Source organism: Streptomyces sp. NPDC001914 (assembly GCF_042891215.1).
In the GTDB taxonomy this organism is placed as follows: domain Bacteria; phylum Actinomycetota; class Actinomycetes; order Streptomycetales; family Streptomycetaceae; genus Streptomyces.
In genome coordinates, this window is sequence record NZ_JBIASW010000004.1 from 381,730 (window position 1) to 439,400 (window position 57,671).

Annotated in this window: 36 protein-coding genes (2 of these 36 only partly in view); 15 read left to right on the plus strand and 21 right to left on the minus strand. The window is 72.7% G+C overall.

The genetic code is table 11. From position 1 onward, the window contains the following. Positions 1 to 1,315 carry the beginning of a phosphoenolpyruvate synthase gene (locus ACFYYF_RS14285; protein ID WP_388775196.1) on the minus strand. The gene continues 1,562 nt to the left of window position 1, outside the view, so the window shows 1,315 of its 2,877 coding nt (coding positions 1–1,315); its start codon is at positions 1,313 to 1,315; its stop codon lies beyond the left edge, outside the window. A gap of 496 nt (positions 1,316 to 1,811) precedes the next feature. Between ACFYYF_RS14285 and ACFYYF_RS14290 the strand changes: the two genes are divergently transcribed. The 5 genes from ACFYYF_RS14290 (at position 1,812) to ACFYYF_RS14310 (ending at position 7,561) form a co-directional block, all read left to right on the plus strand. After that, on the plus strand, positions 1,812 to 3,722 hold the full coding sequence (locus ACFYYF_RS14290; RefSeq protein ID WP_388775198.1) for an arabinofuranosidase catalytic domain-containing protein: 1,911 nt from the start codon (positions 1,812 to 1,814) through the stop codon (positions 3,720 to 3,722). Between the two features lie 178 nt (positions 3,723 to 3,900). Further along, positions 3,901 to 4,758 (plus strand): YhjD/YihY/BrkB family envelope integrity protein, encoded by an 858-nt coding sequence (locus tag ACFYYF_RS14295; protein ID WP_388775200.1) that lies wholly within the window; start codon positions 3,901 to 3,903, stop codon positions 4,756 to 4,758. Between the two features lie 161 nt (positions 4,759 to 4,919). After that, positions 4,920 to 5,450, plus strand: coding sequence for a hypothetical protein (locus ACFYYF_RS14300; RefSeq protein WP_388775202.1), 531 nt, complete (start codon positions 4,920 to 4,922; stop codon positions 5,448 to 5,450). Between the two features lie 609 nt (positions 5,451 to 6,059). After that, positions 6,060 to 6,593 (plus strand): hypothetical protein, encoded by a 534-nt coding sequence (locus tag ACFYYF_RS14305; RefSeq protein WP_388775204.1) that lies wholly within the window; start codon positions 6,060 to 6,062, stop codon positions 6,591 to 6,593. 134 nt (positions 6,594 to 6,727) lie between these two features. After that, complete coding sequence (locus ACFYYF_RS14310) at positions 6,728 to 7,561, plus strand: serine hydrolase domain-containing protein (RefSeq protein ID WP_388775206.1); 834 nt, start codon at positions 6,728 to 6,730, stop codon at positions 7,559 to 7,561. A 43-nt stretch (positions 7,562 to 7,604) separates the two neighbouring features. Here the strand turns inward: ACFYYF_RS14310 and ACFYYF_RS14315 are convergent, their stop codons facing one another. Continuing rightward, positions 7,605 to 8,342: a YoaK family protein gene (locus ACFYYF_RS14315; protein ID WP_388775209.1), complete on the minus strand. Its 738-nt coding sequence runs from the start codon at positions 8,340 to 8,342 to the stop codon at positions 7,605 to 7,607. Positions 8,343 to 8,645: 303 nt separating this feature from the next. On the opposite strand from ACFYYF_RS14315, the gene ACFYYF_RS14320 reads away from it, so the two are divergent. Together ACFYYF_RS14320 and ACFYYF_RS14325 are read left to right on the plus strand one after the other, a co-directional pair. Further along, positions 8,646 to 12,380 carry a S8 family serine peptidase gene (locus ACFYYF_RS14320; RefSeq protein WP_388775211.1) on the plus strand — a complete coding sequence of 1,245 codons (3,735 nt, stop codon included), beginning with the start codon at positions 8,646 to 8,648 and terminating at the stop codon, positions 12,378 to 12,380. A gap of 137 nt (positions 12,381 to 12,517) precedes the next feature. Further along, positions 12,518 to 13,522: a transcriptional regulator TrmB gene (locus ACFYYF_RS14325; protein WP_388775213.1), complete on the plus strand. Its 1,005-nt coding sequence runs from the start codon at positions 12,518 to 12,520 to the stop codon at positions 13,520 to 13,522. A 95-nt stretch (positions 13,523 to 13,617) separates the two neighbouring features. Here ACFYYF_RS14325 and ACFYYF_RS14330 read toward each other — a convergent pair whose 3' ends face one another. Beyond that, on the minus strand, positions 13,618 to 14,256 hold the full coding sequence (locus ACFYYF_RS14330; RefSeq protein WP_388775216.1) for a hypothetical protein: 639 nt from the start codon (positions 14,254 to 14,256) through the stop codon (positions 13,618 to 13,620). Here ACFYYF_RS14330 and ACFYYF_RS14335 point away from each other — a divergent pair. Both ACFYYF_RS14335 and ACFYYF_RS14340 read left to right on the plus strand, forming a co-directional pair. Then, complete coding sequence (locus ACFYYF_RS14335; RefSeq protein WP_388775218.1) at positions 14,228 to 14,512, plus strand: SDR family oxidoreductase; 285 nt, start codon at positions 14,228 to 14,230, stop codon at positions 14,510 to 14,512. The genes ACFYYF_RS14330 and ACFYYF_RS14335 overlap by 29 nt on opposite strands. A gap of 115 nt (positions 14,513 to 14,627) precedes the next feature. Continuing rightward, the gene (locus ACFYYF_RS14340; RefSeq protein ID WP_388775221.1) at positions 14,628 to 14,843 is read left to right on the plus strand and encodes a nitrilase-related carbon-nitrogen hydrolase; all 216 of its coding nucleotides are present in this window, start codon (positions 14,628 to 14,630) and stop codon (positions 14,841 to 14,843) included. A gap of 230 nt (positions 14,844 to 15,073) precedes the next feature. On the opposite strand, the gene ACFYYF_RS14345 is transcribed toward ACFYYF_RS14340, so the two are convergent. Together ACFYYF_RS14345 and ACFYYF_RS14350 are read right to left on the minus strand one after the other, a co-directional pair. Beyond that, positions 15,074 to 16,672: a glycerol-3-phosphate dehydrogenase/oxidase gene (locus ACFYYF_RS14345; RefSeq protein WP_361680111.1), complete on the minus strand. Its 1,599-nt coding sequence runs from the start codon at positions 16,670 to 16,672 to the stop codon at positions 15,074 to 15,076. Further along, a complete protein-coding gene (locus ACFYYF_RS14350; RefSeq protein ID WP_361680114.1) occupies positions 16,669 to 17,268 on the minus strand; it encodes a TetR/AcrR family transcriptional regulator in 600 nt (199 codons plus the stop codon). Before ACFYYF_RS14350 ends, ACFYYF_RS14345 begins: the two co-directional genes overlap by 4 nt. Positions 17,269 to 17,340: 72 nt before the next feature. Here ACFYYF_RS14350 and ACFYYF_RS14355 point away from each other — a divergent pair, with 72 nt between their 5' ends. Then, positions 17,341 to 18,930, plus strand: a complete 1,590-nt coding sequence (locus ACFYYF_RS14355; protein ID WP_388775224.1) for an FAD-binding oxidoreductase — start codon at positions 17,341 to 17,343, stop codon at positions 18,928 to 18,930. A gap of 169 nt (positions 18,931 to 19,099) precedes the next feature. Beyond that, positions 19,100 to 19,981 carry a diacylglycerol kinase family protein gene (locus ACFYYF_RS14360; RefSeq protein WP_388775226.1) on the plus strand — a complete coding sequence of 294 codons (882 nt, stop codon included), beginning with the start codon at positions 19,100 to 19,102 and terminating at the stop codon, positions 19,979 to 19,981. A gap of 28 nt (positions 19,982 to 20,009) precedes the next feature. Here ACFYYF_RS14360 and ACFYYF_RS14365 read toward each other — a convergent pair whose 3' ends face one another. Both ACFYYF_RS14365 and ACFYYF_RS14370 read right to left on the minus strand, forming a co-directional pair. Then, positions 20,010 to 20,951, minus strand: coding sequence for an Ig-like domain-containing protein (locus tag ACFYYF_RS14365; RefSeq protein ID WP_388775229.1), 942 nt, complete (start codon positions 20,949 to 20,951; stop codon positions 20,010 to 20,012). Positions 20,952 to 21,213: 262 nt separating this feature from the next. Continuing rightward, positions 21,214 to 22,668 (minus strand): MFS transporter, encoded by a 1,455-nt coding sequence (locus ACFYYF_RS14370; protein WP_388775231.1) that lies wholly within the window; start codon positions 22,666 to 22,668, stop codon positions 21,214 to 21,216. A 228-nt stretch (positions 22,669 to 22,896) separates the two neighbouring features. Between ACFYYF_RS14370 and ACFYYF_RS14375 the strand changes: the two genes are divergently transcribed. Continuing rightward, the gene (locus tag ACFYYF_RS14375) at positions 22,897 to 23,691 is read left to right on the plus strand and encodes an SAM-dependent methyltransferase (protein WP_388775233.1); all 795 of its coding nucleotides are present in this window, start codon (positions 22,897 to 22,899) and stop codon (positions 23,689 to 23,691) included. Between the two features lie 397 nt (positions 23,692 to 24,088). Here ACFYYF_RS14375 and ACFYYF_RS14380 read toward each other — a convergent pair whose 3' ends face one another. The 7 genes from ACFYYF_RS14380 to ACFYYF_RS14410 all read right to left on the minus strand — a co-directional run bounded on the left by ACFYYF_RS14380 (position 24,089) and on the right by ACFYYF_RS14410 (position 28,967). Continuing rightward, the gene (locus ACFYYF_RS14380; RefSeq protein WP_388775236.1) at positions 24,089 to 24,616 is read right to left on the minus strand and encodes a DUF6328 family protein; all 528 of its coding nucleotides are present in this window, start codon (positions 24,614 to 24,616) and stop codon (positions 24,089 to 24,091) included. Positions 24,617 to 24,802: 186 nt separating this feature from the next. Next, on the minus strand, positions 24,803 to 25,306 hold the full coding sequence (locus tag ACFYYF_RS14385; RefSeq protein WP_388775238.1) for a DUF3618 domain-containing protein: 504 nt from the start codon (positions 25,304 to 25,306) through the stop codon (positions 24,803 to 24,805). Then, entirely contained in the window at positions 25,303 to 25,674 is a 372-nt protein-coding gene (locus ACFYYF_RS14390) for a phage holin family protein (RefSeq protein ID WP_388775725.1), read from the minus strand. The genes ACFYYF_RS14385 and ACFYYF_RS14390 overlap by 4 nt, the downstream gene beginning before the upstream one ends. 71 nt (positions 25,675 to 25,745) lie before the next feature. Then, positions 25,746 to 26,174: a hypothetical protein gene (locus tag ACFYYF_RS14395; protein WP_388775240.1), complete on the minus strand. Its 429-nt coding sequence runs from the start codon at positions 26,172 to 26,174 to the stop codon at positions 25,746 to 25,748. Positions 26,175 to 26,318: 144 nt separating this feature from the next. Further along, positions 26,319 to 27,338 carry an NAD(P)/FAD-dependent oxidoreductase gene (locus ACFYYF_RS14400; protein WP_388775243.1) on the minus strand — a complete coding sequence of 340 codons (1,020 nt, stop codon included), beginning with the start codon at positions 27,336 to 27,338 and terminating at the stop codon, positions 26,319 to 26,321. Continuing rightward, a complete protein-coding gene (locus ACFYYF_RS14405; protein WP_361680142.1) occupies positions 27,335 to 27,868 on the minus strand; it encodes an isoprenylcysteine carboxylmethyltransferase family protein in 534 nt (177 codons plus the stop codon). Before ACFYYF_RS14405 ends, ACFYYF_RS14400 begins: the two co-directional genes overlap by 4 nt. A 40-nt stretch (positions 27,869 to 27,908) precedes the next feature. Then, positions 27,909 to 28,967: a type III polyketide synthase gene (locus tag ACFYYF_RS14410; protein ID WP_388775246.1), complete on the minus strand. Its 1,059-nt coding sequence runs from the start codon at positions 28,965 to 28,967 to the stop codon at positions 27,909 to 27,911. A 142-nt stretch (positions 28,968 to 29,109) separates the two neighbouring features. On the opposite strand from ACFYYF_RS14410, the gene ACFYYF_RS14415 reads away from it, so the two are divergent. Then, a complete protein-coding gene (locus tag ACFYYF_RS14415) occupies positions 29,110 to 29,982 on the plus strand; it encodes a UbiA family prenyltransferase (protein ID WP_388775249.1) in 873 nt (290 codons plus the stop codon). A 251-nt stretch (positions 29,983 to 30,233) separates the two neighbouring features. On the opposite strand, the gene ACFYYF_RS14420 is transcribed toward ACFYYF_RS14415, so the two are convergent. Continuing rightward, entirely contained in the window at positions 30,234 to 30,770 is a 537-nt protein-coding gene (locus ACFYYF_RS14420) for a lamin tail domain-containing protein (RefSeq protein ID WP_361680151.1), read from the minus strand. A gap of 864 nt (positions 30,771 to 31,634) precedes the next feature. Beyond that, positions 31,635 to 31,838 (minus strand): cold-shock protein, encoded by a 204-nt coding sequence (locus ACFYYF_RS14425; RefSeq protein ID WP_037622929.1) that lies wholly within the window; start codon positions 31,836 to 31,838, stop codon positions 31,635 to 31,637. A 601-nt stretch (positions 31,839 to 32,439) separates the two neighbouring features. On the opposite strand from ACFYYF_RS14425, the gene ACFYYF_RS14430 reads away from it, so the two are divergent. Beyond that, the gene (locus ACFYYF_RS14430; protein WP_388775251.1) at positions 32,440 to 33,951 is read left to right on the plus strand and encodes a hypothetical protein; all 1,512 of its coding nucleotides are present in this window, start codon (positions 32,440 to 32,442) and stop codon (positions 33,949 to 33,951) included. Between the two features lie 386 nt (positions 33,952 to 34,337). After that, on the plus strand, positions 34,338 to 38,444 hold the full coding sequence (locus ACFYYF_RS14435) for a molybdopterin-dependent oxidoreductase (RefSeq protein WP_388775727.1): 4,107 nt from the start codon (positions 34,338 to 34,340) through the stop codon (positions 38,442 to 38,444). Positions 38,445 to 38,492: 48 nt separating this feature from the next. Here ACFYYF_RS14435 and ACFYYF_RS14440 read toward each other — a convergent pair whose 3' ends face one another. The 5 genes from ACFYYF_RS14440 to ACFYYF_RS14460 form a co-directional block, all read right to left on the minus strand. Continuing rightward, on the minus strand, positions 38,493 to 38,993 hold the full coding sequence (locus ACFYYF_RS14440; protein ID WP_388775254.1) for an NUDIX hydrolase: 501 nt from the start codon (positions 38,991 to 38,993) through the stop codon (positions 38,493 to 38,495). 52 nt (positions 38,994 to 39,045) lie between these two features. After that, positions 39,046 to 39,276, minus strand: coding sequence for a hypothetical protein (locus ACFYYF_RS14445; RefSeq protein ID WP_388775256.1), 231 nt, complete (start codon positions 39,274 to 39,276; stop codon positions 39,046 to 39,048). Beyond that, positions 39,273 to 40,847 (minus strand): amidohydrolase, encoded by a 1,575-nt coding sequence (locus ACFYYF_RS14450; protein WP_388775259.1) that lies wholly within the window; start codon positions 40,845 to 40,847, stop codon positions 39,273 to 39,275. The genes ACFYYF_RS14445 and ACFYYF_RS14450 overlap by 4 nt, the downstream gene beginning before the upstream one ends. A gap of 8 nt (positions 40,848 to 40,855) precedes the next feature. Continuing rightward, positions 40,856 to 41,071, minus strand: a complete 216-nt coding sequence (locus ACFYYF_RS14455; protein ID WP_388775262.1) for an MbtH family protein — start codon at positions 41,069 to 41,071, stop codon at positions 40,856 to 40,858. Positions 41,072 to 41,140: 69 nt separating this feature from the next. Beyond that, positions 41,141 to 57,671, minus strand: partial view of a non-ribosomal peptide synthase/polyketide synthase gene (locus ACFYYF_RS14460; protein WP_388775265.1) — the 3' portion only. 5,672 nt of this gene lie beyond the right edge of the window; only the last 16,531 of its 22,203 coding nucleotides appear in the window; its start codon lies beyond the right edge, outside the window — the gene reads right to left on this strand; it ends in the stop codon at positions 41,141 to 41,143.

Sequence of the window (57,671 nt, forward strand, 5' to 3'; positions counted from 1 at the left end):
CGGCGAGTTCGTCGGAAATACTCTCGGCGACACCCAGGGATTTCTCCAGGACGCGCCGGTTGAGCGGGTACAGCGGCGCTAGGCGCACCATCCGGTACCAGTGGAAGAGGTTGTAGTAGACCCGCCCGTGAATATGGCCGAGGAGGTACGGGGTCCACTCCCGCACCTCGCGCAGCCGTTTCCCCCGGACGCCCAGGGCCCGGGCGTAGCTGTCGTATACCTTCGCGTAGGTGTCGGCGGCGAAGCTGAAGGTGAGCGGGGACACGACGCCGCTGAAGCTCTCGATGATGTTGGAGTTGTCCCAGAGCCGCAGGGCCTGTTCGGGCTCCGCCGAGGGGCCGGCCGCCGGGGCGAGGGTCGTGACGGGCCGGCTCTGCAGGATCCACAGGGCGTCGCCGTCGATGGCCCACTCGATGTCCTGGGGGGTGCCGTACCGGGCGGTGACGCGGACCCCGGCGGCGTGCAGCCGGGCCAGGTGGTCGGCCGTCAGCGCCGGTCGGGCACGGTCCTCGTCGGCGACGGGCGACACCTGGCAGCCGGGGCCGGATCCGGCGTCGTAACGCTCCTCCTTGTCGCCGATCACCGTGGTCAGCGGCTTGCCGGTGACCACGTCCAGGACCACGGTGTCGGCGTCGACGGCGCCCGAGACCAGCCCCTCCCCCAGCCCGTGGACGGCGCTGACGACATGCCGGTCGGTGCGTCCGCTCGCCGGGTCGGCGGTGAACAGCACACCGCTGAGCTCGGCGGCCACCATGCGCTGCACGACGACGGCGACGCCGCCGGTGTCGATCGCCAGCCCGTGCCGCGCGCGGTAGCGCAGGGAGCGTTCACAGAAGGCGGAGGCCCAGCAGCGGCGGACGTGGGCGACGACCTCGTCGAGACCGCGGACGTTGAGGAAACTGTCGAACTGACCGGCGAACGAGTGGCGCTCTCCGTCCTCCTGCGCGCCGGACGACCGCACGGCGACCGCGCCGCCGCCGGCCAGCCCGTAGGCCAGTCCGATGGCGTCGGTGAGGCGGTCGTCGAGGGGCGCCGCCTCGATCAGGCCGGCGATCTCGGCGGCGATCCGGCCCGCCTTCGGCTCCCAGCCGTCGGCGAGCAGCCGTTTCAGGTGCCCGTCAAGACCGCTGTCGCGGCTGAATTCCGCGAATACGTCCAGGCCGATGACCGACCAGCGCGGTACTTGAAATCCGGACGCGGTCAGGGTGTGCAGGTTCTTCCCTTTTCCGCCGGCCCATTCGGTGACAAGGGATTCGTCGCTGGACGCTGTGAGGACGTGCGGGGACCGGTGTTCGGGTCCCGTGGTGGGCGACAATGCGTTTCCCCTCCGAGGCTGTTGCTCGACCTCGCTCGAATGTTGCACAGCAGGGCCGGTCGAAAAAACTCCGGCGGTCCACGACAGGCGCTTTTCGGTCGTCGTATCGCTTTCATCTTCCGATCACGCACCGCCGTCCAGGAACGAACACCTGAGACGGGCCGGGAAACGGGATGATCCAGCCGAAGCGCGTCAAGAACGCCTCCGACGGCGAGCCGGCGCGCGACGGCGGCGGGCGTCCGTACCACCGCGTACGCGCCCGCCACCCCCGTCCCGGCCACCCTGGAAAACCGCGTCCGGAGCAGACCACCCCAGGAAGCGGCGGGTACCACAAAGCCACACGTTCGGACACTGATCCAGGGTCAAGCAGAAAGGAAAGCAACAAATATTGACGCAATCGACCAGCGCTTGTAGCTTCCGTCCCAGTCGCCAGGCAGCCTGAACTCGGCTGTTCCGAGGGCGAGTTGTAGCTCCACCCTCCACTCCGGGAGCACACATGCGCAGAAGAAGATCTGCCTCCTCGCGTCTCTTCCCCTCCCCCACGGCCGGGCTCTCCCCCACCGCAGGACCCCTGCCCCGGCTGCGCCGCGTCCTGCTGTCCGTCGCCGCCGTCCTCGGCCTCCTGGTGACCGTCCTCGTCGGCATGCCCGGCATCGCCCGGGCCGCGGGCTCCCAGCCCTGCGACATCTACGCCGCCGCGGGAACGCCCTGCGTCGCCGCCCACAGCTCGACGCGCGCGCTGTTCTCGGCGTACAACGGCCCGCTGTATCAGGTCACCCGCGTCTCCGACGGCGCGACCGCCGACATCGGGCTGCTGACGGCCGGCGGCTACGCGAACGCCGCCCAGCAGGACGGCTTCTGCGCGAACACCACGTGCAGCATCTCGAAGGTGTACGACCAGACGTCCCGCCACAACGACCTGTTCCCCGGCCCCGCGGGCACGGCCGGCATGGGAGCCGACCGGGGCGCGGACGCCGGTGAGCTGTCCGTCACGGCGGGCGGCCACAAGGTGTACGGCATCTGGATCTCGCCGGGGGTCGGCTACCGCTCGCACGGCGCCGCGTCCGGCACCGCGGTCAACGGCCAGGCGGAAGGCGCCTACATGGTCGCGAGCGGCACCCACGTCGGCTCCGCCTGCTGCTTCGACTACGGCAACGCCGAGGCCACGCCGGCCGACACCGGCAACGGCCACATGGACGCCGTGTCCATCGCCACCACCTGCTACTTCGCCCCCTGCAGCGGATCCGGACCCTGGGTCGAGGCCGACCTGGAGAACGGCATGTTCCAGGGCGACAACGGCTCCAACACCGCCAACAAGGGCAACAACAGCACGTACGTGACGGCCGTCCTCAAGAACAACGGCCAGACCACCTACGCGCTCAAGGGGGGCAACTCGCAGTCGGGGGGCCTGACCACCTGGTGGGACGGGGCCCTGCCCTCGCGGGGCGGCTACCGGCCCATGCAGCAGGAGGGCGGCATCATCCTCGGCACGGGCGGCGACAACAGCAACTGGAACATGGGCACGTTCTTCGAGGGTGTCATGGTGTCCGGCTATCCGACCGACGCGGCCGAGAACGCCGTCCAGGCGAACATCGTCTCCGTGGGCTACTCGGGCCAGACCAACGTCCCGAACGGTCCCCAGGGCACCGTCGGCGGCCCCGGCGGCCAGTGCGTCGACGTGGCGGCGGACGACACCGGCGTGAACGGTGCCGCCGTACAGCTCTGGAACTGCCAGTCGTACGCCGAGGACCAGTTCTGGACGCACAACGCGGGCGGCTCGCTCGGCACCATCGGCCGCTGCCTGGACATCATCGGCAACGGCACCGCGAACGGCACCCAGGTCGAACTGTGGGACTGCAACGGGGTCGGGGGCCAGAAGTGGGTGCAGCGCGCCGACGGTTCGCTGTTCAACCCCCAGTCGGGCCGCTGCCTCGACTCCCCCAACGGCGCCACGGCCAACGGCACCCGCCTGCGGATCTGGGACTGCAACGGCTCCGCCGCCCAGAGGTTCGCGGTCAACGCGGGCGCGCCCGTCATCGGACCCGCCGGTACGTGTGCCGACGTGGCCGGTGACGACAACGGCTCCAACGCGACCGCCGTACAGCTCTGGAGCTGCCAGTCGTACGCGGTCGACCAGCACTGGTTCCACAGCTCGGACGGCCGGCTGCACACGCTGGGCCGCTGCCTCGACATCATCGGCAACGGCACCGCGAACGGCACCCAGGTCGAACTGTGGGACTGCAACGGGGCCGGGGGCCAGGTCTGGCAGCAGCAGGCCGACGGCTCGCTGCTCAACCCGCAGTCCGGCCGCTGCCTCGACTCCCCCGACGGCGCCACCGCGAACGGCACCCGCCTGCGGATCTGGGACTGCAACGGCTCGGCCGCCCAGAAGTACGCACTGGGCTGACCCCGCGTCACCACCCGTCGGCCCGGCCGGACTCGCCGTCCGGCCGGGCCCTCCCGTTCCGGGTCACCGGAGACCGGGGGTCCCGCGGCCGTGGCCCCTGGCATCCGGCCGCGACCGACCGTGTGTCGCCCGACCTCGACGCTGTCGACGCCGCCGCCGTATGTGGTAATCGATCTGCATGCCGAAAAAGGCTCCACCGGACGCCGACGACCAGGACCGGCCCACCGCGCGGTCACGGCTGCGCGCGGCCCTGCACGACTCCCCGGCGGGCCGGGGATGGCGGCACAGCAAGGCCATCGAACTGGGGCAGAGGTCGCTGGGCTTCGCGGCCCTCGGCTTCCTCACGCTGGTGCCGCTCCTGATCGTCGTCTCCGCCGCCGATCCCGCGCACGGGCGGGGCTTCGCGGAGTGGCTGGGGGACGGTCTCGGCGTCTCCAGTGCCGCCCGGGACGAGGTCGCGCGCCTGTTCGCCGGGCCCGCCCAGGTGCGGCAGACCACGACGGCCTTCGGCCTCGCCGCACTCGCCGTCTTCGGCCTGAGCTTCGGCGCGGCGGTGCAGACCGGCTACGAGAAGGTCTGGGACCTCCCCGCGGCCCGCTGGTACGCGCGCTGGCGCCAGGTCCTCTGGCTGGCCGTGCTCATCGGATCCATCTACGTGACCGCCACGACCACGCTGTGGCGGCACTCGGCCGCCGGAACGGTGGCCGCGGCGCTGAGCGCCGTCCTGTTCTTCTGGTGGTCGCAATGGGTGCTGCTCGGCGGCAGGGTCCCGGGGAAGGCACTCCTGCCCGGCGCCGCGCTGACGGCTCTCGGCCTGCTCGGTCTACGGGTCTTCTCCCGTCTGGTCTTCTCGCCCCTGATCGCCTCCAGCACCGTCAACTACGGCCCATTCGGCACCGTCCTCGTCGTCCAGTCCTGGCTGGTCGGTGTCGGAGTCGTCGTCTTCGGCGGCGCGCTGCTCGGCCGGCTGGCGCACGAGGAGATCACCACCGCGACGGAGACCCTCCTGCGACGGGCCCGGCAGCGCAGGCGGTGAGTCCGCCGGTGTGGACGGTGAACACCGCCTTGACCGAGTGCGGGGCGGGAAGGCCCTGTGGCCAGGCCGTCGGCGTGGGCGTGTAATGGAGGGTGGGGGATGGGGGCCGAGGCACGACGGCCGCACCACACTCCGAGGCGATCGCAGCCGGAGGACTTCTCATGAAGTACCGCACCCGAGCATTCATCGCAGCCACCGGAACAGCACTCTTCCTGTCCTCGGCCACCGTGGCGTACGCCGGTGGCACCGGGCACGACGGGGCAGGCAGCGCGCAGACGGCGCGATCGGCGGTGAGCACCTCGTCCTCGCCGACGGTGTCCACCAAGTCCGGTCCGCTCGGCAAGATCCTCGTCAACAGCAAGGGGCACACCCTCTACCTCTTCCAGGCCGACAAGACCGACAAGTCCACGTGTGACGGAGACTGCGCCAAGGCCTGGCCACCGCTGAAGGCGCACGGGAAGCCGACCGCCGGGGGCGGCGTCAACAGCAAGCTGCTCTCGACCATCACGCGCAGCGACGGCTCGAAGCAGGTCACGTACAAGGGACACCCCCTCTACACGTTCATCGACGACACCAAGGCCGGGCAGACCAACGGGCAGGGAAGCGACGCCTTCGGCGCCAAGTGGTACGTGCTGGGCACCGACGGCAAGGCCATCACCAAGACCTCGTCGTCGTCACCGGGCGGCTACTGACCGGCCCGCACGGCACCGTCCGAACCCGGCCGCAGTCCCGGCGTGAACCCGCACAAGGGTGCACTTTCAGCCAAGCCGTTCCGGGCGGGGGTCGAAGGGGTGCCGGTCCATGATCAACAAGCACTCTCCGGTATGCCGTCGGTGCCGGATATCCGGTACCGACAGCGCGGCATGATGACCACATGTCGCGGTGCCCCCGTGCCAGTAGGGGGAGTCGGGAGCTTCTGATGTGCACGAAGCACCGGCATCGACGGCGCTTTTCCGTGCCGTCAATGTTCCTACCGTCATGTTCCTCGTCCACTTCCCTCTCGGAGTGCTGGTGCCCGCACTCCGGCCCTGGGCCGCCGCCATGTCGATCAGCTTCCACGTCGCCATCGGGCTGTGCATGGGCCTGACCGACTTCGCTTTGACGATGATCGTCTGCGACCTCGTCTTTCTCGACAAGGAACTGGCCAAATCCGTTTCCACCGTGGCGAATCTGGCGGACCGGCTGAGGCGGAGGGGCCGGTGCAGCCTTCCGGGCGCATTCTGCCGGAAGGCATATGTTCGATACCGGACGGCGTGCGAGCTCGCGGATGCGGCGTTTCACCAAGGAGAGAAAGACAGGCTATGGAAGCAAACCCGCCCCTCCGGTCCGACGACGGCATCACGGTGGGACTGTTCTGGGTCTCGGCGGACGGCGTGTACGTGGGTGCCCCGGCGACGGAACCGGCTCCTCGCGTGGTGCTGGAGGCCTCAGGTCCCCGCGTCACCGGTCCGCACGGACGTGAGTGGGCGTGGTCCGACCTGGCGGGCCTGGAGGTCACCGAAGTCCCGGTCCGCTCCACCGTGCAGCGCTGGACGACCCACGCCGTGACCTTCGTCGCCGCGGCCCTGGACGCATGGGTGCCGAGCAGTCCCACCGAGATGACCGTGTCCATCACCGCGCCCGACGGCACGGTCCTGACGCCCGCCTACTCCAGCGCCGCCGTCGCCTACTCCGGGCGCGAGGTCGATCTCTCCCGTCGGCTGATCGGCCGCTTCGTACAGGGCACCGCCACTCCCGCCGTCATGACCGAATGGTGGGTACGGACCCGGCCGACCGGAATTCTCCGGTCGCGCGAACGGGAGGCTCTCCTCGAACTCTGGCTCGCGTCGGCCTGAATCGACCTGTCCAGGAAAGGCGATCACCAGGAGACCGCTCGCCACGGCCATCGCCGGACAGCCACCCACCCGCATCGCAGACCCGTCGGCACGGCGGCACGCGCGCTGCCCCGGACACACGACGGAAGATCATCATGCTCCGCGTTCCCACCTGCATACTCAGCAGCTTTCAGGCACCCCAGGTCTCTCACGGCCACAACCCCGACCTGTTCGTGCAGATCGGCTCGTTGACCAAGCCGCTCACCGCCACCGTCCTGACCGCCTTGGCCGACGACGGAGTCCTCAGCCTCGACGACCCGCTGGAGCGGTTCCTGCCGGCGCCCAGGGGCACGGAAATCACCCTGCGCCACCTCACCGAGCACACCTCGGGCCTTCCCCGGCTGCCTCCCGGCATCGGCGGGCGCGATCCCTACGTGACGTTCGACGCCGGCACACTGGACTCGTGCGTACGGGGCCTCGACACCCTCGTCACGGCTCCCCCGGGGACCACCGAGGAGTATTCCAACCTCGGATACGCGCTCCTGGGTGCCGCCCTGGTCGCGGCGACCGGCACCCCGTACGAGGAACTGCTGCACCGTCACGTTCTCGGCCCGCTCGGAATCGTCGACGTCGCGGTCGATCCGCCGGCAGGCAGACGACTGTGCCGCCCAGGGCTGTTCGGCCGCCCTCGCCGGCCCTGGAGCATGGACGGCGCGGTTCTTCCCGCCGGCGGGCTGTGGGCCACTCCCCGGGCCGCCGGCGACCTCGTCACCGGTCTGCTCGTCGACCGCAGGCTGGGTGAACCGGCACCGGCCTGGCAGAAGGCGGGAGGCCTTCTGTGGCACAACGGCGCGACGGGCGACGCGTCCGTTTTCGCGGGAGCCGCACCGCAGGGCTGGATTCTCGTCCACCGTCTGTCCGGTCGAGGTACCGCGACGGACAGGATGGCCCTGGACACGCTCAGACGCTTCGTCAAGTCCGGAGCCTGACGCCGGGACGGGCGACAAGGAGCACTCCTGGACGGCGTCGCGGTCAGCCGATCAGTTCCGGCTCGAGCCGGTGATTGTGCGCGAGGAGCACGTTGAGCGCCGCGATGATCAGGACCGCGGCGGCGATGGCGAGCAGCGCGCGGCCCGTTCCCCAGGGCGTGATGAGGGTGCCGAGGGCGCCGCCCGCGAAGATGCCGACGACGGTGGCGACGAGCCGGGGACGGATCGTGTGCCGTTCCGGGGTCGCGGGGACGGCTCCGGTGAGACCGTGGATGAGGCGGACCAGCGACACCTGGACGAGCAGGGTGGGCATGCCGGGAACAGCCGCGCGCAGGGCGGTGTCCGCGCGCAGGCCCATGGCGAAGCCGACGATGGCGATGACGAGGTTGTCCGGGTGATCGGTGAGCGAACCGGAACCGTGCCGCCACAAGGCCGTCGCGCCCGCGAGCGCCAGCAGTACCCCCTCAACGGCCAACGCGGCCGCGAACCAGTGCCGGTGGCGTGCGACGAGGCCCTTGGTCGTCAGGGCACCGGCCAGGGCGCCGAGGACGAAAGCGGCCAGGGCGATCGCGGGGCGGGCCACCGGCACCTGTCCCTCACCGGCGACGGCGAAGGACAGGAAGAGGACGTTGCCCGTCGCCAGGGCGGTGAAGACGTGACCCATGGTCAGGAAGCTGACCGCGTCGGCCGCGCCCGCCAGGACGGTGAGGGTCGCCATGACGACGGTCCGTTGGCGTTCGCGGCGATCGGCGGACGACGGCGGTACGGATTCTTCACGCATACGGACAGTCTCGGCAAACGCGCCCGCGCAGCCGCGGTGTCCGGGCCGACACGCGCCGGCCGTGCCGCCAATGGACGGCGCGCCGAAGCCCGCGGTCGGCGTGCGCGCACCTGCGACGGCCCGGCTGTCCATACCCGCTCCCACGCTGCCCGGCTGTTGGGGAGTCACCTCGGACCAGGCTCGGTCCGGGGGACCCCTTCGTACACGTACCAGCGGTTTGTCACTGGCAAGTCCTTGCCATGGCGAGGACTTGCCGTCGTTTCGTCTTCTCGTCGGCGGGAGGCGGCCGATAGACCCAGGGGCATGGTCTCTTCCTCCCAGTCCTCCGCCTCCCGGCGCGGGCGGCGGCATCTGATATCGGCCGCCGCCGTGGCGTCGTTGCTGGCGTCGGGGCTCGCGGTTCTGCACGAGCCCGCGCAAGCCGCCCCCCGCAAGCCCGCCGGTCCCGCCAGGTCCACGGCGACCCACCAGGTCACCCTCGTCACCGGCGACGTCGTCACGGTCACCACGACGGCCGACGGCAGGCAGACCGCCGATGTCGACCGGCCGGACGGCGCCGTCGGCGGCGTGAAGATGCAGACGGTCCACGGTGATCTGTTCGTCGTCCCGGACGAGGCGGTGACCCTGCTGGGCACCGGCAAGCTCGACCGACGGCTGTTCAACGTCACCGACCTGATCGAGATGGGGTACGACGACGCGAAGACGTCCGCGGTGCCACTGATCGCTGCCTACGCCAAGCTGAAGTCCCGCTCGGCCGTTGAGCCGACGGTACCCCGGGGCAGCAAGCTGACCCGCACGCTCAAGGGCATTCGCGGTGCCGTGCTCAGCACCCAGAAGAGGCAGGTCCGCACCTTCTGGAACGCCCTCGCGCCGAAGGACGGCAAGGTGCTGGGTGCGGGGGTGACGAAGCTGTGGCTCGACGGGCGGGTGAAGGTCGACCTGAAGGAGAGCGTGCCGCTGATCGGGGCGCCCGAGGCCTGGGCGGCCGGCTACACAGGAAAGGGCGTCAAGGTCGCGGTGCTCGACACCGGCATCGACGTCAACCATCCCGACTTCGCCGGCCTGATCGACGGCACGGCCAGCTTCGTACCGGGGGAGGCCGTCACCGACCTCAACGGGCACGGCACGCACGTGGCCTCCACCATCGTCGGTTCCGGCGCCGCCTCCGACGGTGACTACAAGGGCGTCGCTCCCGGCGCCGACCTGTACGTCGGCAAGGTGCTCGGCGGCTCGGACGGCCATGGCCAGGACTCCTGGGTCATGGCCGGCATGCAGTGGGCAGCCGAGTCCGGTGCGGACGTCGTCAACATGAGCCTCGGCGATTCCTACCCGACCGACGGCAGCGACCCGATGTCACAGACGGTCGACGCGCTGACGGCGAAGTACGGCACGTTGTTCGTCATCGCGGCCGGCAACGCGGGCCCGGAAAGCATTTCCGCCCCGGGCGCCGCCGCGTCGGCACTGACCGTGGCCGCCACGGACAAGCAGGATCGGCTCGCGTCCTTCTCCAGCACCGGTCCGCTGGTCTCCTCCGGCGCGATGAAGCCGGACATCGCGGCGCCCGGCGTGGACATCACCGCGGCCCGATCGCAGGAGATGACCGACGGCGGGACGGGCCTGTACCGCACGCTCAGCGGTACCTCCATGGCCACTCCGCACGTGGTCGGTGCGGCGGCGATCCTCGCCCAGCGGCACCCGGACTGGACCGGCGCGCAGCTCAAGGAGCAGCTGATGAGTACGGCGAAGGGCCTGGACCCTGGGTACTCGCCGTACGAGGTCGGCACCGGCCGCATCGACGTGGCCGCCGCGGTGCGCACCACGGTCCGCGGTACCGGATCGCTGTTCTTCGGAAACCACACGTGGCCGCACGAGCCGAGCGACGTCGCCGTCACGAAAGACCTGACCTTCACCAACACCGGGCCCGCCGATGTCGCCCTGAAGCTGGCGCTGACCGACGACGGCGGACCGTTCACGCTCGGAGCCGCCGAGGTGACCGTCCCGGCGGGCGGCACCGCCTCCGTCCCGGTGACCGGTGACCCGCAAGCCGCCCCGGCAGGCCGGCATGTCGGCTACGTGACGGCCACCGACGCGGCCACCGGGAAGCCGGTGACCCGCACCTCCGTGGCACTGCTCAAGGAGGAGGAGCGCTACGACCTGAACATCAAGCTGGTCGGCCGGGACGGTGAACCCGCCTCCGGCTGGGTCGGGATCAATCAGGCCGGCGACGTCTGGCCGTGGAACGTCTACGTCGACGGCTCGACGACCCTGCGCACGGCACCCGGCACGTACACCGTCGCGGGGTACGTCGACGTGGCCGGCGAGAAGACGGACCGCTCGGGTCTGGCGGTGCTGGTCGCCCCGGAGACCGTGCTGAAGGACGGCCCCATGGATGTGGTGCTGGACGCGAGCAAGGCCCGCTTGCTGCGGACCCGGGCGCCGCAGCGTAGCGAGGACCGCCAGCGCAAGGTCGACTTCAACGTCCACTACAAGGGCTTCGACCCGTACACGGACTACCGCAGCGCGTATGTGCTGCCGCCGACGTACGACGACGTCTACGTCTCGCCGACGGAGCCGATGAAGCACGGTGAGTTCGTCCTGACCACCCGCTGGCGCATGGGTGAGCCGCGACTCGCCCTGAGCACGTCCGGCGGCCGCCTTCGCTTCGACGCACTGGTGCAGGCGGGCAGCGCCCTGGGCACCGTCACGCAGACGCTGGGCGCGGTCTACGCGGGCAACGGCTCGGCGGCCGAGTACGCGAAGGTCAGGGCCAAGGGCAAGGTCGTCGTCGTCGAACGCGGTGACGGGGTCTCGCCGCAGGAGCGCGCCGAAGCCGCGGCGGCGGCCGGCGCGAAGGCGCTGATCGTGGTCAACGACGGCGTCGGTCCCCTGATGGAATACGTCGGCGAGTCGGCCGTCCCGGTCGCCACCGTTCACCGCGACGCGGGCAGGGCCCTCGTCTCGATGGCCAAGGCCGGGCTCTTCAAGCTGACCGTGAAACAGACCGAGTACACGCCGTTCGTCTACGACCTGACCCGGAACTACCCCGGCCGCGTGCCGGACCGCGCCCTGGTCTACGAGCCGACCAAGCGGGACCTGGCCCGGATCGACGCCCGCTACTACTCGGCCACGGACAGCACGGCGGCGGAAGGGTACCGGTCCGACTTCACCCTCAGCCCGTCGTTCAACCTCCCCGAGAGCGAGTGGCACCCGGGCACCCGCACCGAGTGGGTGACCCCTGGCCAGGTCTGGAGGGAGTTCCACGCGCAGGGCGTCGACGGACCCCTGCCGTGGGTGATGGTGTCGGGCGACAACAGGTATGCCAAGGGCAGCGCCACCCGTCTGGACTGGTTCGCTCCGGCGACCCGCCCCGGCCAGAGCGAGTCCTTCGGCGTGTACAACTCCCGCTGGCAGAACTACATGACCTGGAACGTGCAGGCGTGGGCCTCCGCCAGCGAGAACATGCGGCTGGGCGGCTTCCTGCCGTGGGGTGAGACGCCATCCCATCTGCAGGTCTTCCAAGGCGGCACGCGGATCTACGACAACCCCGTCAGCGGGGACATGCAGTGGCAGGAGGTACCGGCGGGCGACCTGCCCTACCGCGCCGTCCTCGACGCGGAGCGGCCCGGCGACGTCTTCCGGCTGTCGACACGCACCCACACGGAGTGGACGTTCATGTCCGACACCGTCGACTCGGACTCCTTCGAGCCGTTCTCGGTGCTGAACCTGGACTACAGGCTGGAGTCGGACCTGCACGGTGACGTGAAGGCCGACGCGACCCAGCGAATCGCTCTCAGGCCGGTGTCGATGGACCTCGGCACCGTACCGGGCAAGGTCACCACGGTGAAGCTGGACGTCTCCTACGACGACGGTGCCACCTGGCGGAAGGTGACGCTGGCGAAGGGCGCCGACGGCTACTGGAAGGGCTCGTTCAAGACGGCCAGGAAGCCCGGCGGCTTCCTCTCGGTCCGCGCGAGCGCCCGGACGAGCGGCGGCTTCGGTGTCGAGAACGACATCATCCGGGCGTACGGCCTGCGATGAACCGCGCTGTTGGGCCCCGGGGAGGCGACTCTCCGGGGCCTCGCGTGCCACACGCACTTCCACCAGGGACTATTCGGAGTCTGCCGCCATGGCGCATACTCTCCCCGCTGCGACAAGCGGAAGAGAGTCGGTCGCCGATGCTGGACGTTCTGGGCCTCGAACCGGATGACGAGCGCGTCTACCGGGCACTCCTCGGACGACCGAGCTCGACCTCCGGGACACTGTCCGACCTGCTCTCCCTGACACGGGCTCAGGCTGACAACGCCCTGTCCCGCCTGGTCACATGGGGACTGGTGACCGGATCGGCGGACGATCGCTTCACCGCCGCACCGCCCGCCATGGCGCTCGGCGCCCTCATCAGCCAACGCCGGGACGGGCTGCGCGCCGCCGAGCACGCGCTGGTCACCCTGGCCGAGGAACACCGGGCGGCCACGACCGCGAGCGGCATCGGCGATCTGATCGAGGTCGTCACGGGCGTCGACGCCATCCGTCATCGCTATCTCCAGGTGCAACAGGCGGCCCGCACGCAGATCCGTACCTTCATCACCGCGCCCTTCGTCGCCCTGCCTCCCGACGAGAACACGGCCGAACCCGTGGCTCTCGGGCGTGGGGTGAGCTTCCGGGCGGTACTGGACCGGTCCGTCCTGGAGGAGCCGGGCATCATCCACGACGCGATCGATTCCCTGCGCAACGGTGTGCAGTTGCGTGTCGCCGACCAACTGCCCATGAAGCTCATGCTGGCCGACACCGAACTCGGCCTCGTCCCGCTCGCGACCACGCCGGACGGAGAACCCGGAGCAGTGCTGCTGCACCGTAGCGGCCTGCTCGACGCCATGGACACACTGTTCGAGACGGTGTGGCGCACCTCCCACCCGCTGGCGCTGACCGCCGACGAGGAAGCCGAACCCACCGTCGAGCAGGAGGCGGAGGGCCCGACGGCCCTCGATCGAAGGATCCTCGCGCTCCTGCTGGCCGGCGCCACCGACTTGACCGCGGCGACACAGCTCGGCCTCTCACCGCGCACGATGCACCGGCGATTGCGCCGCCTCATGGACATGGCCGGAGTACGGACCCGGATGCAGCTCGGCGGCCACGCCGTCCGACACGGCTGGGTCGAGACGCCGCCGACGAGGCGGACCTGAGGACGCCGGCCGCAACGCCGGCAGCGGCCGGCCGCACACGCCACGGCCACGTCGGCCGTCCGCCGTACCGGCCGGCGCTCCGCGCGGAGCGCCGGTCACCCGTCGCCGAGGGCAGCTTCGGCTGCCCGGACGTGGTGCTCGACCGGCCCGAACGAGACCAGACCGCTCCCGGCACCGGCCCGCTCTCCTACGGCTGCGGAGAGTTCGTCGCGGGCCCGGCGCAGGACCGGCCGGTGCCCGACGACCGCCGCCGCGCGGGCCAGTACGCACCACAGCGCTTCCTGCAGGAGGTCGTGCGGAGGCCGGGGTACGGCCGTGAGTGCCTGCCGCGCCCGTTCCGCGGCACCGGACTCCGCCAGCAGCAGCGGGTCGAGCCACGGCCGGTAGGGACCGGCGTCGAGGCGGGCGAAGTCCTCGGGGTCGAGCGGGGCTTCACCTCGCATGACCGGGACCAGCGCCACGAGGACGGCCGCGCCCTGGACGAGGCCGGGCATACCGCAGTCGGCGGTCTCCGTCAGGACATGTGCGTACAGGGGGTGGGCGGCAGGCCGGCCGTCGGTCTCGCAGGTCCGCAGGGCCCGGTACCAGGCGGTGAACACCGTCGCGAGCGGCCGTTCGTGGCGGTGCGCGAGCCGGTCGATCTCCTCGGCCTCGGTGTCCGCCGCCGCGAACTCACCGAGGCCGGCGAGGGCCTGGAGGCGGACGATGCGGCCGAGGACCTCGTGGCCGGGCATCTGGTGCTCGACGGCCATCCATCCCGGCGTCATCGCCACCCCGTTCATCACCGAGCCCGCCGTCGGGAGCGATGCCCCGATCTCCGACTTCTACTCGGCCGAGCCGTTCGCGATCCCCCGCCTGGGCGAGCCCGCCGACATCACCCGGGCCCTGCTGTACCTCACCTCGGACGACGCCTCCTTCGCCACCGGCTCGGAGTTCGTCATCGACGACGGCCTCCTGCTCGGACCCGCCCTCAAGCACGAAGCCGCCTGACCGCGGCCGTCATCCGACAACCGGAACGAAGAGCCAAGCTGCTGTGTCGCCCGGTTCGCGGGTGAGCAGACGTCCCCTGAGCAGATCGCCGCGTCGGTGCGGACGGTCTCGATCCGTGACCGCCGAACACCCGCCTCTCCGCTCCCAGTCCCTTCGTGCAGCCGCATCTCAGGCATGTCCTGAGCCCGGCGATGTCACTGCCAATGCCGCCACCGCCGCCGCGATGGTGCGCGAGGCCGGCGACGCGGGCGCTCGCGTGGTCGTCTTTCCGGAGAAGTTCCTCACCGGCTACGCACCGGACCTGATCCGTGCCGATCCGTCCGCAACGTGACCGCCCGGCCCCGGCAGCCACTCACCTTGAACGGACGGCCCGCGTAGCCGATTCGGGGGCCGTCCGCTCACCATAGGCGGCTGCACGGGCGTGATCGGCGACGCCGCAAGACCGCTGCCCGATGCGCTGCCGCTGACGCGGGGCGCGGCGTCGCCGGTCGCGCGAAGTCCGTCGGTCCTCAGATCGCCGTGCCGGACCCTGTTGGGCGCGAGGCCTTCCTCCGCCGTACGTCAGGCCGAGCGGACGGCGCTCTCCTCGATGGCTTCTCGGGCGGCGGCCTCGGCGGCCGAGCGGTCCTGCGGGATCAGGCCGATGCGGGTGCGGCGGTCGAGGAGGTCCGCCTCGTCCAGGGCGCCCTCGTGCAGCACGGCCCATCGCAGCGCGGCCCGGGTGACGGGGTGTCCGGGCAGCACGGGCTCGCCGAGCCGGGGGTCCCGGGCGGCGAGGGCGTGGACGGCCGGGGCTTCCGTGCCGTAGCGGCGGATCAGGTGGGCGGGGGCGGCCAGGGCCCCGAGCCGGTGCGGGGCCGCCGCGCCGACCAGCGGCAGGGAGGCCGTCGTGGAGGGACCCGTGCGCAGCCCCCGGGCCACGACCGCCGCGTCGACGGCGTCCTGAGCCATGCGCCGGTACGTGGTGAGCTTGCCGCCGACCACGGTGATCACCCCGTCGTCGGAGGTGAGGACGGCGTGCCGGCGCGAGATGTCGGAGGTCCGCGCGGCCTCTCCCGAGCGTCCCGGCGCGGTGTCGAGCAGGGGGCGGAGCCCCGCGAAGGCGCCGACGACGTCGTCGCGCCGCACGGGGGTGTCCATGGCGGAGCCGACGACGTCGAGCAGGAAGCCGATGTCCGACTCCGGTGCCTCGGGCACGTCCGGGAGGTCCCCGTCGACGGGTTCGTCGGTCAGGCCGACGTACACACGGCCGTCGTCCTGCGGCAGGACGAGGACGAACCGGTTGCTCTCACCGGGGATCGGGATGTGCAGCCCGGCGGGCAGCGGTCCGAACAGGTCGGCGCGCAGCACCAGATGGGTTCCGCGCGAGGGGCGGATACGGATGCCGTCGACGAGGTCGCCCGCCCAGACGCCGGACGCGTTGACGACCGCCCGGGCCCTGATCTCGCCCTCCTCCCCCGTCAGTTCGTCGCGGACGCGGGCGACGGTCCCGCCGGTGCCGAGGACCCTGACCCGGGTGAGGATCTTCGCTCCGTGGGCGGCGGCGGTGCGGGCGAGCGCCGTGACGAGCCGCGCGTCGTCGGTCACCTTGCCGTCCCAGGACAGCAGGCCTCCGCGCAGGCCCGCGGGGCGCACCGACGGGGCGAGGTGACGGGCCTCCACGGCGGAGAGCCGACGCGGCGCGGGCAGGGTGGCGCGGGAGGTGCGGGCCGCCAGGCGCAGGGTGTCCCCGGCCCGGAATCCGGCCCAGGCGAGGGAGGCCTGACCGCGTGACACGAGCGGCGTCAGCGGCAGGACGAAGGGCTGGGCGCGTACGAGGTGGGGGGCGGTGCGCTCCATGAGGACACCGCGTTCGACCGCGCTCTCGTGGGCGACGTCGAGCTGGCCCGAGGCCAGGTAGCGCAGTCCGCCGTGGATGAGCTTGGAGCTCCAGCGCGAGGTGCCGAAGGCGAGGTCGTGGGCGTCGACGGCGACGACGCTCAGACCGCGCGCGGCGGCGTCCAGGGCGACTCCGGCGCCGGTGGCGCCGAGTCCGACCACCAGGACGTCCACGACGCCGCCGCCCACGGCCTCGGCCAGTTCACGGCGGCGGCGGGCGGCGGAGAGCGACGATCCGGGCACCGGGGCGGCCGGGCCGGACGGACTGCTTGCGGGACTCATGGCGTGAGGGTCCTCTCCAGAAGGGTGCGCAGTTCGTCGAGAAAGGCCGTGCTGGTCAGTTCGGGGTCGTCCTCGTCGGTCATGGTCCGCAGCGACAGGGTGAAGGACTGGACGACGAGCAGCACGGAACGGGCCTGTCTTCTCGTGGGGGCGAGCCGCACCGAGCCGTCGGCGTGCCCCTCCGCCAGGGCGTCGGCGAGGAGTTCCAGGAGGGCTTCCTGGCTGGCTCCGCGGCGGTCCAGCACATAGGGGAGCAGGAGTTCGGGGTCGACGTCGACGATCTTGCGGAAGAGCGGGTGGGCCCGGAATCCCTCCACACCGGCGACCAGACCGTCCACGATCTGGGTCCGCGTCGGCTTGTCGGGGTGGGGCTCGGGCATGGCGCGGGTCGCCACGTCGATCCACTCACGGGTCATCAGGTCGCCGACCAGCGAGCGCACGTCGGGCCAGCGCCGGTAGAGCGTCATGCGGGAGACACCGGCGCGGCGGGCCACGTCGGTGAGGGTCGTACGCCGGACTCCGACCGCCAGGACGCAGTCGCGTACGGCGTCGAGGACGGGGTCGCCGTCCGAGTGCTTGTGACGAATAGGCGCCATGTGTAACAGTGTAACGCCCTGTGCGGCCGTCCGGGAGACGGCACGTCCCGCCCGACCGATGAGGACTAGTTCATGGACATGCTGTGGAGCGGCTGGGGCGACCCGGCCAAGGCGGCACCTCTGCCCGACTCGGTGACCGGCCTGCTGCGGGACCTGCTCGGCGTCAAGCCGCGGGACACCGCCCCGCACGCCCTCGAGGAGATCTCCGTTCCCGGGCCCCCGCCGGCCCCGGCCCTCGACGCGCTGGCGGACGCCGTCGGCGGCGCGGAGCACGTGCGCACCGACGCGGAGACCCGGATCAGGCACACCCGCGGCAAGTCGACGCCCGATCTGCTGAAGCTCCGCGCGGGCGACGCCGGGGACGCCCCCGCCGCCGTCGTCCTGCCCGCCACCCACGACGAGGTTCTCGCCGTCCTGGGCGTCTGCGCCGAACACGGCCTCGCCGTCGTCCCGTTCGGCGGGGGCACCTCCGTCGTCGGCGGCCTCGCCCCGGAACGGAGCGCCTTCGTCGCACTCGACCTGCGCCGCATGAACGCGCTGCTCGGCATCGACCCCGTGTCGCGGACCGCCACGCTCCAGCCGGGCCTGCGCGCTCCCGACGCGGAGGCGCTCCTGGCCGAACACGGCTTCACGCTCGGGCACTTCCCGCAGTCCTACGAGTGGGCGACGATCGGCGGATTCGCCGCGGCCCGGTCCAGCGGCCAGGCCTCCGCCGGGTACGGCCGCTTCGACGAGATGGTCCTCGGTCTCACCCTCGCCACCCCGGAAGGCACCCTGGACACGGGCCGCGCCCCCCGCTCGGCGGCCGGCCCCGATCTGCGCCAGCTCGTCCTCGGCTCCGAGGGCGCCTTCGGCGTCATCACCTCCGTCACCGTACGCATCAGGCCGCTGCCGCGGACACGTGTGTACGAGGGGTGGCGGTTCGCGTCGTTCGAGGAGGGCGCCACCGCCCTGCGCCGGCTCGCGCAGGACGGACCGCGTCCCACGGTGCTGCGGCTGTCCGACGAGACCGAGACCTTCGTCGGGCTCGCCCAGCCCGACGCCATCGGTTCGTCCGACGCCCCCGCGAACCCGGGCTGCACGGCGATCGCCGGGTACGAGGGGACCGAGGAGGAGACCGCGCGCCGTCGTGAGGAGGCCGCGGCGGTCCTGCGCGCCGCCGGAGGCACCTACCTCGGCGCCGAGCCCGGCGAACGCTGGGCGCACGGCCGCTACTCGGCACCGTATCTGCGCGACGCGCTGCTCGACGCCGGGGCGTTCGCCGAGACCCTGGAGACCGCCACCTTCTGGTCGCGCGTCCCCGAGCTCTACGCCGCCGTCCGCACCGCCCTCACGGAGACGCTGACCGCCGCGGGCACCCCGCCCCTGGTCATGTGCCACATCTCGCACGTGTACGAGAACGGGGCCTCGCTCTACTTCACGGTGGTCTCCGCGCAGGGCGAGGACGCCGTGACCCACTGGGCACCGGCCAAGGAAGCCGCCAACGAGGCCGTGCTGAGCGCGGGCGGAACCATCAGCCACCACCACGGGGTGGGAACGGACCACCGCGACTGGTACCTCCGGGAGGCGGGACCGCTGGGCGTCGAGGCGCTGCGGGCCGTCAAGGACCGGCTGGACCCCGACGGCGTGCTCAACCCCGGGATCCTGCTGCCCGTCGACTGACGCCCACCGCGAGCGACGATCCGGCGGCGGCCGAGGGCGACCGCCGGATCGTCCGCTCCCCCCGGCCGTCGCGCCGTCCCCGCGACCTGGCGTCACGGCGTCACGGCGTCCCGCACAGCTTCCTCCCTGCCCGCTCCGTCCCCACCCGTCACTGCCCGGAGGCACACCGATGCGACAGTTCACGGCCGTCGTCAATCCCACCGCGGGCGGCTCCACCGGGGCGGCCGCGCTGCTCCCGGTAGCCCGCCTGCTGCGGGAGGCCGGAGCCGGTCTGGAGACCGAGTACAGCCGCAGCCTGGCCCACGCGCAGGAGCTCGCGCTCCGGGCCGGGGAGCGGGGCCGGGTCGTGCTCGCCGTGGGCGGTGACGGGATCGCGGGCGGGATCGGCGGCGCCCTCAGCGGCACGGACATCGTGCTGGGTCTGGTCCCGGCCGGGCGCGGCAACGACTTCGCCCGCGCGCTGCGCCTGCCCACGGCCGCCGAGGACCTGGCCCGCGTCCTGCTGCACCATGAGCCCCGGCGCGTCGACACCATAGAGGTGGAATCCGCGGTGCACGCGCGGACCGTGGTCCTCGGCAGCGTGTACGCGGGCGTCGACGCGCTCGCCAATCAGCACGCCAACCACGCGCGCGTGCTGCGCGGGGCCGCCTCGTACTACGCCGGCGGTCTGCGCGCGGTCACCGGGTGGCGTCCGGTGTCGTACCGCGTCACCGTCGACGGGGAGGAACACTTCCACCGCGGCTACACCGTCGTGGCCGCCAACTCCGCCTACTACGGCTCCGGACGCATCATCGCCCCGCTGGCGCTGACGGACGACGGTCTGCTGGACGTCGTGATGATCCGCCACGCACCGCGCCGGCTGTTCTTCACCCTCATGAACGAACTCAAGACGGGCGCGCACACCGCGCGCCCGGAAGTGGTGATCCTGCGGGGCCGGGAGATCCGTATCGAGGCCGACCGGCCCGTGCCCTACGGCGCGGACGGGGAGGTCGAGGCCACCCTCCCCGTCACGGCCCGGGTGCGGCCGGGTGATCTGGCCATGCTCTTCTGATCACCCGGCCCGGGCACGCCGTCCGGCGTCAGCCAGCGGTGGCCTCGCCGGCCGCGCTGCCCGCGAGCCACTGGTCCCAGCTCAGGTTGAACGACGCGTAGCCGTTGTCGGCCGGGGCCTTGGCGCGCGGGGAGCCGGTGACGGACACCGGGTCGCCCTGCTTGACCTGGTTGTAGAACCACTCGGCGTCGGACATCGACAGGTGGACACAGCCGTGCGAGCCCCGGGCGCTGCCGCTGCCCGGGTTCGGGTCACCGGTCGAGTAGTGGACGTACGTCCCGGACTGCGTCAGGTGGACGTCCCAGGGGAGCGTCAGGTCGTAGTAGTTCGCGTCGCCCTTGTTGCAGCTGATGCCGACGGAGCACGAGGTCATGTGGACCTCCTTCTGCTTGTCGATCACCGCCATCACGCCGTTCCACGTGGGGTATTCGGCGCTGCCCGCGTTGATCGAGAGGGTCCGGACCGGCGCGCCGTTCTTGGTGACCTTCATGGTGTGACCGGTGACGGACACGTCCGCGCGGACGTCGTCGCCGACGGTGAAGTCGTGGATGTAGGAGCGCGTGCCGTAGCGGCCGTTGCCGTTGGCGACACCCTTCAGATCGGCCGTGATCTTCACCTTCGTACCGGTCGCCCAGTACGACTTGGGCCGCCAGTCGGCGCGCCGGTCCCCGAACCAGTGCCACGCGCCCGTCATGGGCTGGGAGCTGGTGACCTTCATGTGCTTCTCGATGCCGGCGCGGGCCTTCTGTGCCACCGGGTTGGTGAAGATGACCGAGATCGGCATCGCGACGCCGACCGTGGTACCGGTCTGGGGCGTGATCGTCTCCAGCAGCATCGGCGGCCCGGCGGGCTTCGATGGTGACGGCTTCGCACTGGCCGTCGGCTTCTTCGCCCCGGCCTTCCCGTCGTCTGAACTCGCCTTCGGCGTACCCCCGCCACAGGCACTGGCCCCCGCCAGCACCGCAACCATGACGAGTGCCGTCGTTATCCCGCTACGTCGCTTCACTTTTACCCCGGCTCACAATCGTGCCTGCCTCAATGCTCTTTTGGACTGCGAGCGCGGGTCCGCGGTTGCAGCGGATGTGTAAAGCGCGATTCAAAACCCGACTCGGGAGGCTCCTGCCTGCGCGAATCGGCGGGGGCGCGGAGACGGTGCCGCCGCCCGGCCGCCGCGGGCGCCGTCCTGGAGCATGCCCGCGCGGACTCGCCCACCCGGCGACGCCCGGCACGCACTAGCGCGTTCGCGGGGCCGCGTCCACGCCCTCCCGCGCCGCGGTGGGCTCTTCACCGGGTGTCCCGGTGCCGGAGCGGACGAGCGGGACCAGCACCAGGGCACCGGCCACCGAGAGCAGGGCGACCACACGCAGCACGCCGTCGATGGCCGAGCCGTCGGAAGCGGCGCCGCCGGCGGATCCGCTGACCTCCTCCAGTACGGTCGCGGCGACCGTCACGGCCACCGCGCCCCACAGCACCAGCGAGGTGAGCACCACTCCCGAAGCGGCCGCCAGGCGTCCGGCGGACACGTACGACTGGGTCGCCACGTTGGTGAGCGCCCAGCCGAGTCCGACACCCGCGCCGACCACCACGAACACGGCTGCGTAGAGCGCGAGCGGACGCGCCCAGGTCAGCGCGGCGAGCGCCACCCCGCTCAGCAGCAGCCCCACCGCCATCAGCACCTCGGCCCGCCACCGGCGTGCCAGGTGCCCGGACCAGTAGCTCGCCGCGCCGACTCCCGCGGACAGTGCCAGGAAGACGACGCCCGACTCCAGCGGTGACAGTCCCCGTGCCTGCTGGAGGTACAGCGCCGCCAGCACCGCGACGAGGCAGTACACGATGTTCGACACCGTCCCGGCCGCCGTCACGGTCACGAAGGGCCGATTGCGCAGCAGGGACAGGTCGATCAGCGGTTCGGCGGTCCGCCGCTCCACCGTCACGAACAGGGTCAGCAGCACCGCGCCCGCGGCGAAGCACACCAGAGTGACCGCCGAGCCCCAGCCCCAGCGCGATCCCTGGTCGACGCCGAGCATGGCGGCCGTCAGACCGCCGGCCAGCGTGACGGCTCCCGGCAGGTCCATCCCCCGCGCGGCTCCCTCGTCCCGCGACTCCGTCACATAGCGCAGCATCAGCAGCACCGCCAGCGCGCAGAACGGCACATTCAGCAGGAAGACCGCGCGCCAGCTCACGAGCTCGGCGAAGGAACCGCCGACGAAGGGTCCGAGCGCGGTGCCGACGGCGCTGAACGCGAGAACGGTCCCGACGGCCCGGCCCTGACGGCCGTCACGGAAGTGCGCCGTCACCACCGCCACCGCGATGGGCAGGACCAGCGCCGCCGCCATCCCCTGGACCACGCGTCCGGCGGTCAGCCAGGCCGCGTTCTGCGCGGCGCTGCACACCACCGACATCACGGCGAAGCCGGTCAGCCCGATGACGATGATCCTTCTGCGGCCGTAGAGGTCGGCCGCCCGCCCGCCGACGATCATCAGTGCCCCGAGCGTCAGCATGTAGCCGCTCACCAGCCACTGCAGATTCGTGGTGGGTGTCCCGAAGTCGCGGGCGATCACGGGCAGCATCAGGTTCAGCGCGAACCAGTCCAGCTCCACCAGCAGCATCGCGATCGAGGCGGCGGCGATGACGGCGCGGTCCCGGCGCGAGAACAGCCTCGTCGTCCGGCCTGCGGCTCCGCTCACGACGACCATCCCCTGGCGCGGGTCACCCCTCCAGCCAGCGTGCGGGCGCTAGCGGAGCCCCGCAACCGGAGCCCGGCCCGGCCGGCCACACCGCGCCGGCCGGACCGGACCCTCGCGGCCCCCTCATCCCCCGCTCAACTCCCGTACCGTGCCGATGACATGGCCGGTCCGAGTAGGATGATCGAACACTTGGCCTGCCCGCGTTCGCGTGGTGCGATGGGAGCTAGCATGACGATCGACCGACAGTCGTTTCCGCCGCTCGACACCAGCAAGGCGCATCCGGCGCGGGTCTACGACTGGCTGCTGGGCGGCAAGGACAACTACCCGGTCGACGAGGCCGTGGGAGAGAAGCTGCCGCCCGAGGCGAGGGACGCGGCCCGGCAGAACCGCGAGTTCATGCAGCGGGCGTCCGCCTGGCTCGCCGAGCAGGGTGTCGACCAGTTCCTGGACATCGGCACCGGCATTCCCACCCAGCCGAACCTGCACCAGATCGTCCAGAACATCACGCCGTCGGCGAAGGTCGTCTACACCGACAACGACCCGATCGTGCTGCGTCACGCCGAGGCGCTTCTCGTCAGCCGGCCCGAGGGCGTCACCGACTACATCCAGGCCGATGTGCGGCGGCCCGAGGACATCGTCCAACACGCCCGCCACGTCCTGGACTTCAGCCGTCCGATCGCGCTGTCGCTGATCGCGCTGATGCACTTCATCCCCGACGAGCAGGACGCCCACTCCATCGTGCGCAACCTGGTCGACACGCTGCCGTCGGGCAGTTACCTGGTGTTGTCGCACGCCTCCTCCGACGTGTTCCCCGAGCTCTCCGCGCAGGTCACGGCCGAGTACGCGAAGGGCGGCATCCAGCTCGGCTTCCGTACCCGGGCCGAGGTGGAGCGCTTCTTCGAGGGCCTCGACCTCGTCTCGCCGGGCCTGGTGACGGCGACGCAGTGGGTCCAGTCGGCCGCGGTCCCGGCGCCCGCGCCGGAGGACAGCGGCATCTACACGGCGGTGGCCCGCGTTCGCTGAACGGCACGGGCGACGGCGGATCGCCGAAGAGTACGGGGGCCGGCGGACGTGCCGCGCCCCCGGTGATCCGCACGGGACGACCCGGGTTCGCGTCCATGCGGGTGGCGTATGGGGCGGCGGCGAGCCCCCGACGGCATGACCGGCGTTGTGCAGGGTGCCAACTCACGCTCCGTCAGAGAGGACGTCCCGTGCGTCGAACCATGCTGTTTTCTGTCTGTGCTCTTGTCGCCGCCGCCGCCACCGGGTTCTTCACCACCAGCGCCATCCGCAACCGCTGACGACGAGACGCCCCGCGCGGCTCCGCACGGCGGGCGATCGGACAGCGCGCGACCCGGCGGCCGCCGGGTGGGACGGCCGAGGAGGCCGTCCCACCCGGGGCTTGTGCCGGGAGCCGGCTTCAGTCCGCCTCGCGCTCGTCCCCGTCGGAGCTCCCGGGCCCGTGGCGCCCGAGACGCATCCGCAGAACCGTGGGGATGACGAGCCACCACAGGATGTACAGCCCCGCCACGCCCGCGACGATCCAGGGCACGTACCCGTCGTCGTGCGTGGCCGTGCGCAGCACCAGCAGAAGGGCTGCGGTCATGGTGAGCAGCAGGAGCAGCAGGCCGAGCAGGGTCAGCCTGGACGCCCACGCGACGGCCTCCGGCTTGATGAAGCGGCCCGTCACGATCCGGTGGAACGCCACCGGGGCGACCAGTGCGCCCACGGCCGTGGCGCCGAGGACGATCGTCACCATGTACAGCGCCTGGTCCGCGTCCGACAACCGCCGGTAGGACGGCTGGAACACCACGGTCAGCAGGAACCCGAACAGGATCTGCACGCCGGTCTGCGCCACACGGATCTCCTGGAGCAGATCGACCCACTTCCGGTCGGCCCGCTCCTCGGGAGTCTCGTCCCGCCCGCTCTCCTGTACGTCACCCTGCATGGGCGGTCCCTCTCCTCTTCGCTCGTCTGCCCGGGCCCCGGTGCCGGACCGGTCGAACGGGGTCCGTCCGTGCCGTGGGGCCGGGCGCTGGAAAGCGCGAGTCCCCGCGCCGTGAGGGCCCGGGGACTCGTCGGCGGACGGGAGCACCGCGCCTCACGCCGCACGGTGTCCCGCGTGGTGGGCCGTTCACCCCTTCCGGTGGCGGACGGTCAGCCATACGACGACGACGGCGCCCGCGGCGGCCAGGATCAGCGTCCGGTGCTCGCGTGCCAGCCGCGCTCCCTGGGCCGACCGCTCCCGCAGCGGTTCGGGTGCCTTCTCCTGCCATACGGCGCCGGCCCGCGCGGCCGTGTCCCGCGCCTGGTCCGCGGCGTGGGCCGCCCGGTCCCTGACCGGGTCGGGCACCTTGTCCTGGACCGTGTGCGCGGCCTTGGCCGCCCTCGCCTTCAGCTCGCCCGCCCTGGCCGCGGCCTGCCCTGCGACCTCGGCCGTCTTCTCCCTGGCCTGCCCTGCCGCCTCCACGGTCCTCTCCTTGACCTCCGCGCCCTTGTCCTTCGCACGGGCCTTGACGTCGGCCTTGTCGGCCAGCGCCTGGACCGTCTCTCCCAGCTCGGCGCGGGTCCGCTCGACCTGTTCACGCACCTCCGCGGGTGTCGTGCCCGTCTGCTTGCCGTCGGACTGTTCGCTCATCGGTGGGCACTCCTCTTGATCTCGGCGACGTCGGCCTTCACGTTCTCGATCGCCTGCTCCGGCTTGGGCGGTGCCGCCGGGTCGGCCTGCTTCTTGCCCGTCAGCGCCATGGCCGCGGCGACGACGGCCAGCACGGCGGTGACGATCAGCGCCGCCGCCCATACCGGAAGCGGTACGGCCAGCCCGGCGATCGCGGTGGCGACGAGCGCCTGAAGGGTCAGGAAGCCGACCACTCCAGCGCCGCCGAACAGACCGCCGCTCCTCCCGTAGCGCCTGCCCTTCTCCTTCATCTCCGCCTGAGCCAGCCGGAGTTCTCCCCGCACCAGTTCGGTGAGCTGCTGCGAGGCCCGCTGGACCAGCTCACCCACCGGTTCCGATCCGTTCCCGCCTGTCCGCTCGGCCGGCACGTCGGCCCGCGCCCGTACATCCGACACGGTGATCACCTCCTGTCCGTCCGCGACCCGGGCCGGGGGCACCGCGGCGTGCTCCGGCCGTCGCTCGTGAACCGGGTACCCCGAACCCGGCCGTCCAGGGCCCCGAGACTCAGGTCGACCTCCTTCTCCCGGTCTCCCGACGCGGTGCCCCGCTCCTGCACGGCGAACGCGCCGCGCAGGGCCTCGCGCAGAAGGTCCACGGCCAGACAGCCGCCCTGCAGCGTCGCGCTGACCGGGCCTTCCAGCGGGGCCGGGCCGGTCGGTATGCGGTCGTCGGCGAGCGCGATGTCCGCGGTCCAGACCTCGGGACGGGATCCCGGTGGATCCTCGGGCACGTCGTCGAAGGGCGGGTCGGTGGGGAACGCCGTGCGCAGCACGTCGAAGACGGTGACGGCATCCTCCCTGGACGTTCCGGTGAGGGACACGGTGACCACAGGTCACTCTCCTATCCGCTGAGGCACGACGGGGGTACTCGGGGTCCTGGCGGCGCTCCCGGGGCGCGAGGGTGTGGGTTTGACGTCTGGCGCAAGTACCCCTCTCGCCCGTGATGATGCAGGTGATCGCGGGACGTCCCGGCGCTACTGCAGCGCGCGGACGGCGGCGGTGAAGACCAGGGGGAGCCGGGACGCCGTGGGGACGACCAGACGGGCGGTACCGGGGCGGCGGCTCGCGGCCAGCAGGGCGCCGGTCAGCAGCCGGTGCCGCCGGGTCAGCATGGCCCACGCCCGCTCGTACTCCCCTGCCCGCCCCGCGGCGATGCAGCGGACGGCGGCACCGGCCGTCGCGAGGCCGAGGGCGATCCCCTCTCCGGTGAGCGCGTCGACGTAGCCGGCCGCGTCACCGACCAGCAGGACGCGTCCGGCCACCCTGCGGCGTACCCGTTGGAGCAGCGGCCCGGCGCCCCGTACGTCCGTGGCCTCGGCTCCGGCCCCGCGCAGCGACGCGGTGAGGGCCGGGAAGTCACCCAGGTGCTCGTCGTATCCACGCCGGACCCGGCTGAGGACCGCGACGCCGACCAGGTCGTCGGCGACCGGGGTCACGTAGGCCTCGCCCCGGCCGGACCAGTGGACCTCGACGAAGTCGGTCCAGGGCTCGACGCGGTAGTGCCGGCGCAGCCCGTAGCGCCGGTGCGCGCCGCCGGGCAGTTCCAGCCCGAGGCCGCGGCGGACGGCGGAGTGCAGTCCGTCGGCGGCGATCAGCCAGCGGGCCGTGAGACCCGCGGCGCCGACCGAGTCCGCGTTCTGGCGCACCTCCCCCACCCTGCCCGGCACGATCCGGACGCCGAGACCGAGTGCGCGCTCGTGCAGCGCGCGGTGCAGCTCGGTACGCCGGATGCCCAGGCCGCCGGAACCGCGGAAGGACGCCTCGGCGCGAGCGGCGCCGTCCACGTACCGGATCCCGCGCAGTTCCTTGCCCGCCGGTTCGACGCCCAGCGCCCGCAGCCCGACCACGCCGCGCGGCATGACACCTTCTCCGCACGCCTTGTCCACGGGCGCGGTCCGCGGCTCGACGACCACCGCCTCCAGGCCGGCCAGGGCGCTGTGGATCGCGGCGGCCAGTCCGGCCGGGCCGCCACCGGCCACCAGGACGTCGATCACGCCGGAACGGACCCGAACGAGGGAGCCACACCGGCCAGGGCCCGGTTCTCGCACCGGATGCGTACGGTGAGCACGGCGGCGTTGGCCAGCGTGAAGGCGACGGCCGTGACCCAGGCGGTGTGCACCAGCGGGAGGGCCACTCCCTCCGCGACGACCGCCACGTAGTTCGGATGCCGCAGCACCCGGTAGGGGCCACGGGCCACCAGTGGCAGACCGGGCACGACGATCACCCGGGTGTTCCACCGGAACCCCAGCGTGGCGATGCACCACCAGCGCAACGCCTGGGCGCCCGCGAGCACGGCCAGCATGGACCAGCCGAGTGCCGGGACGAAGGGCCGGTCGGCCAGCCACACCTCGGCCGGGCAGCCGAGCAGCAGGGCGGTGTGCAGGGCGACCATCGCCGGGTAGTGGCCCCGGCCCGCCTCGATCGCGCCGCGCGCTCTGCTCCGGCGCTCGTTGCGACGGGCGACGACGAGTTCGCCGACGCGTTCGGCGGCGACGGCGGCCACCAGCAGTGCGTACCAGTCCATGTGTCCCTGTCCCACCGTTCCATGTCGTGCGCCGGGCGGCCTACCAGCGCAGCAGCACCATCTCGCAGGCGAAGCCCGGTCCCATCGCGAGCAGCAGCCCCGGGGTGCCGGCGGGCGGGCGGCAGGCGGCCAGGGTGTCGCGCAGGACGTGCAGCACGGACGACGAGGAGAGGTTGCCCACGTCGGCCAGATGACGCCACGTCACATCCAGTGCGTTGTCCGGAAGTTCGAGCGCCTCGCCGACGGCCTCGATGATCTGGGGTCCGCCGGGGTGGCACACCCACGCGCTCACGTCCTTCGTCTTCAGACCGTGTTCGCCGAGGAACCCCTGGACGTCGTCCGCGAGATGACGGCGCAGCACGTCGGGGATCTCCGGGTCCAGAACGACCTGGAATCCAGAGTCCCTGACGTCCCAGCCCAGGATGCGGCTGGTCTCGGGATACAGCCGGCTGCGCGTGTCCACGATCGTGGGGCCGGCGGTCCCGCCGGTCCGACGGGATCCACAGGCCACGACCGCGGCGGCGCCGTCACCGAACAGACCGGTGGCCACCAGGTTGGCCAGGGAGGCGTCGTCGCGCTGGAAGGTCAGCGAGCACAGCTCCACCGACAGCAGCACCGCCACCTGCTCGGGCCGGCCCAGCAGACAGTCGTGCATGCGGGACAAGCCCGCGGCACCGCCTGCGCACCCCAGGCCGAACATCGGCAGACGTCTGACGTCCGGCCGCATGCCGAGGCGGCCCGCCACCCGGGCGTCGACGGACGGCGCGGCGATGCCCGTGACGGAGGTGAACACCAGGAGGTCCACGTCGGCCGCCGACAGACCCGCCAGACGCAGTGCCTCCCGGACCGCCCTGGCGCCCATGTCCGTCGCCGCCTGGATGAACACGTCGTTCGCGGCGCCGAATCCGTCCAGCGTCTCGTACTCCTCGAGCGGGAGTGTCATGTGGCGGCCGCGGACCTTCGCGGCGCGGTGCAGCCGGTCGAGCGCGTGGCGGTCGGCGCCGTCGCGCAGACACCGCCGGGCCACCATGTCCGTGATCTCGGACTGGTCGTAGCGGTGCGGCGCGAGGGTTCCGTGAACAGCGGCGATCCGCGTCATAGGGCTCCCGTCCGAACCGGCTGGGGTGGGCTGCCCAACAGGCCTTCCCCGGACCGGCGCACCACCACCAGGGATCGCCCGTCCGGCCGTTCGTCCCGTGGCGCGCCCGGGCCCCGAGGACGCGGGCTCCTACCATCGCCGGATGGGTACTCCCGAGCGCGTGACGGCCGGTGACAGCGCGGGGCGCGGGAGCGGCCCGGTGGCCGGTCTGGCCCGGGCGTGCCACCCCGGGGCCGTCGTGGCCGTCACCACGCTGACGGCGGCGCTGGCCGTGAGCAGCGGTCGCGGACCCGGGGGTTGTGTCCTGGTGGGGAGCGCCGTGCTCGCGGGGCAGTTGTCCGTCGGCTGGTGCAACGACGCGTTCGACGCCCGGCGGGACATCGCGGCCGGCCGCCGGGGCAAGCCGGTCGTGGAGGGCGCGATCGGAGCGCGCCGGGTGTGGGCCGCCGCGTGGGCGGCGCTCGCCCTGTGCGTACCCCTCTCGCTCCTCTGCGGCCTCTGGGCGGGCGCCGTGCACCTGGCCGCGGTCGGCGCGGCGTGGACGTACAACCTGCGGCTCAAGGCCACCGGCTGGTCCTGGGCCCCGTACGCACTGGGGTTCGCCGCGCTGCCCGCCTTCGTGACCCTCGGCCTGCCCGGCCGTCCCTGGCCGGCCTGGTGGGTTCTCGGCGCCGGGGCACTGCTGGGCATCGGGGCGCATCTGGGCGATGTGCTTCCGGACATCCGCGGCGACCTGGCGACCGGGGTACGGGGGTGGCCGCAACGGCTCGGACCGGACCGTGCCCGGCTGCTGCTTCCTGTGCCGCTGGTGATCGCGTCGGCGCTGCTCGCTCTGGGACCCGCGGGACCGCCGGACCGACGCGAGGTGACGGCCCTGGCCCTGGCCCTCCTGGTGGCGGTGACGGGGACGGTGCTGGGACGGCGCCGGGAGCGGCTCGCGTTCGCGACGGCGGTCCTCGTGGCGACGGTGGACGTGGGCCTGCTGCTCGGCGGCACCGGGATGGGCCCCGTCTGAACGCCGTTCGGCGCGGCACCAGGACGGGCCCGCCTGCGGGTCGCTCGGCACGGCACCGGAATGGCCCCTGGAAGACCGCCTGAGACACCACCGGAAACCCCGGACACGCGGAGGACCCGCACTGTGGGGTGCGGGTCCTCCTCAGCGAAGCCGTCCGGCGAGCCGAGTGATCACGGGGTCTGGCGGCGTCCGGCCGTCGGCCGGTCATCCGCCATCATCCGGCCCTGAACGGGCGTGCCGTCAGGGGTTGTTCAGCGACCGTCGTGGCCACGGTGGTCGTCACGCCCGTGACCGCGGTGGTCGTCACGGCCGTGGCCCCAGCGGTCGTCGTGGTGCCGGCCCCAGGAGACGCTGTCGACGAAGCGGCCGCGCTCGGTGCGCAGCGTGGCGGCGTCGGAACGGTTGTCCCAGACCTCGTTGCGGCGGTCCTGGTACAGGTCACGGCTGGTGTCGCGGCCGTAGCCGGTGTGGACGCGGACCGTGGAACGACCGGCCAGACGGTAGTGGTTGAAGGTGTAGCGGTTGCCGTCACGGTCCGACAGCGTCCAGCCGTCCAGGTTGATGCCACGGCGACCGGAGTTGGTGATTTCCACCCACTCCGCGTTCAGGGAACGGGCGGAGCGGTCGTCAAAGCCCGGCGCGTCGCTCTGCACCCTGCTGATGGCGATGTGCGAGCGGTCGGCGTGCGGGGCGGCCGAGGCCGACACGGACGCCGAGCCGACCAGAGCGCCGGCCGCCAGAGCGGCGGCCACCATACGGCGGGCAGTGACAGACGTGGAAACGGACATGAAAGCTCCTAAGGTTCGAGAGCCGGCCCACCCCGTGCGGGCGCCCCTTTCGGGGAACCCGCACGGTGCGACCCTGTGCGAGTCCCGGCCCGGTGGCCGAGGACTCATAACTTGCTGCACATCACGGCCCAGGACGGGCGACACCCGGCACCTGTTACGAATTACGGACATGTCGGTTACAGATGCTTGTATCAGCCCTTTAACTGCCGAAAGCCGATGAGTAATGGCTCGTCATCGCCAACTCCCTTACTCCTGCTGCTTTTAGGCCATAGCCGGGCATCCTCCGCGTCAGCGCAGCACACAGGGCCGTCACCCGAAAGTGAGTAACGCCGTTCCGCTCCGGCCGGGCCGTGTCACGGCCTCAACAGCACGCCTGGGGAAGGGAACCCGAGTGGCGGGAGGCGGGGACCTGGCGGACAGGAATCCGGGAGGCGGGAAGCGTTGATGAAGCGGGGATCCAGGACGACAGACACACCGTCAAGCCGTCGGGGACATCACGCCCGTGGGGAAATCATCCTCGCGACGAACGGGCATCGGTGGGACCGTCGTCGACGGCCGGGCCGGGAGATCTCGGCGCCTCGGCACGACCTGTGTCAGGTGGTGGGGCGCTGACGAGGGAGGACGGCGACACGAGGGCCGTCGGAGCATCGGCGCAGATGGCGCCGGAAAGGGCGGAGACCCGCCCGCCCGCGGGCGTGTCGCAGGCTGCCGCGGTTGTGCCGGTACGCGGCCCGGCCGCCTCTCTCGGGGAGGCCCGGGCCCGGCCGCCCTCCAAAGGGGGCGGCGAGTTCTTCGTCGTCAGCCGTCCGCACGGCGCCTCGATCGTGGATGACGACCGAGACGCCGTGCCGGCGTGACGCGGGATCAGGCGGGGGTGATGTTCTCCGCCTGGGGGCCCTTCTGGCCCTGGGTGATGTCGAACGTCACGGCCTGGCCTTCCTGGAGCTCACGGAAGCCAGTGGCGTTGATGTTGGAGTAGTGGGCGAAGACGTCGGGGCCGCCGCCGTCCTGCGCGATGAAGCCGAAGCCCTTTTCGGCGTTGAACCACTTGACAGTTCCGCTGGCCATGCCAGTGCCTCTCATTCGTTGACGGGTTCGCACCGCGCGAACCCGGAGGTAGTCGTCCTGGTCCTCGGGCACTGCACAGCAAAACGCCCGCACCACGGCGCGGGCAGGTACTGCGAACCACGACATCTGCCGGCGACGTTACACGGCGAAAGCGCCTCTCACCAGAGAGCGAGGGCCGTCAGGTGGAGCGGCACTGCAGCCACACACGCCCCACCGCGGCCCGATCTCCGCGCGCGGCCGGGGCCGTCCGGCGACGTCGCAACGCAGCCGGCCCATGGCCCAGGGTCACGAACCACCCGTCAGGTCGGCGCCGAAAAGGAGCATCCGCCGGTTCGGTCCCACGTGACAGAGAACACGGTGAGGAGACCCGGCCCCGGGACCGCGGTCGGCGGCGCCGGCCCGGTGAGCGCCAGACGGCCGACGCGGGAGGCGTCTGTCGGCGAGTGTGACCGGTGGGGCGCGGAGGCTCGACGCGGGCCCTGTCGCCGGTCGCTGACTGTCCGTACGCTGACAAGTCAGGTAAGTTCAGGCGTGATCGACGGGGGGAACCGTCATGTCCTGGGATCATCAAGGTGCTCGTGACGGCTTTGTCGTGCCGCCGATGCCGACCGCGCCACCGCCCGCTCCCGCCCACCCTTGGCGTGCGCTCGCGGTGGCGTTGCTGAACCTCAGCGGGCTGGGGCTCGGTTACGCCGTCGTGCGCCGCTGGGTGCTCATGGCCCTCTGCTGGGTCGCGACCGGGATCCTGCTGATCGTGGCCCTGCCCGCGGACCCCGACGGAGTGCCCGGTACCGCGGTCGTGCTCTATCTGGTCTTCCTGGCACTGGCCGCCGCGCACGGCGCGTCCGTGGGCCTGCGAAGCCGGCTGGCGCTGCTGCCGAGCGCCCTGATCGCGGCCGTGCTCGGCGTCGTCCTGCTGGCCGTGCCCGCCACGGGCGTCGTCCTGTACGACGGGGCGCGCGACGAGGCGACGGAGCAGATGCTCCTCGACCGGCTCGACCGGGCCGACGAGCTCGTCGAGCGGTCCGGGAAGTCGGACTTCGCGAGCGGCGAGGCCGGTTACCGCCGCGCCCTGGCGGCCTACGGCGCGCTGCGCGAGGACCACCCGGACTCCCGGGCGGCCCGGCGTGTGCCCGACCGGCTCAAGACCTACTACACCACCGTCGGCGCCCCCTTCGCGCGCGAGGACTACTGCGCCGCCGTACAGCCCTTGAAGTACCTCCGCACGGTGCCGAACAGCATGGACAAGAAGGCACTGGGAAGTCTCACCCGCTGGCCCGACGACCGGCTGGCCACCTCGCTCTACGAGTGCGCGGCGGCGTCCCTGAGCGGCGGGGAGGCGGGCTGGACCGCGCAGTTCGGCGAGCTGCTGTCGGCCTTCCCCGATTCCGCGCAGGCCGGGAAGGTCGAGCCCGCCGTGAAGGGCGCGGTCGACAAGGCGGTCAAGTCCGTGGGCGGCGACGACCCCTGTGCCGCCGTGCAGCACCTCGACGGGCTCGCCACCCAGGTCCGGGGACTGCCCGGAGAGGAGGCCGGTCTGGCCGACTCCCTCGGCAAGGACGCCGACCGGGCCTCGCGCAGCGCGCGTTCGGGTGCTTACGCCTGCGGTGTGGACCAGTACAAGGACGGAAGCTTCAGCGAGGCCGTCACCACCATGAACGACTTCGTCAAGGAGAACCCGCACCACAAGAACCGGGCGCGCGCCCAGAAGATCGCCATCGCGGCGGAGGTCGCGCAGACCGTGCCCGCGGCCGGCAAGCGCCTGCCGACCACCGCGTCGGGCGGAAGCATCGCCGTCACGGTCAAGAACGACAGCCCGGACGAGATCACGGTCATGTACACCGGGCCGGTGACCGGGAGCTTCAACCTCAAGGCCTGCGGGAGCTGCACGTCGTACTCGCTGAGCAGCACGCTGGGGCTCGGTTTCAAGCCGTGCAGCGACAGCGGCAAGCACTACCCGCAGCGGACCATCCGGCTGCCCGTGGGCACCACCTACTTCGTGCACAAGTCCCGTAGCGCCACCGGCAAGTCCCCCGCCTCGGACACCGCCAAGCTGTCACCGGGCTACGTCTACACGGAGTGCGCGTACACCACGTCGAGCTTCGGATACTGAGACGAGGGGGCCCGTTCGTCCTCGGCCGCCGGCGACCGGGGCCTGATCGTCCTCGGCCGCCGGCGACACCTCACCCGCGCGGCCACGCCGCCGCGCGTGCCGGCGGCAGGACGACGGTCCCCGCGCGCCGTACGGCCGGCCGGTCGGACGGGCGCTGCCGGACGGAATCATCGCCGCAGGCCACGCCCCGCGGGCCCCACCTCACAAGGCCCGTGGTGGCGGTGTGTGGAGCGTGTAACCGCCGGTGATCGAGCGGTGTGACAACCGCGTAATGGGTCCTTCGTAACGTCGGTGGGGAAAGGTGCCGATCACACGGAGGACCGCTCGTGACCACGACCACCCAGCAGGTGCGGACGGTCTGCTCGTACTGCGGTGTCGGCTGCGGAATGGTCCTCGACGTCACGACGGGCCCCGACGGACGGCGTACGGTCCTGAAGGCGTCCGGCGACAAGGCGCACCCCGCCAACTTCGGGCGGCTGTGCACCAAGGGCGCGACCACGGCCGACCTGCTCGCCGCCCCCGGACGGCTGACCCGGGCCCTCGTGCGGGCCGAACGGGGAGCGGAGGCCGAGCCCGCGCCGGTGGACGCGGCGATCGCCGAGACGGCCCGCCGGCTCCGCGCGGTGATCGACGAGCACGGCCCGGACGCCTTCGCGTTCTACGTGTCCGGGCAGATGAGCCTGGAGGCCCAGTACCTGGCGAACAAGCTGGCCAAGGGGTTCGTCGGGACCAACCAGATCGAGTCGAACTCCCGGCTGTGCATGGCCAGCGCCGGCACCGGCTACAAGCTGTCGCTGGGCGCGGACGGCCCGCCCGGCTCGTACCAGGACTTCGAGCACGCCGACGTCTTCCTCGTGATCGGCTCCAACATGGCCGACTGCCATCCGATCCTGTTCCTGCGGATGATGGAGCGGGTCAAGTCGGGCGGCGCCAAGCTGATCGTCGTCGACCCCCGGCGCACCGCGACCGCGGACAAGGCGCACCTGTTCCTGCCGGTGCGGCCCGGGACGGACCTGGCGCTCCTCAACGGCCTGCTGCACCTGCTGTACGAGAACGGGCATACCGACCCCGCGTTCATCGCCGCGCACACCGAGGGCTGGGAGGCGATGCCGGAGTTCCTGGCCGACTACCCGCCCGCCACGGTCGCCGCGATCACGGGCCTGCCGGAGGACGACATCCGCGAGGCGGCCCGGCTCATCGGCGAGGCCGGGGAGTGGACGAGCTGCTGGACCATGGGCCTCAACCAGTCCACGCACGGCACGTGGAACACCAACGCGCTGGTGAACCTGCACCTGGCGACGGGCGCGATCTGCCGGCCCGGCAGCGGCCCCTTCTCACTGACCGGTCAGCCCAACGCCATGGGCGGCCGGGAGATGGGGTACATGGGTCCGGGACTGCCCGGCCAGCGGTCGGTCCTGGTCGCGGAGGACCGGGCCTTCGTCGAGGAGCTGTGGGAGCTGGCCCCCGGCACCCTCCGTGAGGACGGGTCCGGCCAGGGCACCGTCGACATGTTCCGGCGGATGGCGGACGGGGACATCAAGGCCTGCTGGATCATCTGCACGAACCCGGTCGCCTCCGTGGCCAACCGCAGGACCGTCATCGAGGGCCTGGAGCGGGCGGAGTTCGTCGTCGCCCAGGACGTGTTCGCCGAGACGGAGACCAACGCGTACGCCGATGTCGTCCTGCCGGGAGCGCTGTGGACCGAGACCGAGGGCGTCCTCGTCAACAGCGAACGCAATGTGACCCTGGCCCGGCCCGTGACGGAGCCTGCCGGGGAGGCGATGGCGGACTGGAGGATCATCGCCGCCGTCGCCCGCGCGATGGGCTACGAGCGGGGTTTCAGCTATCACAGCGCGGAAGAGGTCTTCGAGGAGATCAAGCGCGCCCACAACCCGAAGACAGGCTACGACCTGCGGGGTGTCAGCTACGAGCGGCTGCGGTCCACCCCGGTGCAGTGGCCCGCCGCGCGGGAGGACGGCCCGGACCGCAACCCGATCCGCTACGTGGACGGGCACGGCGGCGGTCCGGTCTTCCCGACGGCGAGCGGCCGCGCGGTGTTCCACGCCCGCCCGCATCTGCCTCCCGCCGAGATGCCGGACGACGACTACCCGTACGTCCTGAACACGGGCAGGGTGCAGCACCAGTGGCACACCCTCACCAAGACGGGCAGGGTCGCGAAGCTCAACAAGCTCAACCCCGGGCCCTTCGTGGAACTGCATCCCGAGGACGCCGCCGCGCTCGGAGTCACCGACGGCGACTCGGTGGAGGTCGCGTCGCGGCGCGGCCGGGCGGTGCTGCCCGCGGTCGTGACCGACCGGGTCCGGGCGGGCTGCTGCTTCGCGCCCTTCCACTGGAACGACCTGTTCGGTGAATACCTGAGTGTCAACGCGGTCACCAGCGACGCCGTGGACCCGCTGTCCTTCCAGCCGGAGTTCAAGGTGTGCGCGGTGTCGCTGGCCAAGGTGGCGACTCCGGTGTCCCTGACGGCGCCGCACACGGCCCCGGCTACGGCTACGGCTACGGCGCCGACGACAACCACGGCCGCGGCGGTGCCCGGGGCCGGGGGCGACCCGCGCCCGGCCGAGGCGGTGGCCGCCCTGTCCGGCTCCGTCCCGCCCGCCGGTCCCGCCGGAGTCTTCGGGCTCGCGCCCTCCCCGCCACCGGTTCTGGCCGAGCACGAGCGGCAGTACCTGATCGGCTTCCTCGCCGGTCTCGCATCGGGTGCCCCCGGCGTGCCGGTGCTGCCTCCGGGCGCGCCCTTCAGCCCCGAGCACGCCCTGTGGGTGAACGGAGTGCTCGCCGGCATGTACTCACGGGCGGCCCCGCGGACGCCGCCCCCGGCCCCGGCCCCGGCTCCCTCCGGCCCCGTCCGGGAGGTCGTCGTCCTGTGGGCCTCGCAGACCGGCAACGCCGAGGAGTTCGCCACGGCCGCCGCCGACCGGCTCACCACCACCGGGCACAAGGCCACGCTGGTCGGCATGGACGACGCCCACCCGGGGGAACTGCCCGCCGGCGCCGACGTCCTGCTGATCACCAGCACCTTCGGGGACGGTGACGCGCCCGACAACGGCTCCGGGTTCTGGGACGCGCTGGCCGCACCCGACACACCCCGCCTGGACGGCCTGCGCTACGCCGTCCTCGCGTTCGGCGACTCCTCCTACGACGACTTCTGCGGGCACGGCCGCCGCCTCGACCAGCGACTCGACGAACTGGGTGCCGTACGCCTCGCCCCGCGCACGGACTGCGAACCCGACTACGGGCCCCCGGCCACGGCCTGGCTCGACCAGGTCCTCGCCTCCCTGACCGACGGCACGGAGACCGTCACGCCGGAGCCGGCCGCTCCCCCGGCACCGCCGTCCGCCGCCCCGGCGGCGAAGCCCGGCCCCGTCACGGCCCGGCTGACCGGCAACCAGCTCCTCAGCCGGCCCGGCGCGGGCAAGGAGGTCCGGCGCTTCACCTTCGACACCCGCGACAGCGAGACCCCGCTCACCTACCAGGCCGGCGACGCACTCGGCGTGCGCCCCGTCAACTCCCCCGGCCTCGTGACGGAATGGCTGGCCACCACCGGACTCGCGCAGGACGGCACGGTACGCCTGGACGACATCGGGGAGGTTCCCTTCCACGACGCCCTGCGCCGGCATCTCGACATCACCCGGATCACTCCCGCGCTGCTGCGCTTCGTCGCCGAGCGCACCCACGACCGGGTCCTGAAAAAGCTGCTGCGCCCCGACAACAAGGCCGAACTGGCCCAGTGGTCCTGGGGCCGCCAGGCGGTCGACCTCATCACCGAACACTCCGTGCGGGCCGACGCCCAGGAGTGGGCCGAGGTCCTGAAGCCGCTCCAGCCCCGGCTGTACTCCATCTCCTCCAGCCCGCTGACCGACCCCCGCCTCGTCTCGCTCACGGTCTCCGTCGTCCGCTACGAGAACCCGGGCGGGCGGCCGCGCCAGGGCGTCTGCTCGCCGTTCCTCGCCGACGCCGCCCCCGGCACACCGGTGCCGGTCTTCGTCCGGTCCTCCCCGAGGTTCCGGCCTCCCGCCGACCCCGACACCCCCATGGTGATGGTGGGTCCCGGCACCGGCATCGCGCCCTTCATGGGCTTCCTGCACGAGCGGCGCGCGCTCGGCCACCGCGCGCCCAACTGGCTGTTCTTCGGCGAGCAGCACCGGGCCACCGACTTCTACTACGAGGACGAGCTGGACGCGTTCCTCGCCGACGGCACGCTCGCCCGCCTGGACACGGCCTTCTCCCGCGACCAGCGGGCCAAGGTCTACGTCCAGGACCGGATGCGCGAGCACGGTCCCCAGCTGTGGTCCTGGCTCCGCGACGGGGCGCACTTCTACGTGTGCGGCGACGCCTCCCGCATGGCCAAGGACGTCGACCAGGCCCTGCGGGACATCGCGGTCACCCACGGCGGCCTCGCCCCGGACGGCGCCGCCGCGTACGTCAAGCAGCTCACGGCCGAGAAGAGGTACGTGCGGGACGTGTACTGAGGCGCAATTGCTCTGCGCCACCCGGCCCTTGACCGGCTCTCCGAGGGTTCAGAGGGGCCCCGGGCGGCCGTTGGGCATGAAGCCGAGATCGACCGGTGTCGTGGGTGGGCCGTCCCGTCGTACGGCGGCGAGCAGTTCGGGAAGCCGGGGCGGCCACAGTGTCTCGGCCGTGTCCGTGAGGTCGCCCGGCGACCACCATCTCCCGCCGAGGATGCCCTCCGCCGCCTGCGAGGCGCCCAGCTCGCCGCCCGGCTGCCGGTGGGGGCCGTACGCGAGGAAGATGTGCTCGTACTGGCGCACGGGGACACCGGCTCTGGTGAAGTCGTGTTCCCAGAAGCACAGCGCCGTGCCGCCGGGTTCGATGTCCGTCCAGCCGGTCTCCTCCCGCACCTCGCGCACGGCGGCCTGGAGCGGGGTCTCCCCCGGGTCCATTCCGCCGCCGGGCAGCGCCCAGTGGACGCCGACCTCCACGTTGTCGTACCGGAACATGAAGACGGCGCCCGCCGGGTCCAGCACCGCGACTCTCGCTGCCTGCCTGGGTATCCGCATCGGTTCACCCTGGCAGAGCCGGGACCTGCTGTCGATCGGGCCCGGCGGCGCCTCAGGAGCAGGGGGGTCCCGGGTAGTCGTCGCTCTCCGGGACGCCCGCCGCCCGCATCCTGATCAGCACCTCGTCCAGGGCCGACTCGTCGTCCAGGAGCAGCGGGCCGTTGATGTCACGGTCGAACACCGTCACCCCGGCCGGGGAGTTCCAGATGACCCAGCGGAGCGGGTCCGGGGACGCCGCTTCCGGTTCCGTACGCGAATCGGTGCCGTCCGTCCGAGCGCTCACCGTGCCGCCTCCTCTGTCTCCTGGCCCCCGACGAATGTCGCGACCACGTCGATGTCGCCGATCCGCGAGGTCTCCACCGTCGTCGGGTCGTCGGAAAGCACCGCCAGGTCGGCGTACTTGCCGGGGCTGAGGCTTCCCAGGCTGTCCTCCCAGCCGCAGGCGAAGGCCCCTCCCACGGTGTACGCGCGCAGCGCCTCCTCCACCGTGACGCCCTCGTCCGGTCCGATCGTCCGGCCCGTCGACGAGGCCCGCTCCACCATGAACTGGACGGCACGCAGCGGCGATCCGTCCGTGACGGGCCGGTCGGAGCTGCCCACGAGCGTGATGCCGTGCCGCAGGAAACCCTTCCCGCGGTACAGCCAGGGAGCGCGCCGTTCTCCCATGATCGCCGCGTAGTCGTCGCCGAAGGAGCGGAGGAAGTTGGGCTGGACGACGGCGATCACGCCGAGTCGCGCGAAGCGGGCCAGTTGGTCCGGGCGGACCAGCCCCGCGTGCTCGATCCGGTGCCGCGCGTCCGGGCGCGGCCGAAGACGCTGGGCCCGTTCGAGGGCGTCCAGTGCCACGTCGACCGCGCGGTCGCCGATCGCGTGGACGGCGAGCTGCCATCCGGCGAGATGGCCGGCGACGACGGTCTCGGCGAGCGCTTCCGGGTCGTCCTGCAACTGGCCGGCGTGGTCGAGTCCTTCGTAGGGACCGCTGAGCGCGGCCGTGCGCGCCATCATGCCGCCGTCGGTATAGATCTTGAGCGCTCCCACGGACAGCCACTCGTCGCCGAACCCGGTGCGCAGGCCGAGGTCGAGGGCGCGGGGGATGCCGTCGGAGCGGTGCGCGGTGACGGGGCGCAGCCGGTCGGCCGCCACCATCAGCTGGACCCGCAGCGGCAGCCTGCCGGTCTCACGGGCGAGTTGGTAGGCGCCGAGTTCGACCGGGCTGTGACCGAAGAGGGCACCCGCGATCCCCGCCTCCGCGCAGGCGGTCACCCCTTCCGCCAGGCACTGTCCGGCGGCGTGGGCGATGGCGTCGGCGAGGTCCTCCTGGGCGTGCGGGAGCCGCAGCGCGCGGGCTACACCCATCGCCCCCTCGGCCAGGAACCCCTCCTCGTGGGGGAGTCCGGAAGGCAGGAGTTCCAGGACCGCGGTGCTGACCACGCAGCCGTGCCCGGAGTCGTGCATCAGGAAGACCTTGCGTCCGCCGCTCGCCTTGTCCAGTTCGACGGCGGTCAGATGACGCCCCAGCGGTCGCTGGTCGTATCCGGCGAGGCTGACCCAGCCGTCCTCCGGGGCCGTCGCCGCGATGTCCGCGACGAGGGCGAGCACGTCGTCCACGGTGCCGCGGGAGGCGACGCTCGGCGTGGCGGCCTTCAACCCGGTCCAGGCCAGGTGGACATGGGCGTCGATGAACCCGGGCAGCACGGTGGCGCCCTGGAGATCCACCACCCTGCGGGCGGGCAGCGCGGCGATCTCCTCGTCCAGGCCCACGATCCGGCCCCGCCAGATGCCGAGTTCACGGGCGACGGGGCGGTCGGGGTCCATGGTGAGGAAGCGCGCGTTCGTCAGTCGCGTGCAGAGCATCGTCCGGGTCAGCCCGTCCGCCGCATGCTCTCCACCAGGCTCGTGGGCCGCATGTCGGTCCAGTTGCTCTCGATGTGGTCCAGGCACTGCCGACGCGGGCCCGGCCCGTGCACGACCGTCCAGCCGGCGGGCACGTCGACGAAGTCCGGCCACAGGCTGTACTGGCCCTCGTCGTTGACGAGCACACGGTAGAGGCCGTCGGGGTTCTCGAACGGGTTGGTCATCTGGCGTTCCTCTCGGTCGGGCGGTGCGATGCGGGCGTCGGGGTCAGGTGCTGCGGGGAGAACGGAGGGTCAGGGTGACTCCGTGCCGGGGTTCCGCGGGCCGGCGTCCGGGGACTCGGCCCGGGCGACCAGGGCGCACAGCGCGCGGAACCAGGTGTCCGCCAGGTCCTGGACCGACTCCTCGGGAAGGACACCGGGGGCGAAGGTCCAGTGGGCGGACAGTTCGGGACCGGCGGGCCGGTCCTCGGTCAGGGCGTTGACGGTCAGGGCGTGGCTGAGCGGCATTCCCGGGTCGCCGTCGAGGTCGGCGGCGTCGTCCTCGGGAGCGTACGACCAGTCGGTGGCCTCGGGCACCCCGAAACGGCCCATGTAGTTGAACTCGACCTGGGGGCCGCCGAGTCGGGCGAGCAGCGGGCCGGTGACCGGATTGAGGTGGCGCAGCAGGCCGTGGCCGACGCCCGCCGCGGGGAGGGCGGCCAGGTGCTCGCGTACCCGGGTCAGCGCCGTGTCCAGCGCCGGTCCGCCCGCGAAGGCGTCGGCCAGGTCGATCCTTCCGGGGTCGAGGCGTACGGGCACGACGCTGGTGAACCAGCCGACCGTGCGCGACAGATCGGCGTCGCCCGCGAGTTCCTCCTCGCGGCCGTGGCCCTCCAGGTCGACCAGGACGCCGCCCTCGGTGTCCGCTCCCCCGCCCCGTCGCCCGCGCCAGTCGGCGAAGGCCAGGGCCAGGGCCGTCAGGAGGACGTCGTTGACGGTCGCCCCGAGGACGCTGGGCAGCCGGCCGAGCAGCGGCTCCGTGACATCGGCGGGCAGGGTGCGGGACAGGCTCCGCGAGGTCGCCGTGACATCGAGGCGGCTGTCGAGCGCGCGGAGGGCGGGGAGGGCGGGCGCGTCGGCCAGGATCGCGGTCCACAGGGGCAGTTCGTCCTCGCGGACCGGATCGGTGGCGCGCTCGGCCAGCCGGCGCGACCAGCGGCGGAACGACAGGTCGACCGGGGCGAGGTCCGGCGTGCGTCCCGCGGACACGTCCTGCCAGGCGGCGGCGAGGTCGGGCAGCAGGACGCGCCAGGACACGCCGTCGACGACGAGGTGGTGGACGAGCAGGAGCAGACGTCCGGGTGTCCCGTGGCCCGCGTCGAACCAGACGGCCTGGACCATGCGTCCGGCGTCCGGGTCGAGGCGGTCCTGCGCCGCGCGGGCGTGCTCGCCGACGGCGGCGCGCAGCGCGGTGTCGTCCGCGCCCCTGACGTCGACCCGCCGCAGCCACGCGGCCACGTCCACGGTGCCCGGCGGCGGCACCTGCAGCGCCCATCGCTCGTCTCCCGCCCTGCCGGTCCGCTCCAGGCGTGCCCGGAGCAGGTCGTGCCGGTCGGCGACGGCCTGGAGCACGGTGCGCAGCGCGGTCCGGTCGAGGGCGGCAGGGGTCTGGACGAAGGCCACCTGGTGGTAGCCGGCGATCGGTCCGCCGAGTTCGCGCAGGGCGTGCATGATCGGGGTCGGCGGCACGGTGCCGGAGCCGTCGTCGTGTGCCGGGCGCGTGGCGTCCGCGCCGAGTTCGACGGCCACGGCGGCGAGCGCGGCGACCGTGCGGTGCCGGAAGACCTGCCGCGGGGTGACCCGCAGTCCGGCCGTGCGCGCCCGGCCGACGAGCTGCATGGCGACGATGCTGTCGCCGCCGAGGGCGAAGAAGTCGTCGTCGGCGCCGATCCGGGGCAGTCCGAGGACGTCGGCGAACTGGGCGCACAGGGTGCGTTCCCGGTCGTTCGCGGGCTCCCGGCCGCCCGTGGCGGGGGTGAACTCGGGGGCGGGGAGGGCCTTGCGGTCGAGCTTGCCGTTGGAGAGCAGGGGCAGTTCGTCCAGGACGGTCACGGCGGCCGGGACCATGTAGTCGGGCAGGACGGCGGCCGCGTGGGCGCGCAGTGCCTCGGGTTCGGGACGGCGGGCGCCCTCGGCGGGGACGACGTACGCGGCCAGTTGCCTGACCCTCGGCCGGTCCTCGCGGGCGACCACGACGACCTGGCCCACGTCCTCGTGGCGGTCGAGCACCGCCTCGACCTCGGCGAGTTCGACGCGGAAACCGCGGATCTTGACCTGGTCGTCGGCCCGTCCGAGATAGTCGATCCTGCCGTCCTCGGTCCAGCGGGCGAGGTCGCCGGTGCGGTACATCCGGGTGCCGGGAGCGCCGTACGGGTCGGCGACGAACCGCTCGGCGGTCAGGTCGGGCCGGCCGAGGTAGCCCCGGGCCAGTCCCTCTCCCGCGAGGTACAGCTCCCCTGTCACGCCGGGCGGTACGGGCCGCAGGGCCGCGTCGAGCACATAGGCGCGGGTGTTGCCGACCGGGCGGCCGACCAGGGGCCGCGCGCTCTCGCCGACGCGGGCGGCGAGCGCGTCGACCGTGGCCTCGGTGGGCCCGTAGAGGTTGAAGGCGGCGGTGGACTCCAGAGCCGCCAGTTCGTTCCACAGGGCGTCCGGCACGGCCTCGCCGCCCACGCCGACCACGGCGAGCGGGCAGGCTCCGTCGCTGATGAGTCCGGTGTCGGCCATCTGGGCGAGGAAGGAGGGCGTGACCTCGATGAAGTCCAGCCCCTCGGTCCGGATCGCCTCGGCCGTGAGGTCCGGGTCGCGGCGGGTCTCGTCGTCCAGGATGTGCAGGGCGTGCCCGTCGAGGAGCCACAACTGGGGCTGCCAGGAGGCGTCGAAGGAGAACGACCAGGCGTGTCCGACGCGCAGGCGGCGCCGGCCGGTGGTGCGCTTGGCGAGGTCGTGGAGCATGCGCCGGTGGCTGTGGAAGAGGTTGACCACACCGCGGTGGCAGACCACGACCCCCTTGGGGCGGCCGGACGATCCGGAGGTGTGGATGACGTAGGCCGGGTGGTCCGGGTCGGGTCCGGTCTCCCGGTTGTCGGCCGACTGGCCGGCCAGGCGTTCGGCGGTCTCGGCCGAGTCCAGGATCAGCAGCGGTACGTCGCTGTCCGGGAGGCGGTCGGCCAGGGCCTCGGTGGTCAGGACGAGCCGGGGCCGGGCGTCGTCGAGCAGGGTGAGGACGCGTTCGGCGGGCAGGTCGGCGTCGATGGGGAGGTAGGCGGCGCCCGCCTTCATCACCGCGAGAACGGCGGCCATGAAGTCCGCGGTGCGCGGCAGCGACAGGGCGACGATCCGCTCGGGTCCTGCGCCGTGCTCGGTCAGCAGTCCGGCCAGCCGGTTGGCGCGCCGGTTCAGTTCCGCGAACGTCCAGGTGACCGGGCCCGACACCACGGCGATCTCGTCCGGACCGGCGGCGGCCTGTGCCTCGAAGAGGGCGGGGACGGTCGCCGGTGAGCCGGGGGCGGCGGGCTGGGCGGTGTCGTTCCAGGTCACGAGGACGGTGTGACGGTCCTCGGGACCGAGGATGTCGGTCCGGGCGAGCGGTCGTCCGGCGTCGGCGGTCATCGCCTCGAAGAGCCGGACCATCGCGGCGCGGATCCGCTCGACGGCGGTCCGGTCGAACAGGTCGGTGCGGTACTCGGCGGTGAGGGTCAGCCGTTCGCCGGGCTCGACGGCCCAGGCGAACGGGTAGTGCGTCGCGTCCTGGTGGTCGCGCACCTCGGCGCGCAGCCCGTCGTCGGCTCCGAGGCCGGGTCCCCCGGCGTCCGGGTAGGACTCGAAGACGACGAGGGTGTCGAACAACTCGCCCAGGCCGGCGCCGCGCTGGATGTCGGACAGTCCGACGTGCTGGTGCGCGATCAGCCGGGACTGCTCGTCCTGGAGGCGGTCGAGGAAGGCGCCGAGGCTCTCCCGTTCGTCGATCCTGACCCGTACGGGCACGGTGTTGATGAACAGGCCGATCATCGATTCGACACCGGGCAGCTCCGGCGGCCGGCCCGAGACGGTGGCGCCGAAGACGACGTCGGAACGTCCGGTGAGCCGGGAGAGCAGGATGCTCCAGGCGCCCTGGACCAGTGTGTTGAGCGTCAGGCCGCGCGAGCGGGCGAGGCCGGTGAGGGCTTCGGTCAGCTCCGGGGTCAGCCGTGTGGTCAGTGTCTCGGGAACGGCCGGGGTGCGGTCGGGATCGGCCGCCACGACGTGGGTGGGTTCCTCCAGCCCGTCCAGGGCCGTCGCCCAGGCGGCGGCCGAGACGGCGGCGTCCTGGCGGCCGAGCCAGGCCAGGTGGTCGCGGTAGGGCGCCGGGGCGGGCAGTTCCCGGCCCGCGTACAGCTCGGACAGCTCGGCGAACAGACGCGGGACGGACCAGCCGTCGAGGAGGAGGTGCTGGTGGGACAGGACCAGCCGGTGTGCCGCCGGTCCGACCTTGACGAGCATCAGGCGCAGCAGCGGCGGCTCGGCGGGGTCGAACCTGCGCCGCTCCTGGGCGAGGCAGCGCCTCCACCGCTCCTCGCGGGCGGTGTCGTCCAGGTCCGACAGGTCGACCTGCCTCCAGGGCAGTACGGCGCTGCGGGGTACGACGGCGACGGGGCGCCCGGAGGCCAGGTAGCGGAACCCGGCCCGCAAGTTGCCGTGCCGGTCGAGCAGGGCCTGGCCCGCGTGGCGCAGCCGGCCGCCGTCCAGGGGCCCGTCGAGGTCGTAGGAGACCTGCACGGTGTAGACGTCGGGGCCGTCGGCGCCGGAGTCGAAGGAGGCGTGGAACAGCAGGCCCGCCTGGAGGGGTGACAGCGGCAGGGTCTCGGCGGCGCCGAGTCCGGAGAGTTCGGCCCGCTCGTCGTCGGTGAGCGCCGTGAACAGGTCGCCGTCGGGCACGGGGCCGGCCCCGTCCGTCAGGTCACCGGCGACGGCGGCCAGCGCGGCGGCCGTCTTGTGCCGGAAGACGTCGCGGGGGCTGAGCGCGAGTCCGGCGGCGCGGGCGCGGGCGACGAGTTGCATGGCGACGATGCTGTCCCCGCCGAGGCCGAAGAAGTCGTCCTCGGCACCGACCCGTTCGAGGCCGAGGACGCCGGCGAACAGGCCGCACAGCTCGGCCTCGCGCGCGGTGCGCGGCAGGGTCGCGGTGGTGGCCGCCGCGAAGTCGGGCGCGGGCAGGGCCTTCCGGTCCAGCTTGCCGTTCGCGGTGAGCGGCAGGACGTCGAGGGTGACCACGGCCGCCGGGACCATGTGGTCGGGGAGCAGCGTGGCCAGGTGGGCGCGCAGTCCGGCGGGGTCGGGCGTGTGGTCGGGGGCGGGCACGACATAGGCGACGAGGCGCTGTTCGCGCGCGACGACGGCGGCGTGGGCCACGGTCTCGTGCCGGGCGAGGACGGTCTCGATCTCGCCGGGTTCGACCCGGAAACCGCGGATCTTGACCTGGTCGTCGGTGCGGCCGAGGTATTCGACTGCTCCGGCGCCGGTCAGCCGGACCAGGTCGCCGGTGCGGTACATGCGGGTGCCGGGCGGACCGTACGGGTCGGCGACGAAGCGTTCGGCCGTCAGACCGGGCCGGTCGAGATAGCCCCTGGCGAGCTGGACGCCCGCGAGGTACAGCTCGCCCGCGACGCCCGGCGGTACCGGCCGCAACGCCTGGTCCAGGACGTACAGCCGGGTGTTCCAGACCGGCCGGCCGATCGGGACGCGGTCGGCGCCGGGCAGGATCCGTGCGGCCGTGACGTCCACGGACGCCTCGGTCGGTCCGTACAGGTTGTGCAGTTCGGCCGGCAGGAGGGTGTGGAAGCGTGCGGCCAGGCCGGCGGGCAGGGCCTCGCCGCTGCACAGGACGCGGCGCAGACCGGTGCAGTCCCGCGCGGTGGGCTCGTCGAGGAAGGCGCGGAGCATCGACGGCACGAAGTGGACCGTGGTGACGGCCTGTTCGCGGATCAGTCCGGCGAGGTAGGCCGGGTCACGGTGTCCGTCGGGGCGGGCGAGGACCAGGGTCGCTCCGGTGATCAGCGGCCAGAAGAACTCCCACACGGACACGTCGAAGCCGGCGGGGGTCTTCTGCAGGACGCGGTCGGTGACCGTGAGCGCGTATGTGTCCTGCATCCACAGGAGGCGGTTGACGATGCCCCGGTGCGGTACCTGCACGGCCTTCGGCCGGCCCGTGGAGCCGGAGGTGTAGATGACGTAGGCCGGGTTCGACGGGTCGACGGAGGCGGGCAGTTCGCCTTCGGGGCCCTCCGGCAGCGCCCCGTCGAGCAGGTGCACCGGGCGGGCGTCGGCGAGCATGAACGCGCGGCGCTCCGGCGGGTGTTCGGCGTCGATCGGGAGATAGGCGGCTCCGGTGCGCTGCACCGCGAGCAGGGCGACGACCAGGTCCGCCGAGCGCGGCAGCGCGACCGCGACCGTGCGTTCGGGTCCCGCGCCGAGCCCCGCGAGAAGCCGCGCGGTCCGCTCGACCCGGGTCTCCAACTCGCCGTAGGTGATCTGCTGTTCACCGGCGACGAGGGCGAGCGCGTCGGGTGTGCGGGAGGCCTGGGCGCGGAACAGCTCCACGAGGGTCGTGGCCGGCACCTCGTGCGCGGTGTCGTTCCACCGCCCGAGGACGTCGCGGCGCTCGTCCTCGTCGAGCACGTCGAGATCGCGAACGGGGCGGGCGGGGTCGGCGGCCACCTGCTCCAGCAGACGGACGAGGCGGTCCGCCATCCGCCGGACGGTGCTCTCGTCGAACAGGTCGGCGCTGTACTCGATCCAGCCCTGGACGCCCGCCCCTTCGCCCTGTTCGACGAAGTCGAAGCTCAGGTCGAACTTGGCGCTCGGCGGACCGACGGGTTCGCGTCGTGCCGTCAGGCCCGGAAGGTCCGGAACCCCGCCCGGCTCGCCCAGGTGGACGACCATCACCTGGAACAGCGGGTGGCGGGCGAGGGAGCGTTCCGGGTTCAAAGCCTCGACCAGCCGCTCGAAAGGCAGGTCTTGGTGGTCGTAGGCCGCGAGGTCGGTCTCGCGGACCCGGCCCAGGAGTTCGGCGAATCCGGGAGCACCGGACAGGTCCGTGCGCAGGACCAGGGAGTTGACGAAGAACCCGACCAGGTTCTCCAGTCCTTCGTCGCCGCGTCCGGAGACCGGAGCGCCGAGGGGGATGTCGTCCCCGGCGCCGAGCCGGTGGAGCAGGGCGGCCACGGCCGCCTGGACGACCATGAACATGCTGGCGCCCTCGGCCCGGGCCAGCTCGCGCAGCGTCCGTTCGAGGGCCGGGGAGAGGGTGAAGCCGACGGTGCCGCCCGCGTGGCCCGACTCGCGGGGGCGCGGCCGGTCGGTGGGCAGGGTCAGTTCCTCGGGCAGGCCGGCCAGCCGCTCGGTCCAGTGGGCGAGCAGTTCGTCGCCGTCGGCGGAGAGCAGTTCCTCCTGCCAGAGCGTGTAGTCGGCGTACGTCGCCGGGAGCGGGGCCCAGTCCGGGGCGTGGCCGGCGGCGCGGGCCGCGTAGGCGGTGCCGAGATCGGCGAGCAGCGGCCGGTCCGACCACTCGTCCGTGGCGATGTGGTGGAGCAGCAGGAGCAGGACGTGCTCGTCCGGGCCGGTCTCGCACAGGGTGACGCGCAGCGGGGGTTCGGTGGCCAGGTCGAAGGGGTGCGCGGCGGCCTCGGCGAGGCGGTCCGCCGGTTCCGTGCGGAGGGTGATCCGTGCCTGTCCGGGCTCCAGGACGTGCTGGTGGGGCAGGCCGTCGGGGCCGGTGGGGAAGACCGTGCGCAGGGTGGCGTGCCGGGCGACGAGGTCGCCGAGCGCGGCTTCCAGGGCGGCGCGGTCCAGGGTTCCGGTGAGCCTCCAGGCGGCGGGGATGTTGTAGGCGGGGGTGGGTCCGTCCACCTGGTGAAGCAGCCACAGGCGGCGCTGGGCGGAGGAGAGGGGCAGCCGTTCGGGACGGGTCCGGCCGGCGGTGAGGGCCGGGCGGGCGGCGGTTCGTGCCTCCTCCAGGAGGGCGGCGAGGCGGGCCACGGTGGGCGCGTCGAAGACCGCGCGCAGGGACAGTTCGGCGTCCAGCGCGGTGCGCACCCGGCTGACGAGGCGCATGGCGAGGAGCGAGTGGCCGCCGAGGGCGAAGAAGTCGTCGTCGACGCCGACGCGGTCCACGCCGAGCACGGTGGCGAACTGCTCGCACAGCAGTTCCTCGCGGGCGGTGCGCGGCAGCCGTCCGCCGGGGGCCGCCGTCGTGTCGGGGGCGGGAAGGGCGGCGCGGTCCAGCTTGCCGCTGACCGTGCGGGGCAGGGCGTCGAGCGGGACGAACGCGGCGGGGACCATGTGCTCGGGCAGGGTGGCCGCGAGGTGGGCGCGCAGCGTCGCCGGGTCCGTGCCGTCGGGCGTGGCGGGGACGACGTAGGCGACGAGCCGGCGCATTCCCGGCGTGTCCTCACGGACGACGACGGCCGTCGCGGCGACGGAGGGGTGGGCGGTGGTGGCGGTCTCGATCTCGCCGGGCTCGATGCGGAATCCGCGCAGTTTGACCTGCTCGTCCGCGCGGCCGAGGAAGGCGATGGTGCCGTCCGTGAGGCGCCGCACGAGGTCGCCGGTGCGGTACATGCGCTCGCCGGACGGACTGTGCGGGTCGGCGACGAAGCGCTCCGCGGTGAGGGCGGGACGGCCCAGATAGCCGCGGGCCAGGCCCTCTCCGGCGAGGTACAGCTCGCCGGGGACGCCGACGGGCGTGGGGCGCAGCCGGTCGTCGAGGACGTGGGCGCGGATGTTGTCGAGCGGTGCCGCCCAGGCGGGGCGGCCGGTGCCGCCGCCGTGCCGGCCGTACGCGTCGACGGCGCACTCGGTGGGTCCGTACAGGTCGTGCGCGGCGACGCCGGGCAGGGCGTCCAGGCGCCGCCACAGCTCGGCGGAGGTGGCCTCGCCGCCGACCGCGATGACCGCCGGCGTACGGCTGCCGGGGGCGAGGAAGCCGTGGTGGAGGAGTTCGCGCAGATAGGTCGGGGTGAGGTCGACGAAGTCGAGGGCCCGCTCGTCCAGGGTGGCGAGCAGCAGGGCCGGGTCCAGCAGGGTGGCCTCGTCGGCGACGTGCAGTTCGTGTCCGGCGAGCAGCCACAGCAGGGGTTCCCAGGACCCGTCGAAGCTGAACGAGGCCGCGTGCAGGGCCCGCAGGACTCTCCGGCCGGTGTCGCGGACCGCGGGTGCGATCAGGTCGCGCAGATGGGAGGCGAAGAGGTTGGACAGTCCGCGGTGGGTGCCGGTCACGCCCTTGGGGGTGCCGGTGGAGCCGGAGGTGTAGATCGTGTAGGCGGCGGACAGCGGGTGGTGGGTGCGCGGCGGGACCGGGTGGGCCGCCGGGAGCGGGGTGTCCAGGAACAGCCTTGGCAGGCCCGGCGGTTCGGGCAGCCGGGCGGCCTGCTCGGTGGTGGTGAGCAGGCAGACGGGAGCCGCGTCGGTGAGCATGTGCTCCAGCCGGTGGGCCGGGTACGCGGGGTCGAGGGGCAGGTAGGCGGCGCCGGCGCGGAGCACGCCGAGCAGGGCGGGCACCATCGCGTCCCGGGGCAGGGCCAGGGCCACCACGGCACCCTCTCCCGCTCCGTGCCGCAGGAGCAGACCGGCGATGGCGTCGACGCGGGCGGACAACTCGGCGAAGGTCAGGCTGCCGGCCGTGGTGACCAGGGCGGTCCGCCCGGGGTGCGCGGCGGCCGTGGCGGCCAGGATCTCGGGCACGGACCGGGTCTCCACCGGGTGGGCGGTGTCGTTCCAGGTGCCCGCGGCGGCCGACCGTTCGGCTTCGGTGAGCAGGTCGATCGCCGCGAGGGGCAGGTCCGGGGCGCCGGATGCGCCGCGGAGCAGCAGGACGAGACGTTCGGCGAGGAGTTCGGCGGTGGCCGGGTCGACGAGATCGGTGGCGTACTCCAGGAGCAGGGTGACGCGGCCGCCGGCGCCCTCGTCGACGAAGGTGAGGTCGAGGTCGAACTTGGCCGTGCCGGTGTCCATGTCGAACCACTCGGTGGGCATGCCCAGCAGGTCCGGGTCGCCGTCGGGGCGGTGGTGATAGCCGAGCATCACCTGGAACAGCGGGTTGCGGCCCGCCACGCGGGGCGGGTTCAGGGCCTCGACGACGCGGTCGAAGGGGAGGTCCTGGTGCTCGAAGGCCGCGAGGTCCGACTCCTTCACCCGGGCGAGCAGTTGACGGAACGACAGGTCGGGGCCGGAGAGATCGGTACGCAGCACCAGGGTGTTGACGAAGAAGCCGACCAGGTCGTCGAGCGCGCTGTCCGTGCGTCCGGCGATGGGTGCCCCGAGGGGGATGTCGTCGCCCGCTCCCAGGCGGTGCAGCAGCGCGGCCGCGGCGGCCTGGAACAGCATGAACATGCTGGTGCCGGTCGTGGCCGACAACTCACGCAGGTCCTCGCCCAGTTCGCGGGGCAGCTCGCGGCGCAGGGTGGCGCCGAGTCCGGTCGGCTCCGCCGGTCGCGGCCGGTCCAGGGGAAGCGTCAGTTCCTCGGGCAGGTCGCGCAAAGCCGCCGTCCAGTAAACGAGTTGACGCTCACCGACCTGTTCCAGGAGGTCCGTCTGCCAGAGCGTGTAGTCGGCGTACTGCACCGCCAGGGCCGCGAGGTGCGGCGCGGTGCCGGAGATCCGCGCCCGGTAGGCGGTGTCCAGGCCGGCCAGGAACGGACGGTCGGACCACTCGTCGGTGACGATGTGGTGCAGCACGAGCGCGACGACGCAGCCGTCGTTCCCGCCGCCCTCCGCCGGGCGGAACACCGCCGCCCGCAGGGGCGGTTCGGCGGCCAGGTCGAAGGGCCGGCGCTGCTCCGCCTCGATCAGTGCGGGCAGTTCGGCCTCGGAGCAGTCGGTCACCGTGAACGGGACGGCGGCCTCGGGCGCGTCGAGGACGCGCTGGTACGGCTCGCCGTCGTGCTCGCCGACGAGCGTGCGCAGTGATTCGTGCCGCGCCATCACGTCGTGCAGCGCCTCGCGCAGGGCGCCCGTGTCGAGGGCACCGCGCAGCCGGAAGACCAGCGGGAAGTTGTAGGAGGCGCCGCCGCCGGTGATCCGTTCGACCAGCCACAGCCGGCGCTGGGCCGCGGAGAGTGGGACCCGCTCGGGCCGCCCGGCCACCGCGGTCACGGCCGGGCGCGCGGGCCGTCCGCCGTCGGCGCGGGCGGCGAGCAGTTCCGGTGTGGGTGCCTCGAACAGGTCGCGGATCGCCAGCTCGGCACCGAGTTCGGTGCGGGCGCGGCTGATCAGCCGGGTGGCGAGCAGGGAGTGGCCGCCCAGGTCGAAGAACCCGTCCTCGGCGCCCACCTCCGGCAGTCCCAGCACCTCGGCGAAGAGGCGGCAGAGCACGTCCTCGCGGGGTGTGCGCGGGCCGCGGCCGGTGCCGGGCGCGACGGCGGGTTCGGCCTCGGGCAGCGCGCGGACGTCCAGCTTGCCGTTGTCGTTCATCGGCAGCCGGTCGAGGACGACGAAGGCGGCGGGCACCATGTAGTCGGGCAGCCGTGTCTTCAGGTCCTCGCGCACCCGCCGGATCAGGGTGTCCCGGTCACGGGCGGCCGTCGGCGCGTTGGCGTACGGGGGTTCGCCGCCACCGGGCCGGTACAGCCCCACGACGGGCCGGGGGGCGTCGTCCATGAGGAACACGGCTTCGTAGCAGCCGGGTTCGGCCGACCATGTGGTGAGCACCCGGTAGCCGAAGGAGGCCCCTAGGGCGTGCAGGTCCTCCGGGTCCACTCCCCCGCCGACGGCGTCGGGCCTGACGACACGGCCCTCGTCCAGGGCGCGCAGTGCCGCACGCTCCCCCGCGGTGCGGGCGTCGGGCACCTCGGTGACACGCAGCCGTCCGGGCCGCTGTTCGCCCAGCCGCGTCACGAGGTCGGCGGACCAGGGGACTTCGGGAATCCCGGACAGGTCGTCCGGGTCGGCTCCCTCGCGGTACAGGACGGCGTCGTAGCGGTGCCGGGAGAGTTCGTTGTGGTGCCGGCCGCGCTTGGTGCGCAGGTCGACGTCGTGTCCGAGGGTGGTGAACCAGTCGGGGTCGACGAGGAGTTCCTTCTCCAGCCGCAGTCCGCGTCCGGCCGCCCCGCGTACGTCCTCGGGGTCGGCGTCGGCGGCCGCCCGGGTGAGCTGGACGGCGGTGTGGAAGGCGGGGGCGAGGCGGGGGTTGCGCACGTCGCCGACGAACAGCGCGCCACCGCGCCGCAGCAGCCGCATGGCCCCTTCGACGACCTCGGCGAGATAGTCGACGCCGGGGAAGTACTGGATGACGGAGTTGACGACGACGGTGTCGAACCAGTCCTCGGGCAGGCCCCGGAGATCGTGGGCGGGCCGGCAGCGCAGTTCGACCTTGGCGGCGAGCGCGGGGTCCCGCAGCAGGTCCTCGCCGAGCTTGCGGATCACGGGGGCGGCGAAGTCCGTCGCCCAGTAGGCCTCGGCGTCGGGGGCCAGCCGCGACAGCAGCAGCCCGGAGCCGACGCCGATCTCCAGCACGCGGCGCGGGTTCAGCTCCCGGATGCGCTCGACGGTCCGCTCGCGCCACTCGCTCATCTCGGCGAAGGGGATGGGCCGGCCGTCGTAACTGCTGTCCCAGCCCGCGTAGTCCTCGGTGAACAGGGCGGTGCTGATCCGTTCGTACTCGTCGGAGTAGACGTCCTGCCACTCACCGACGTGTTCTCGGGCCGTCGAGCGCCGCTCCTCGCCGGAGCGGTCGGCGGGCACGACGTATCCGATCAGGCGCCGGGTGCCCGGGACGCTCGCGTCGTCGCGGGCGACGACGGCGGCCTGGGCGACGGCGGGGTGCTGGGCGAGGGCGGTCTCGATCTCGCCGGGTTCCACGCGGTAGCCGCGGATCTTGACCTGGTCGTCGGTGCGGCCGAGGAAGTCCAGGTTGCCGTCGGGATTGCGGCGGACGAGGTCGCCGGTGCGGTACATGCGTTCGCCGGGCAGGCCGAACGGGTCGGCGACGAAGCGCTCCGCGGTCAGTCCCGGCCGGTCGAGATAACCGCGGGCCAGCCCGATCCCGGCGATGTACAGCTCACCGGGCACGCCCTCGGGCACCGGACGCAGCCAGGCGTCCAGGATGTGCGCGCGGGTCCCGCGGATGGGGCGGCCGACGGTCGGGGTGTCGCTGTCGAGCGTGCCGCCGCCGAGCGTGTTGATCGTGTACTCGGTGGGGCCGTAGAGGTTGTAGCCGTACGTTCCCTCGGTGTCCCTGAGCCGGTTCCACACCGCTTCGGAGACGGCTTCGCCGCCGAGCAGGACGAGCGGCGGGCGGTGCCCCTCCAACAGGCCCTGCTCCATGAGGAGATGGGCGTAGGTGGGAGTCACGTTCACGACGTCGACCTGGTGCGTCTCGCAGTACGCCACCAGTGCCTCGGCGTCGCGCCGCAGTTCCTCGTCGCAGATGTGCACCTCGTGGCCCTCGACGAGCCAGAGCAGTTCCTCCCACGACATGTCGAAGGCGAAGGACACGGTGTGCGCGATGCGCAACCGCCGTCCGCCGGCCGAGGCGATGGCCGGGGTGAAGATCTCCTTCTGATGGTTGAGCTGCATGTTCGTCAGACCGCGGTACGGCGTCACGACCCCCTTGGGCCGTCCCGTGGAGCCCGAGGTGTAGATGACGTACGCGGGGTGCTCCAGGCTGAACGTCCGCCGGACGAAGTCGGCCGGGAGGGAGGCAAGTTCGGCTCCGACGGACGGATCGTCGAGCAGGACGCGGGGTGTTCCGGCCGCGGCGCCCGCGAACCGCGCCGCGACGGGGGCCGTGGAAAGGATCAGGGCGGGGCGGGCGTCGTCGAGCATGGCCGCCAACCGGTCGTCCGGGTGGTCCAGTTCGAGCGGCAGATAGGCGGCGCCCGTCCTGAGGACGGCGAACAGGGCGACGACCATGTCGGGAGAACGGGGCAGGCCGAGCGCCACGACCCGCTCGGGCCCCGCGCCCCGGGACAGCAGGAGCGCGGCCGTCCGGTTGACGCGGGTGTCCAGTTCGGCGTACGTCAGGGTGCTGTCGCCGAAGACGAGTGCCACGGCGTCGGGGGTCGCGGCGGCCTGCACGGCGAGCAGGTCGGCGATGGTGTCCTCGGGGGCCGGGACACGGCTCGCGGCGTGTTCGCGGACCAGCCCGGCCCGCTCGTCGGGCAGCAGCGGGTCGAGGCCGCCCACGGGCGCGTCCGGATCGGCGGCCAGGCGTTCCAGCAGCAGGGTGAAGCGGTCCAGCAGTGCCTGGGCCCTCGGGCGCGGCACGACGTCGGGGCGGTGGGTGAGCATGACCTGGATGCGCCGGCCCGGGGTGACGACCAGGTTGACCGGGTAGTGGGTGGCGTCCACGTTGGCGACGGCGGTCGCCCCGTGCCGCTCCGCCAGTTCCGCCAGCCGCTCCTCGGTGTCGCTGTTGCGCAGCACGAAGAGGGTGTCGAAGAGCCTGCGGTGGCCGGTCTCGGCCTGGAGGACGCCCAGGCCCAGGTACTCGTACGGCATCACGGTCAGCCGCTCGTCCTGCACCCGGCGCAGCAGGTCGAGGACGGACTCGGCCGGGTCGTACGCGATGCGGGCGGGCACGGTGTTGAGGAACATGCCGATGACGTGCTCGATGTCCGGCACCTCGCTGGGCCGGCCGGCCACGGTGGTGCCGAAGACGACGTCGGTGCGGCCGGTCGCGGCGGCCAGGGTCAGGCCCCAGGCCGCGGTGAGCACCGAGTTGAGGGTCAGGCCGTGCCGGCGCGCCTGGCCGCGCAGCCGCTCGCCGAGTTCCGCCGTCAGGACGGCGTCGAGGCGGTCCGGGATGCCCGGTTCGAGTCCCTGGTCGGCGGCGGCGAGCAGCGTGGGTTCGTCGAGGCCGGCGAGCGCGGTCCGCCAGGCGTCGGTGGCGACGGTGTCGTCCTGCACCTCCAGCCAGGTCAGGTAGTCGCGGTAGGAGCCGGGTGCGGGCAGGGCGCCGGGGTCGCCGCCGGACGCGTACAGGGCGAAGAGCTGGTCGAGGAAGGTCCAGGCGGACCAGCCGTCCCACAGCAGCAGATGGCGTCCGATGATCAGCCGGTCGCCGCGTTGTTCACCGAGCCGCACGAGAATCACGCGGAAGAGCAGCGGGCGGGTCAGGTCGAACCGTCGGGCGCGCTCGCCGTCGGTCAACTCCACCAGCCTGGCGTCCTGTTCACCGGCGGTCAGGGCCGACAGGTCGACCTCTTCGAGCGGGACCGGCGGGTCCGTGACGATGAACTGCACGGGCTGGCGCAGTCCTTCGCTGGTGAATCCGGCCCGCAGGCCGGGGTTGCGCTCCAGGAGGACCGCGACGGCGGTGCGCAGCCGGTCGGCGTCGAGCGGGACGGCGAGGTCGAAGGACTCGTGGACCGTGTAGACGTCCAGGGCGCCGCTGTCGTAGGTCGAGTGGAAGAACAGTCCTTCCTGGAGCGGCGCCAGCGGCCAGATGTCCTCCACCGGGCCGGTGCTGAGCCGCTGGACGCGTTCGATCTCCTCGGGGGTGAGGGCGAAGGCGGAGCGCGGGGTACGGGCGGGGCCGGCGCCGGGGGCGGCCGCCGCGAGGGCGGCCGGGGTGCGGTGTTCGAAGACGTCGCGGGGGTTCACGTCGAGACCGGCCCGGCGGGCGCGGCTGGAGACGCCGATCGAGGTGATGCTGTCGCCGCCGAGCATGAAGAAGTCGTCGTCGATACCGACCTCGTCGAGTTTGAGCACCGCCGCGAAGATCTCGGTCAGGGTCCGCTCGCGGTCGCTGCGCGGGGCGCGCGCCTCGGCGCGGACGGCTCTCGGTGCGGGCAGCGCCGCCCGGTCGAGCTTGCCGCTCGGGGTCAGGGGCAGGGTGTCCAGGACCACGCAGGCGCCGGGGACCATGGGTGCGGGCAGCGACTCTGCGAGCCGGGCGAGCAGTTCGGCCGGCTCCGGGGTCGCCGGGCGTGCGGGGACGGCGTAGGCCACGAGGGTGCCGTCCGCGACGGTGACGGCGGCCTGGGCCACGGCGGGGTGCCGTGCCAACGCGGCCTCGATCTCCCCGAGTTCGATCCGGTTGCCGCGGATCTTGACCTGACGGTCGGTGCGCCCCAGGTACTCGACGACACCGTCGGCGCGGCGGCGCACCAGGTCGCCGGTGCGGTACATCCGTGCGCCGGGGCCGCCGTAGGGGTCGGCCACGAACCGCTCGGCGGTGAGGGCGGGCCGGGCGTGGTAGCCGCGGGCGAGCTGGACACCGGTCAGGTAGAGCTCTCCGGGGACGCCCTCGGGGACCGGACGCAGGCAGGCGTCGAGGACGCGCAGGCCGGTGTTCCAGACCGGGCGGCCGATGGGCACGGTCGTGCCGGGGGTGCCGTCGTAGAGGTGGTGGGTGACGTCGACGGCGGCCTCGGTGGGGCCGTACAGGTTGTGCAGGGGTACGCCGGTGAGCGCGTGCCACTCGGCCGCGGCCGAGCCGGGCAGGGCCTCGCCGCTGCTGAAGGCGCGGCGCAGGGAGAGCGACCAGGCCGGGTCGGCGGTGATCTCCTCGGACCGGAGGAAGGCCTCCAGCATGGAGGGCACGAAGTGCAGGGTGGTGACCCGTCGTTCGCGGACGAGTTCGGCGAGATGGGCGGGGTCCCGGTGTCCGTCGGGGCGGGCGAGGACGACGCAGGCCCCCTCGCACAGCGCCCAGAAGAACTCCCAGACACTGACGTCGAAGCTGGCGGGGGTCTTCTGGAGCACCCGGTCGTCGGCGGTCAGGCCGTACTGGCCCTGCATCCAGGCGAGCCGGTTGACGATGGCGCGGTGGGTGACGACGACACCCTTGGGGCGGCCGGTGGAG

Excerpts from the sequence above, each read along its gene's own strand:
- ACFYYF_RS14290 (WP_388775198.1), top strand. The coding sequence starts at position 1,812 with ATGCGCAGAAGAAGATCTGCCTCCTCGCGTCTCTTCCCCTCCCCCACG.
- ACFYYF_RS14295 (WP_388775200.1), top strand. The coding sequence starts at position 3,901 with ATGCCGAAAAAGGCTCCACCGGACGCCGACGACCAGGACCGGCCCACC.
- ACFYYF_RS14300 (WP_388775202.1), top strand. The coding sequence starts at position 4,920 with ATGAAGTACCGCACCCGAGCATTCATCGCAGCCACCGGAACAGCACTC.
- ACFYYF_RS14305 (WP_388775204.1), top strand. The coding sequence starts at position 6,060 with ATGGAAGCAAACCCGCCCCTCCGGTCCGACGACGGCATCACGGTGGGA.
- ACFYYF_RS14310 (WP_388775206.1), top strand. The coding sequence starts at position 6,728 with ATGCTCCGCGTTCCCACCTGCATACTCAGCAGCTTTCAGGCACCCCAG.
- ACFYYF_RS14315 (WP_388775209.1), bottom strand. The coding sequence starts at position 8,342 with ATGCGTGAAGAATCCGTACCGCCGTCGTCCGCCGATCGCCGCGAACGC.
- ACFYYF_RS14320 (WP_388775211.1), top strand. The coding sequence starts at position 8,646 with ATGGTCTCTTCCTCCCAGTCCTCCGCCTCCCGGCGCGGGCGGCGGCAT.
- ACFYYF_RS14325 (WP_388775213.1), top strand. The coding sequence starts at position 12,518 with ATGCTGGACGTTCTGGGCCTCGAACCGGATGACGAGCGCGTCTACCGG.
- ACFYYF_RS14335 (WP_388775218.1), top strand. The coding sequence starts at position 14,228 with ATGCGGCCGAGGACCTCGTGGCCGGGCATCTGGTGCTCGACGGCCATC.
- ACFYYF_RS14330 (WP_388775216.1), bottom strand. The coding sequence starts at position 14,256 with ATGCCCGGCCACGAGGTCCTCGGCCGCATCGTCCGCCTCCAGGCCCTC.
- ACFYYF_RS14345 (WP_361680111.1), bottom strand. The coding sequence starts at position 16,672 with ATGAGTCCCGCAAGCAGTCCGTCCGGCCCGGCCGCCCCGGTGCCCGGA.
- ACFYYF_RS14350 (WP_361680114.1), bottom strand. The coding sequence starts at position 17,268 with ATGGCGCCTATTCGTCACAAGCACTCGGACGGCGACCCCGTCCTCGAC.
- ACFYYF_RS14355 (WP_388775224.1), top strand. The coding sequence starts at position 17,341 with ATGGACATGCTGTGGAGCGGCTGGGGCGACCCGGCCAAGGCGGCACCT.
- ACFYYF_RS14360 (WP_388775226.1), top strand. The coding sequence starts at position 19,100 with ATGCGACAGTTCACGGCCGTCGTCAATCCCACCGCGGGCGGCTCCACC.
- ACFYYF_RS14365 (WP_388775229.1), bottom strand. The coding sequence starts at position 20,951 with ATGGTTGCGGTGCTGGCGGGGGCCAGTGCCTGTGGCGGGGGTACGCCG.
- ACFYYF_RS14375 (WP_388775233.1), top strand. The coding sequence starts at position 22,897 with ATGACGATCGACCGACAGTCGTTTCCGCCGCTCGACACCAGCAAGGCG.
- ACFYYF_RS14380 (WP_388775236.1), bottom strand. The coding sequence starts at position 24,616 with ATGCAGGGTGACGTACAGGAGAGCGGGCGGGACGAGACTCCCGAGGAG.
- ACFYYF_RS14385 (WP_388775238.1), bottom strand. The coding sequence starts at position 25,306 with ATGAGCGAACAGTCCGACGGCAAGCAGACGGGCACGACACCCGCGGAG.
- ACFYYF_RS14405 (WP_361680142.1), bottom strand. The coding sequence starts at position 27,868 with ATGGACTGGTACGCACTGCTGGTGGCCGCCGTCGCCGCCGAACGCGTC.
- ACFYYF_RS14410 (WP_388775246.1), bottom strand. The coding sequence starts at position 28,967 with ATGACGCGGATCGCCGCTGTTCACGGAACCCTCGCGCCGCACCGCTAC.
- ACFYYF_RS14415 (WP_388775249.1), top strand. The coding sequence starts at position 29,110 with ATGGGTACTCCCGAGCGCGTGACGGCCGGTGACAGCGCGGGGCGCGGG.
- ACFYYF_RS14420 (WP_361680151.1), bottom strand. The coding sequence starts at position 30,770 with ATGTCCGTTTCCACGTCTGTCACTGCCCGCCGTATGGTGGCCGCCGCT.
- ACFYYF_RS14425 (WP_037622929.1), bottom strand. The coding sequence starts at position 31,838 with ATGGCCAGCGGAACTGTCAAGTGGTTCAACGCCGAAAAGGGCTTCGGC.
- ACFYYF_RS14430 (WP_388775251.1), top strand. The coding sequence starts at position 32,440 with ATGCCGACCGCGCCACCGCCCGCTCCCGCCCACCCTTGGCGTGCGCTC.
- ACFYYF_RS14435 (WP_388775727.1), top strand. The coding sequence starts at position 34,338 with ATGGTCCTCGACGTCACGACGGGCCCCGACGGACGGCGTACGGTCCTG.
- ACFYYF_RS14440 (WP_388775254.1), bottom strand. The coding sequence starts at position 38,993 with ATGCGGATACCCAGGCAGGCAGCGAGAGTCGCGGTGCTGGACCCGGCG.
- ACFYYF_RS14450 (WP_388775259.1), bottom strand. The coding sequence starts at position 40,847 with ATGCTCTGCACGCGACTGACGAACGCGCGCTTCCTCACCATGGACCCC.
- ACFYYF_RS14455 (WP_388775262.1), bottom strand. The coding sequence starts at position 41,071 with ATGACCAACCCGTTCGAGAACCCCGACGGCCTCTACCGTGTGCTCGTC.